The sequence below is a fragment of the Streptomyces sp. NPDC058198 genome (assembly GCF_042882605.1).
Taxonomy (GTDB): Bacteria; Actinomycetota; Actinomycetes; order Streptomycetales; family Streptomycetaceae; genus Streptomyces.
The window spans coordinates 57,165-113,785 of sequence record NZ_JBHVVP010000004.1; the positions used below are offsets into that span (position 1 = coordinate 57,165).

At 70.7% G+C, this 56,621-nt stretch carries 51 protein-coding genes, 1 tRNA gene and 1 riboswitch (2 of these 53 cut by a window edge); of the genes, 24 read left to right on the forward strand and 28 right to left on the reverse strand.

Annotated features, from left to right (window positions below):
* Positions 1-1,010 carry the 3' portion of a hypothetical protein gene (locus tag ACFVWW_RS16360; protein ID WP_386879430.1) on the forward strand. The gene continues 361 nt to the left of window position 1, outside the view, so the window shows 1,010 of its 1,371 coding nt (coding positions 362-1,371); its start codon lies beyond the left edge, outside the window; its stop codon occupies positions 1,008-1,010.
* Between the two features lie 71 nt (positions 1,011-1,081).
* Here ACFVWW_RS16360 and hutI read toward each other — a convergent pair whose 3' ends face one another.
* The 4 genes from hutI to hutU are packed head-to-tail and all read right to left on the reverse strand — an operon-like array spanning position 1,082 to position 6,640.
* Positions 1,082-2,284: an imidazolonepropionase gene (hutI, locus tag ACFVWW_RS16365; RefSeq protein WP_386879431.1), complete on the reverse strand. Its 1,203-nt coding sequence runs from the start codon at positions 2,282-2,284 to the stop codon at positions 1,082-1,084.
* 44 nt (positions 2,285-2,328) lie between these two features.
* Positions 2,329-3,738, reverse strand: coding sequence for a formimidoylglutamate deiminase (locus ACFVWW_RS16370; RefSeq protein ID WP_386879432.1), 1,410 nt, complete (start codon positions 3,736-3,738; stop codon positions 2,329-2,331).
* Positions 3,735-4,925: an allantoate amidohydrolase gene (locus ACFVWW_RS16375; RefSeq protein ID WP_386879440.1), complete on the reverse strand. Its 1,191-nt coding sequence runs from the start codon at positions 4,923-4,925 to the stop codon at positions 3,735-3,737. Before ACFVWW_RS16375 ends, ACFVWW_RS16370 begins: the two co-directional genes overlap by 4 nt.
* A 56-nt stretch (positions 4,926-4,981) precedes the next feature.
* Positions 4,982-6,640 carry a urocanate hydratase gene (gene hutU, locus ACFVWW_RS16380; RefSeq protein ID WP_386879433.1) on the reverse strand — a complete coding sequence of 553 codons (1,659 nt, stop codon included), beginning with the start codon at positions 6,638-6,640 and terminating at the stop codon, positions 4,982-4,984.
* Between the two features lie 126 nt (positions 6,641-6,766).
* On the opposite strand from hutU, the gene ACFVWW_RS16385 reads away from it, so the two are divergent.
* From ACFVWW_RS16385 to ACFVWW_RS16410, 6 genes are all read left to right on the forward strand, one after another.
* Positions 6,767-8,170 carry a diaminopimelate decarboxylase gene (locus ACFVWW_RS16385; RefSeq protein WP_386879434.1) on the forward strand — a complete coding sequence of 468 codons (1,404 nt, stop codon included), beginning with the start codon at positions 6,767-6,769 and terminating at the stop codon, positions 8,168-8,170.
* A 116-nt stretch (positions 8,171-8,286) separates the two neighbouring features.
* Positions 8,287-9,690, forward strand: a complete 1,404-nt coding sequence (locus ACFVWW_RS16390; protein WP_389679721.1) for an APC family permease — start codon at positions 8,287-8,289, stop codon at positions 9,688-9,690.
* A 132-nt stretch (positions 9,691-9,822) separates the two neighbouring features.
* Complete coding sequence (locus ACFVWW_RS16395) at positions 9,823-10,329, forward strand: hypothetical protein (RefSeq protein ID WP_386879436.1); 507 nt, start codon at positions 9,823-9,825, stop codon at positions 10,327-10,329.
* Positions 10,326-11,120 (forward strand): transcriptional regulator, encoded by a 795-nt coding sequence (locus ACFVWW_RS16400; protein ID WP_386879437.1) that lies wholly within the window; start codon positions 10,326-10,328, stop codon positions 11,118-11,120. Before ACFVWW_RS16395 ends, ACFVWW_RS16400 begins: the two co-directional genes overlap by 4 nt.
* 37 nt (positions 11,121-11,157) lie before the next feature.
* A complete protein-coding gene (locus ACFVWW_RS16405; RefSeq protein WP_384187394.1) occupies positions 11,158-11,592 on the forward strand; it encodes a roadblock/LC7 domain-containing protein in 435 nt (144 codons plus the stop codon).
* Between the two features lie 112 nt (positions 11,593-11,704).
* The gene (locus ACFVWW_RS16410; protein WP_384187392.1) at positions 11,705-12,079 is read left to right on the forward strand and encodes a hypothetical protein; all 375 of its coding nucleotides are present in this window, start codon (positions 11,705-11,707) and stop codon (positions 12,077-12,079) included.
* Positions 12,080-12,127: 48 nt separating this feature from the next.
* On the opposite strand, the gene ACFVWW_RS16415 is transcribed toward ACFVWW_RS16410, so the two are convergent.
* The 3 genes from ACFVWW_RS16415 to ACFVWW_RS16425 form a co-directional block, all read right to left on the reverse strand.
* Positions 12,128-12,691, reverse strand: a complete 564-nt coding sequence (locus ACFVWW_RS16415; RefSeq protein WP_384187391.1) for a hypothetical protein — start codon at positions 12,689-12,691, stop codon at positions 12,128-12,130.
* Between the two features lie 98 nt (positions 12,692-12,789).
* Positions 12,790-13,626, reverse strand: a complete 837-nt coding sequence (locus ACFVWW_RS16420) for a MurR/RpiR family transcriptional regulator (protein ID WP_384187388.1) — start codon at positions 13,624-13,626, stop codon at positions 12,790-12,792.
* Positions 13,623-15,188: an aromatic amino acid ammonia-lyase gene (locus tag ACFVWW_RS16425; protein ID WP_386879441.1), complete on the reverse strand. Its 1,566-nt coding sequence runs from the start codon at positions 15,186-15,188 to the stop codon at positions 13,623-13,625. The genes ACFVWW_RS16420 and ACFVWW_RS16425 overlap by 4 nt, the downstream gene beginning before the upstream one ends.
* Before the next feature lie 141 nt (positions 15,189-15,329).
* Here ACFVWW_RS16425 and ACFVWW_RS16430 point away from each other — a divergent pair, with 141 nt between their 5' ends.
* From ACFVWW_RS16430 to ACFVWW_RS16450, 5 genes are all read left to right on the forward strand, one after another.
* Positions 15,330-16,460, forward strand: a complete 1,131-nt coding sequence (locus tag ACFVWW_RS16430; RefSeq protein WP_384187385.1) for an ABC transporter ATP-binding protein — start codon at positions 15,330-15,332, stop codon at positions 16,458-16,460.
* Positions 16,457-17,125, forward strand: coding sequence for an ABC transporter permease (locus tag ACFVWW_RS16435; protein WP_384187383.1), 669 nt, complete (start codon positions 16,457-16,459; stop codon positions 17,123-17,125). Before ACFVWW_RS16430 ends, ACFVWW_RS16435 begins: the two co-directional genes overlap by 4 nt.
* A 6-nt stretch (positions 17,126-17,131) precedes the next feature.
* The gene (locus ACFVWW_RS16440) at positions 17,132-17,794 is read left to right on the forward strand and encodes an ABC transporter permease (protein ID WP_384336568.1); all 663 of its coding nucleotides are present in this window, start codon (positions 17,132-17,134) and stop codon (positions 17,792-17,794) included.
* An 89-nt stretch (positions 17,795-17,883) separates the two neighbouring features.
* Positions 17,884-18,819 (forward strand): ABC transporter substrate-binding protein, encoded by a 936-nt coding sequence (locus tag ACFVWW_RS16445; RefSeq protein WP_386879438.1) that lies wholly within the window; start codon positions 17,884-17,886, stop codon positions 18,817-18,819.
* Positions 18,820-18,934: 115 nt separating this feature from the next.
* Positions 18,935-19,351 (forward strand): hypothetical protein, encoded by a 417-nt coding sequence (locus ACFVWW_RS16450; RefSeq protein WP_384187374.1) that lies wholly within the window; start codon positions 18,935-18,937, stop codon positions 19,349-19,351.
* Positions 19,352-19,674: 323 nt separating this feature from the next.
* Here the strand turns inward: ACFVWW_RS16450 and ACFVWW_RS16455 are convergent, their stop codons facing one another.
* Positions 19,675-21,069, reverse strand: a complete 1,395-nt coding sequence (locus tag ACFVWW_RS16455; protein ID WP_384187371.1) for a cystathionine beta-synthase — start codon at positions 21,067-21,069, stop codon at positions 19,675-19,677.
* A gap of 147 nt (positions 21,070-21,216) precedes the next feature.
* Between ACFVWW_RS16455 and ACFVWW_RS16460 the strand changes: the two genes are divergently transcribed.
* From ACFVWW_RS16460 to ACFVWW_RS16470, 3 genes are all read left to right on the forward strand, one after another.
* Complete coding sequence (locus ACFVWW_RS16460; protein ID WP_384187473.1) at positions 21,217-22,200, forward strand: SGNH/GDSL hydrolase family protein; 984 nt, start codon at positions 21,217-21,219, stop codon at positions 22,198-22,200.
* Positions 22,201-22,428: 228 nt separating this feature from the next.
* On the forward strand, positions 22,429-23,649 hold the full coding sequence (locus tag ACFVWW_RS16465; protein ID WP_384336570.1) for an acetyl-CoA C-acetyltransferase: 1,221 nt from the start codon (positions 22,429-22,431) through the stop codon (positions 23,647-23,649).
* Between the two features lie 305 nt (positions 23,650-23,954).
* Positions 23,955-24,884 (forward strand): hypothetical protein, encoded by a 930-nt coding sequence (locus tag ACFVWW_RS16470; protein WP_384187367.1) that lies wholly within the window; start codon positions 23,955-23,957, stop codon positions 24,882-24,884.
* On the opposite strand, the gene ACFVWW_RS16475 is transcribed toward ACFVWW_RS16470, so the two are convergent.
* Complete coding sequence (locus tag ACFVWW_RS16475; RefSeq protein WP_384187365.1) at positions 24,868-25,188, reverse strand: hypothetical protein; 321 nt, start codon at positions 25,186-25,188, stop codon at positions 24,868-24,870. The genes ACFVWW_RS16470 and ACFVWW_RS16475 overlap by 17 nt on opposite strands.
* 105 nt (positions 25,189-25,293) lie before the next feature.
* On the opposite strand from ACFVWW_RS16475, the gene ACFVWW_RS16480 reads away from it, so the two are divergent.
* On the forward strand, positions 25,294-25,524 hold the full coding sequence (locus ACFVWW_RS16480; protein ID WP_384187363.1) for a DUF4287 domain-containing protein: 231 nt from the start codon (positions 25,294-25,296) through the stop codon (positions 25,522-25,524).
* Between the two features lie 72 nt (positions 25,525-25,596).
* Here ACFVWW_RS16480 and ACFVWW_RS16485 read toward each other — a convergent pair whose 3' ends face one another.
* Both ACFVWW_RS16485 and ACFVWW_RS16490 read right to left on the reverse strand, forming a co-directional pair.
* Positions 25,597-26,463 (reverse strand): Bax inhibitor-1/YccA family protein, encoded by an 867-nt coding sequence (locus ACFVWW_RS16485; protein ID WP_384333656.1) that lies wholly within the window; start codon positions 26,461-26,463, stop codon positions 25,597-25,599.
* Positions 26,464-27,118: 655 nt separating this feature from the next.
* A tRNA-Leu gene (locus tag ACFVWW_RS16490) sits at positions 27,119-27,200 on the reverse strand.
* Between the two features lie 344 nt (positions 27,201-27,544).
* Between ACFVWW_RS16490 and ACFVWW_RS16495 the strand changes: the two genes are divergently transcribed.
* Together ACFVWW_RS16495 and ACFVWW_RS16500 are read left to right on the forward strand one after the other, a co-directional pair.
* Positions 27,545-28,357 (forward strand): ABC transporter ATP-binding protein, encoded by an 813-nt coding sequence (locus tag ACFVWW_RS16495; RefSeq protein ID WP_384187470.1) that lies wholly within the window; start codon positions 27,545-27,547, stop codon positions 28,355-28,357.
* Between the two features lie 116 nt (positions 28,358-28,473).
* Complete coding sequence (locus tag ACFVWW_RS16500; protein WP_386879154.1) at positions 28,474-31,008, forward strand: ABC transporter permease; 2,535 nt, start codon at positions 28,474-28,476, stop codon at positions 31,006-31,008.
* A 123-nt stretch (positions 31,009-31,131) separates the two neighbouring features.
* Here ACFVWW_RS16500 and ACFVWW_RS16505 read toward each other — a convergent pair whose 3' ends face one another.
* The 11 genes from ACFVWW_RS16505 to ACFVWW_RS16555 all read right to left on the reverse strand — a co-directional run bounded on the left by ACFVWW_RS16505 (position 31,132) and on the right by ACFVWW_RS16555 (position 43,444).
* Entirely contained in the window at positions 31,132-32,430 is a 1,299-nt protein-coding gene (locus ACFVWW_RS16505) for a class I SAM-dependent methyltransferase (RefSeq protein WP_384333662.1), read from the reverse strand.
* Between the two features lie 346 nt (positions 32,431-32,776).
* The gene (locus tag ACFVWW_RS16510) at positions 32,777-34,162 is read right to left on the reverse strand and encodes an NAD(P)/FAD-dependent oxidoreductase (RefSeq protein WP_384187351.1); all 1,386 of its coding nucleotides are present in this window, start codon (positions 34,160-34,162) and stop codon (positions 32,777-32,779) included.
* Positions 34,163-34,481: 319 nt separating this feature from the next.
* Positions 34,482-35,447, reverse strand: a complete 966-nt coding sequence (locus ACFVWW_RS16515) for an exopolyphosphatase (protein ID WP_386879155.1) — start codon at positions 35,445-35,447, stop codon at positions 34,482-34,484.
* Complete coding sequence (locus ACFVWW_RS16520; RefSeq protein ID WP_386879156.1) at positions 35,444-36,034, reverse strand: DUF501 domain-containing protein; 591 nt, start codon at positions 36,032-36,034, stop codon at positions 35,444-35,446. Before ACFVWW_RS16520 ends, ACFVWW_RS16515 begins: the two co-directional genes overlap by 4 nt.
* A gap of 52 nt (positions 36,035-36,086) precedes the next feature.
* The gene (locus tag ACFVWW_RS16525; protein WP_384187342.1) at positions 36,087-36,560 is read right to left on the reverse strand and encodes a septum formation initiator family protein; all 474 of its coding nucleotides are present in this window, start codon (positions 36,558-36,560) and stop codon (positions 36,087-36,089) included.
* A 126-nt stretch (positions 36,561-36,686) separates the two neighbouring features.
* Positions 36,687-37,970, reverse strand: coding sequence for a phosphopyruvate hydratase (gene eno / locus ACFVWW_RS16530; protein ID WP_384187339.1), 1,284 nt, complete (start codon positions 37,968-37,970; stop codon positions 36,687-36,689).
* Between the two features lie 251 nt (positions 37,971-38,221).
* Entirely contained in the window at positions 38,222-38,908 is a 687-nt protein-coding gene (locus tag ACFVWW_RS16535; protein ID WP_386879157.1) for a transglycosylase family protein, read from the reverse strand.
* A gap of 3 nt (positions 38,909-38,911) precedes the next feature.
* Positions 38,912-39,085: riboswitch (cyclic di-AMP (ydaO/yuaA leader) on the reverse strand.
* 264 nt (positions 39,086-39,349) lie between these two features.
* The gene (locus ACFVWW_RS16540; RefSeq protein ID WP_386879158.1) at positions 39,350-40,279 is read right to left on the reverse strand and encodes a transglycosylase family protein; all 930 of its coding nucleotides are present in this window, start codon (positions 40,277-40,279) and stop codon (positions 39,350-39,352) included.
* 137 nt (positions 40,280-40,416) lie between these two features.
* Positions 40,417-41,697, reverse strand: coding sequence for a cytochrome P450 (locus ACFVWW_RS16545; protein ID WP_386879159.1), 1,281 nt, complete (start codon positions 41,695-41,697; stop codon positions 40,417-40,419).
* A gap of 54 nt (positions 41,698-41,751) precedes the next feature.
* A complete protein-coding gene (locus ACFVWW_RS16550; protein WP_384187329.1) occupies positions 41,752-42,750 on the reverse strand; it encodes a nucleoside triphosphate pyrophosphohydrolase in 999 nt (332 codons plus the stop codon).
* Positions 42,751-42,787: 37 nt separating this feature from the next.
* The gene (locus ACFVWW_RS16555; RefSeq protein WP_384333680.1) at positions 42,788-43,444 is read right to left on the reverse strand and encodes a SurA N-terminal domain-containing protein; all 657 of its coding nucleotides are present in this window, start codon (positions 43,442-43,444) and stop codon (positions 42,788-42,790) included.
* Between the two features lie 443 nt (positions 43,445-43,887).
* Between ACFVWW_RS16555 and ACFVWW_RS16560 the strand changes: the two genes are divergently transcribed.
* The gene (locus tag ACFVWW_RS16560; RefSeq protein WP_384187323.1) at positions 43,888-45,042 is read left to right on the forward strand and encodes an acyltransferase family protein; all 1,155 of its coding nucleotides are present in this window, start codon (positions 43,888-43,890) and stop codon (positions 45,040-45,042) included.
* Here ACFVWW_RS16560 and ACFVWW_RS16565 read toward each other — a convergent pair.
* The 5 genes from ACFVWW_RS16565 to ACFVWW_RS16585 all read right to left on the reverse strand — a co-directional run bounded on the left by ACFVWW_RS16565 (position 45,016) and on the right by ACFVWW_RS16585 (position 51,648).
* Positions 45,016-45,477, reverse strand: a complete 462-nt coding sequence (locus ACFVWW_RS16565; protein ID WP_384333683.1) for a GtrA family protein — start codon at positions 45,475-45,477, stop codon at positions 45,016-45,018. The genes ACFVWW_RS16560 and ACFVWW_RS16565 overlap by 27 nt on opposite strands.
* A 132-nt stretch (positions 45,478-45,609) precedes the next feature.
* Complete coding sequence (locus tag ACFVWW_RS16570; protein WP_384187319.1) at positions 45,610-47,070, reverse strand: multicopper oxidase family protein; 1,461 nt, start codon at positions 47,068-47,070, stop codon at positions 45,610-45,612.
* A gap of 185 nt (positions 47,071-47,255) precedes the next feature.
* A complete protein-coding gene (locus tag ACFVWW_RS16575) occupies positions 47,256-48,788 on the reverse strand; it encodes a serine/threonine-protein kinase (protein ID WP_386879160.1) in 1,533 nt (510 codons plus the stop codon).
* Positions 48,785-49,432 carry a hypothetical protein gene (locus ACFVWW_RS16580; RefSeq protein ID WP_386879161.1) on the reverse strand — a complete coding sequence of 216 codons (648 nt, stop codon included), beginning with the start codon at positions 49,430-49,432 and terminating at the stop codon, positions 48,785-48,787. Before ACFVWW_RS16580 ends, ACFVWW_RS16575 begins: the two co-directional genes overlap by 4 nt.
* Before the next feature lie 152 nt (positions 49,433-49,584).
* Positions 49,585-51,648, reverse strand: a complete 2,064-nt coding sequence (locus ACFVWW_RS16585) for an N-6 DNA methylase (RefSeq protein WP_386879162.1) — start codon at positions 51,646-51,648, stop codon at positions 49,585-49,587.
* A 262-nt stretch (positions 51,649-51,910) separates the two neighbouring features.
* On the opposite strand from ACFVWW_RS16585, the gene ACFVWW_RS16590 reads away from it, so the two are divergent.
* From ACFVWW_RS16590 to ACFVWW_RS16610, 5 genes are all read left to right on the forward strand, one after another.
* Positions 51,911-52,723: a hypothetical protein gene (locus ACFVWW_RS16590; RefSeq protein ID WP_384187306.1), complete on the forward strand. Its 813-nt coding sequence runs from the start codon at positions 51,911-51,913 to the stop codon at positions 52,721-52,723.
* Between the two features lie 64 nt (positions 52,724-52,787).
* On the forward strand, positions 52,788-53,720 hold the full coding sequence (locus tag ACFVWW_RS16595) for an aminoglycoside phosphotransferase family protein (protein WP_386879163.1): 933 nt from the start codon (positions 52,788-52,790) through the stop codon (positions 53,718-53,720).
* A 112-nt stretch (positions 53,721-53,832) separates the two neighbouring features.
* Positions 53,833-54,027, forward strand: a complete 195-nt coding sequence (locus ACFVWW_RS16600; protein ID WP_384333695.1) for a hypothetical protein — start codon at positions 53,833-53,835, stop codon at positions 54,025-54,027.
* 146 nt (positions 54,028-54,173) lie between these two features.
* Positions 54,174-54,659: a DUF6924 domain-containing protein gene (locus tag ACFVWW_RS16605; RefSeq protein WP_386879164.1), complete on the forward strand. Its 486-nt coding sequence runs from the start codon at positions 54,174-54,176 to the stop codon at positions 54,657-54,659.
* Positions 54,660-54,866: 207 nt separating this feature from the next.
* The gene (locus ACFVWW_RS16610; RefSeq protein WP_386879165.1) at positions 54,867-55,289 is read left to right on the forward strand and encodes an Imm21 family immunity protein; all 423 of its coding nucleotides are present in this window, start codon (positions 54,867-54,869) and stop codon (positions 55,287-55,289) included.
* A 391-nt stretch (positions 55,290-55,680) separates the two neighbouring features.
* Here ACFVWW_RS16610 and ACFVWW_RS16615 read toward each other — a convergent pair whose 3' ends face one another.
* Positions 55,681-56,621 carry the 3' portion of an MFS transporter gene (locus ACFVWW_RS16615; RefSeq protein ID WP_386879166.1) on the reverse strand. It continues 376 nt past the right edge of the window, so the window shows 941 of its 1,317 coding nt (coding positions 377-1,317); the start codon falls outside the window, past its right edge; its stop codon occupies positions 55,681-55,683.

Consider the following 56,621-nt stretch of genomic DNA (forward strand, 5'->3'; position numbering starts at 1 on the left):
GTGGCCTGATCGCGGCGGGTCTGTTCTCGGCCGCCGTGGTGGTGCCGCTGTTCCCCGATCTGGCGCAGGCCGCCACCGCGCCGGCCGTCCCCCCGGGGAAGAGGACGGTCAGGATCGGAGCCGCGCAGGTCCAGGCGGTGCGCACGATGACGGACCGTATCGCGAACATCCTGGACGAACTCGGCGGCGGTCACGCGCGTCCGATGGCCGCCGCGTTCCTGGTGAACACGGTCATGCCCTGGCTGAAAGCGGAGGCTGCCGAGGGCATACGGAACGACATGCTGGCCGCCGCGTCCGATCTGGTCTATCTGACCGGGTGGATGGCGATGTACGAGCGCGCCCACGGGCTCGGCCAGCGCTACTACCTCAGGGCCCTGGAGCTGGCCGGCGCCGCCGAGGACCACGTCACGTACTGCCGCACGCTGCGTGGCATGTCCCTCCAGGCGTCGAATCTCGGCTACGGCAAGCGGGCGCTGGAGCTCGCCGACTCGGCCGCCGAGGCGTCTCCGAAGGCGGAGCCGCGCCTTCAAGCCTTCCTGTCGGGGCAGCAGGCCCATGCCGCCGCGATGGTCGGGGACAAGCGCCAGGCGTTCACCCGGCTGCGGGAGACCGAGGCCGCGCTGACGAAGGCGGACAACCGGCGGGACTCCATCGGCGGCTACGACCAGACCGCGTATCTCTTCCATGTGTCGCATGTGCTGTACGAGTTCAAGGACCTGCCGGGGTCGATCGCCGCGCTCCAGCAGTCCCTGAGGGCGCAGCAGAAGAACGAACGCCAGGGCCGGGTCCACTTCCTGGGCGTACTGGCCCAGAGACAGCTGGAAATCGGCCATCTGGAAGCCGCCTGCGGGAGCTGGTGGCAGTTCCTCGATGTCTACGAGCATGTCTCGTCGGCGCGTGGTGACGAGCACTTCGAGACGATGCGGCGCCGGCTGAAGCCGTATCTGAAGAGCCTGGCGGTACGGCGGCTGGGGCCGAGGATCGACGAGGTCGCCGCGCTGAAGGGCTGAGAGCCGCGGGCTGAGGGGCTGGGCGCCGGGGCCCGGGTGGGGAAGTTTTTCAGTGGACGCGCGGAAGCCTCTCAGTGGACGCGCTTGCCGCGTTGCCAGACCGAGGAGACGAGGGGAACTCCCGGGCGGTAGGCCAGATGGACATGGCTCGGGGCGTCGAGGAGGGTGAGGTCGGCGCGGGCGCCGGGGGTGAGGCGGCCGATGTCCGTGCGGCGCAGGGCCGCCGCGCCACCGGCCGTCGCCGACCAGATCGCCTCGTCCGGGGTCATGCCCATGTCCCGTACGGCGAGGGCGATACAGAACGGCATCGACGAGGTGAAGGACGAGCCGGGGTTGCAGTCCGTCGAGAGCGCGACCGTGGCGCCCGCGTCGAGCAGACGGCGGGCGTCCGGCCACTCGGCGCGGGTGGAGAACTCCGCGCCGGGCAGCAGCGTGGCCACCGTGCCGCTGTGGGCGAGGGCGTCGACGTCCGCGTCGGTCAGATGGGTGCAGTGGTCGGCGGAGGCGGCGTCGAGTTCGACGGCGAGCTGGACGCCGGGGCCGTACGACAGCTGGTTGGCGTGCACGCGCGGATGCAGGCCCTTCGCCCGGCCGGCGGTGAGGATCGCGCGGGCCTGGTCGCCGTCGAAGGCGCCCTTCTCGCAGAAGACGTCGATCCAACGGGCGTACGGGGCACAGGCGTCGAGCATGTCGCCGGTGACGAGGGCGACATAGGCGGCGGGGTCGTCGGCGTAGTCGGGCGGGACGATGTGGGCGCCGAGGTAGGTGACTTCGTCGGTGTGTTCCCGTGCGATGCGCAGGGCGCGGGCCTCGTCCTCGACGGTCAGGCCGTAGCCGGACTTGGTCTCCAGGGTGGTCGTGCCCTGGCGGAGCGCCTCGGCCAGATAGCGCGCGACATTGGCGCTCAGCTGGGCGTCGGTCGCGGCGCGGGTCGCGGCGACGGTGGTGCGGATCCCGCCGGCGGAGTAGGCGCGGCCGGACATCCGGGCGTTGAACTCCCGGGTGCGGTCGCCCGCGAAGACGAGGTGCGAGTGGGAGTCCACGAACCCGGGGATCGCGGCCCGGCCGCCGGCGTCGACCGCGTTGTCAGTGGCGGGTGCTTTGCTTGATTCACCGACCCAGACGACGCGGTCGCCGTCGATGACGACGGCCGCGTCCTGGATCAGACCGATGGGGGTTCCGTCACCGAGGGAGGGGTCGTTGGTGACCAGACTGGCGATGTGGGTGATGGCCGTGGTGGTGGCGGTGTTCGTGGTCGTGCTGCTGGTCGTCATCGCGGGGGTGTTCTCCTTCGGCGGCTCCGGCCGCGTCGGCGGGGTCAGCCGCGCAGGGCTGCGATGGACTCGGCCAGGGCCGCGGGGACGTCGGGGACCAGGGCGTGGACCCCGTCCCGCACGATATGGCGGCCGCCCACGACCGTGTGGCGTACATCTGCCGCTGAGGCGGCGAATACGGCGGTCTCCGCGCCGAGCCGTGGCGGCGGGCCCGCTGTTCTGACCGAGTCGAGCGCGATCGTCATGAGGTCGGCGAGCGCGCCGCGCTCGATCCGGCCGGCCTCGGGCCATCCGATCGCCGCGTGGCCGTCGGCGGAGGCGGCGTGGAGCAGGGCGGCCGCCGTCCAGTGGCCGCGGCTGCGGGAGCGCAGCCGTTCGTCGAGTTCCATGGCGCGGGCCTCTTCGAGGAGGTCGATCACGGCGTGGCTGTCGCTGCCGAGCGACAGCGGCGAGCCCGCGCGCTGCAGCCGGGCCGCGGGGCCGATGCCGTCGGCCAGATCGCGTTCCGTGGTGGGGCACATACAGGTGCCGGTGCGGGAGGAGCCCAGCAGGGCGATGTCCTCGTCGGTGAGGTGGGTGTTGTGGACGCCGGTGGTGCGGGCGCCCAGGACACCGTGGTCGGCGAGGAGCCGGGTGGGGGTGCGGCCGTGGACAGCGAGGCAGGCGTCGTTCTCCGCGGTCTGTTCGGAGAGATGGACATGGAGCGGGGCGTTGCGGGCCGCGGCCCATTCGGCGACCGTGGCGAGCTGTTCCGCGGGTACGGCGCGTACGGAATGGATCGCCGCGCCGATCCGGGCATGGCCGCTGTCCTTGAGGGCCGAGACGCGCTCGGCCCAGGCGTCGGCGGTGCCGTCGGAGAAGCGGAGCTGGTGGCGGTCGGGCGGCGCCCCGCCGCGCCGCTTCGTGAGGCCGGAGGAGAGATAGGCGGTGTCGAGGAGGGTGATCCGGATCCCGGCCTCGCCGGCCGCCCCGATCAGGGCCTCGCCCATCGCGTTGGGATCGTCGTAGGGCGTGCCGCCCGGCGCGTGATGGAGGTAGTGGAACTCACCGACGGAGGTGATGCCGGCCAGCGCCATCTCGGCGTACACGGCGCGGGCGAGCGCGTGGTACGAGTCCGGGGTGAGCCGGGCGGCGACCCCGTACATGACCTCGCGCCAGGTCCAGAAGGTGCCGGAGCCGACCTGGACGGTGGAGCGCAGGGCGCGGTGGAAGGCGTGGGAGTGGGCGTTGGCCAGGCCGGGGAGGGTCAGCCCGCGCAGCACGGTGGCGCCGGGCGGCGGGGTCTCGGTCCTGGTCCTGACCTCGCTGATCCGGCCGTCCGCGGTCTCGATGACCACACCCGGCTCGACGTGCGTGCCGAGCCAGGCGTGTTCCAGCCAGTACGTGGCGTCCGGGTGCCGCTGTGGCTCCTGGGTCGCCGGGGCCCCCTGCGGGGCCGCTGTCGGCCGCGTCATGCGCACGCGAGTCCTTCCAGTACGTCGGCGAGGGCCAGGATCCCGGCCACGCAGTCGTCCTCGGCCGCCGCCTCGGCCGGGGAGTGCGAGACCCCGGTCGGGTTCCGTACGAACAGCATGGCGGTGGGGATGGAGCCGGAGAGGATCCCCGCGTCGTGTCCCGCGCCGGTGCCGAGGACGGGGGGCCGGTCGCCGAGGATCTTGCCGAGCTGGTCCCGCAGGGCGTGCTCGAACTCGACGACGGGGGTGAGGGATTCCCGTACGACCCGCAGCTCGATACCGGCGCGGTCGGCGCTCTCGCGGGCGGCGGCCTCGATCCCGGCGACGACGGTGTCCAGGGCGCTCTGGTCGGCGGCGCGGGAGTCCAGCCAGCCACGGACGAGGGAGGGGATGGCGTTGACGCCGTTGGGCTCGACGGAGATCTTGCCGAAGGTGGCGAGGGCGCCGGCGAGTTCCGCCTCGCGGCGGGCGGCGAGGACGGTCTCGGCGTAGGTCAGCATCGGGTCGCGGCGGTCGGCGAGGCGCGTGGTGCCCGCGTGGTTGGCCTCGCCCCGGAAGTCGAACCGCCAGCGGCCGTGCGGCCAGATCGCGGACGCGATGCCGACGGGGTCGCCGGACAGGTCGAGGGCGCGGCCCTGCTCGACGTGCAGTTCGATGAACGCGCCGATCCGCGCGAGCCGTTCGGGGTCGGGCCCAATGGTGGACGGGTCGTATCCCGCGGCCTCCATCGCCCGGGGCAGCGGGACGCCGTCCCCGTCGCGCAGCTCGTGGGCCTTCTCGACGGTGAGCTGTCCTGCGGTGAGCCGGGAGCCGACGCAGGCGAGCCCGAAGCGGGCGCCTTCCTCGTCGCCGAAGTTGGTGACGGCCAGGGGCCTGCTGAACCGCGCTCCCCTGCGGCGGAGTTCATCGAGAGCGGCGAAGGAGGACACGACACCGAGCGGCCCGTCGAAGGCGCCGCCGTCGGGCACGGAGTCCAGATGTGACCCGGTGACGACGGCGTCCCCGGCGAGCGGGTCGCCGAGCCAGGCCCACTGGTTGCCGTTGCGGTCGAGTTCGTAGGCCAGCCCGCGGCTCTCGGCCTGCGCCCGGAACCAGGCCCGGCAGTCGGCGTCCGCGGCGGTCCAGGCGTACCGGCGGTAGCCGCCGCTGCCGGAGTCACGCCCGAGGGGGGCGAGATCGCGCCACATCTCCTGGAAGGAGGCGGTCCTGGCGGAAGGACCGCCCGCGGACCCGTCGTCGTGCGTCACGCGTCCTCCCGCATGGGGACGCGGACGGCGCGCTCGTCGGCGACCGTTTCCGCGAGGTCGTAGCCCGCGTCGACATGGCGGATGACACCCATGCCCGGGTCGTTCGTGAGCACGCGGCGGATCTTCTCGCCGGCGAGCTTCGTGCCGTCGGCGACCGAGACCTGCCCGGCGTGGATGGAGCGGCCCATGCCGACGCCGCCGCCGTGGTGGATAGAGACCCAGGAGGCGCCCGAGGCGACATTGACCATGGCGTTGAGGAGGGGCCAGTCGGCGATGGCGTCGGAGCCGTCGAGCATGGCCTCGGTCTCGCGGTACGGGGAGGCGACCGAGCCGCAGTCCAGGTGGTCGCGGCCGATGACCAGCGGGGCGGCCAGCTCACCGGAGGCGACCATGTCGTTGAAGCGCTCGCCCGCCTTGTCACGCTCGCCGTAGCCGAGCCAGCAGATCCGGGCCGGCAGGCCCTGGAAGTGGACGCGCTCGCCCGCCATCTTGATCCAGCGGTGCAGGGACTCGTTCTCCGGGAAGAGGTCGAGGATCGCCTTGTCGGTCTTGTGGATGTCCGAGGCCTCACCGGACAGCGCCGCCCAGCGGAACGGTCCCTTGCCCTCGCAGAAGAGCGGCCTGATGTAGGCGGGCACGAAGCCGGGGAAGGCGAAGGCGCGCTCGTAGCCGGCCAGCTGGGCTTCGCCGCGGATGGAGTTGCCGTAGTCGAAGACCTCGGCGCCCGCGTCCATGAAGCCGACCATCGCCTCGACGTGCGTGGCCATCGACTCACGGGCGCGCAGGGTGAAGTCGGCGGGCTTCTCGGCGGCATACGCGGCCATGTCGTCGAAGTCGACGCCGAGCGGCAGATACGCCAGCGGGTCGTGCGCGGAGGTCTGGTCCGTGACGATGTCGATGGGGGCGCCCTCGGCGAGCATGCGCGGCAGCAGCTCCGCCGCGTTGCCGAGGAGGCCGATGGAGAGCGGACGGCGGGCGTCCCTGGCCTCGGTCGCCAGCTGGAGCGCGTGCTCCAGGCTGTCGGCCCGCACATCGAGGTAGCGGTGCTCGATCCGGCGCTCGATGGCGCGCGGGTCGCAGTCGATACAGATCGCGACGCCGTCGTTCATGGTCACGGCCAGCGGCTGGGCGCCGCCCATGCCGCCCAGACCCGCGGTGAGGGTGATCGTCCCGGCGAGCGTTCCGTTGAACTTCTTCTCGGCGACGGCGGCGAACGTCTCGTAGGTCCCCTGGAGGATGCCCTGCGTGCCGATGTAGATCCACGAACCGGCCGTCATCTGCCCGTACATGGTGAGCCCGAGGGACTCGAGCCGCCGGAACTCCTCCCAGTTCGCCCAGTCGCCGACCAGGTTGGAGTTGGCGAGCAGCACGCGCGGCGCCCACTCGTGGGTCTGCATCACGCCCACCGGGCGGCCGGACTGGACGAGCATCGTCTCGTCCTGCTTGAGCGTCCGCAGCGTGCGCACCATGGCGTCGAAGGAACGCCAGTCGCGGGCGGCCTTGCCGGTGCCGCCGTAGACGACGAGCTTGTCGGGGTGCTCGGCGACCTCGGGGTCCAGGTTGTTCTGCAGCATGCGGAGGGCGGCTTCCTGCTGCCATCCCAGGGCGCTCAGTTCCGTACCGCGCGGTGCCCGTACGGGGCGGGGTCCTGACATGGCGATGCCTCCTCCAAGGTGGATCTGTCACGGTGGATCTGTTGGCCTATCTATTCACATCCTGACTGGATGAATACTTGTAGTCAACAGCTGCGTGCCCGACCTGCGGATGATTGGCTGACGCCCATGGCTTCGGTTCAGCACAACAGTCAGAGCCCGGATCACGGCACGCGACACGGCGCCGACGGGCACACAGCCGCGGACACCGGCGCGGCGGCCCGCCGCGACCGGGCCGTCAGGGCCGCCGTGGAGCAGGGATTGATCACCGCTACGGAGCCGGTCGTCGCCCTGTTCGACGTGGCCGGAATCCGGTCCTCGGCCGCCGCGCTCCACAGCGCCTTCGAAGAGGTCACCGCGCCCGGCACCCCCGTCCTGCACGCCTTCGCCGTGAAGGCCGCGCCCCTCGTGCCCCTCCTGCGGCTGCTCTCCGAGCACGGCATAGGCGCCGAGGTCGCGAGCCCGGGCGAGCTGGCCCTCGCCCGCGCCGCGGGCATCGGGGCCGGCCGCACCGTCCTCGACTCCCCCGCCAAGACCCCCGCCGAGCTGCGCGAGGCCGTCGCCCTCGGCATCGCCGTCAACGCCGACAACCCGCAGGAGCTGGAGCGCATCGATGCCCTGGTCCGCTCGGGGCCGGCCTCCTCCCCGTTCGGGCTGCGGGTCAATCCGCAGATCGGCGCCGGCTCGATCGGCGCCCTGTCCACCGCGACCGCCACCTCCAAGTTCGGCGTCGCGCTGCGCGACGAAGGCGCCCGCGCCTGGGTCGTCCAGGCGTACCTGGACCGCCCCTGGCTGACCCGGCTGCACACCCACTCCGGCTCGCAGGGCGTCCCGCTGGAGCTCATGGCCCAAGGCGTACGAACGGTGTACGAGCTGGCCGAGGAGATCAACGCGGCGGCCGGGCGGGCGCAGATCGACACCCTCGACATCGGCGGCGGCCTCCCGGTCAACTTCGCCTCCGACGAGGAGACCCCGACCTACGCCACGTACGCCCGGCTGCTGAAGGACACCGTCCCCGGCCTGCTGGACGGCCGCTACGGACTGGTGACCGAGTTCGGCCGTTCGCTGGTCGCCAAGCACGGCACGGTCCTCGCCCGCGTCGAGTACGCCAAAACCTCGGGCGGCCGCCCCATCGCGGTGACCCACGCGGGCGCGCAGATCGCCACCCGTACCGTCTACGACCCGGTCTCCTGGCCGCTGCGCGTCGCCGCGTACGACCCCGAGGGGCATCCCAAGACCGGCCCCGCCGTCGCCCAGGACGTCGCGGGGCCGGCCTGCTTCGCGGGCGACCTGCTCGCCGAGAACCGGTCGCTGCCGCTGCTGAAGCAGGACGATCTCGTCGCCGCCCTCGACACCGGCGCGTACTACTTCACCAACCACTACGCCTACAACAGCCTGGTCAGGCCCGGCGTCCACGGCTTCACTGCGGCGCCCGACGGGGTGCGTTTCGCGCTGCTACGGGCACCGCAGACGGTCGAGGAGATCGTCACGGAGTCGGGCGGGGCGTACGTGGACGCGCTGCTGGACGACTGAGGCGGGACGGCCGAGGCCCTGTGCGCGGCCACGGCGGACGCCCACTCCTTTCCCGCAGGCATCAGTCGCCCCGCACCGGGCAGAAGCCTCCCCACCTGATCCGGGGGAGGTTTCCCATGGCCGTATCCGATCCGTCCGGCGCCGTGGGCGCTGCCAGTACCGGCAGCGCCCACGGCAAGGGCAGCGCAGGAAAGAACGCCGAAGAACCGGGGCTCAAACGGGCCATCGGGCCCAAGCTGCTGATCCTCTTCGTCATCGGCGACATCCTGGGCACCGGCATCTACGCCACCACCGGCAAGGTCGCGGGCAAGGTGGGCGGCGCGCTCTGGCTGCCGTTCGTGATCGGTTTCGTCGTCGCGATCCTGACGGCGGCCTCGTACGTCGAGCTCGTCGGCAAGTACCCCAAGGCCGCCGGAGCCGCGCTCTACACCCAGAAGGCCTTCAAGGTCCCCTTCCTCACCTTCATCATCGCCTTCATGGTGATGTGCTCGGGCCTGTCGTCCGCGAGCGCCGCCGCCCGCGCGTTCAGCGGTGACTATCTGGCCGAGTTCACCCACGCCGTACCGCCCACCCTGGTCGCGATCCTCTTCGTCCTCGCGCTCGCCGCACTCAATCTGCGGGGCGTCTCGGAGTCCGTGAAGACCAATGTCGTCCTGACCATCGTGGAGCTGACCGGGCTGGCGATCATCCTCGCGATCGGCGGGTACGCCGTGCTCTCGGGCGACGGAGATGCCTCCCGGCTCACCGAGTTCGAGGCGAGCGGTACCGGATTCGCCCTGATCACCGGTGTGCTGGGGGCCACGGCGCTCAGCTTCTTCGCGTTCGTCGGCTTCGAGGACTCGGTCAATATGGCCGAGGAGACCCAGGATCCGGGCAGGACCTTCCCGCGCGCGATCTTCATCGGGGTGGCGGTCACCGGCACGATCTACGTACTGGTCGCGCTGGTGTCGTCGCTGCTCGTGGACTACCGCACCCTGGAGGGGTCCAGCGGGCCGCTGCTGGAGGTCGTGAAGGCCGGCGGACTCGACTTCCCGCCGAAGCTCTTCGCTCTGATCGCGCTGTTCGCGGTCACCAACTCCGCGCTGATCAACATCATGATGGCCTCGCGGCTCTGTTACGGCATGGCCAACGAACGCATCCTGCCCCGGGCCATGGGCCGGGTGCTGCCCAAGCGCCGTACGCCGGTCGTCGGCATCGTCTTCGTCTCGCTGCTCGCCGTCGGGCTGGTGTCGACCGGCGAGATCGAAGGGCTCGGGGACACGACCTCGTTCCTGCTGCTCTGTGTGTTCGCGGTGGTCAATATCGCCGTGCTCGTACTGCGCCGCGACCCGGTCGGCCATGACCACTTCCGGGCGCCGACGGTCCTGCCGGTACTCGGTGCGATCACGGCACTGGTCCTGGCCAGCCCGTTCGCGGACCGCGCCGCCGAGGTCTATGTCCGGGCCGGGGTGCTGGTGGCGATCGGCATCGGGCTGTGGGCGGTCAACAAGGCGGTGCTCAAGGTGCGCGGCGAGGAGTAGCGGCCCTGTCGGCGCCCGGCATGTTCCGATGGAAAATGCCAGAACTCCTCCCCATCGAACGAACGTTGCGTAATCTCACGGTCACTGCCGCACGACAGTGCGTCCGCACGCCCGGCTGTGAGGGGAGTCCGCGTGCCCGGAATCGACGCATGCTTACAGGAGGCCATGAGCCTGCCAGGAGCGCGCGGAGCGGCCATAGTCGACTGGACGAGCGGGCTCGCGCTCGGCACGGCGGGCGAGTCGCCCAACGGTGACCATGAGGCCACCGCGGCCGAGACGGCCGAACTGGCCAGGGCCGCGGCGGAGTACACGGCGTTCGCCCCGGACACACCCGCCCCGGACGCGCCCGGCGAGGAAGCCGCCGGCCAGGGCCCGCCGGATCACGCAGCGCCCGGCCACGCAGCGCCGGATCACGCAGCTCCCGGCCATGGAGCGCCCGGCCGGGATGCGGCCGACAAGAGACCGCCCGTCGAGGACCTCATCGTCACCACCCGCGTCGGCTATCACGTCCTCTGCTTCGTCGAGACGACGTTCGACAGCAGCGTCTTCCTCCATCTGTGGCTCGACCGCGACACCGGCAATCTCGCCCTGGCCCGGCTGCGGCTGCGGCAGCTCGCCGAACGGCTGGTGCTGGCATGACGACCAGGGCCACCACGAAGACCCCCCTGCCGTCCGCCGTCTCCCCGATGCTCGTCCGGCTGGCCGGCGAACGCGCCACCGGCGCCCTGCTGCGCGACCACGGCACGCTCTATCTCGCCGACGGCCGCGTCGTGCACGCGGAGAGCCCCGCCGCCCCCGGAATCGACGTCCTGCTGACGGCGAGCGGCCGGCTGCCGCGCGCGGGCTGGGAGGAGGCGGTCGACCGGGCGGGCACCCGCCGCGAGGTCGGCCGGTTCCTGGTCGACAGCGGCCGGCTCGGCGACGGCGAGCTGGAGATCTGCCATCTGGGCGCGCTGTTCGACGCCGCCTTCTTCGCTCTCGCCCCGGGCAGCGGACCCACCCGCTTCCGCTCCGGAGTCGCGCACTGGATCGGCCCCGTACGGCCCGTCGCCGCGGCCGCCGTCGAGCGCGAGACCGCGCGCCGACGCGAACTCCTCGACCAGGTCTGGCCGTACGCGGCCGTCGACACCGCGCCCGTGGTGGCCCGCAGGCCCGCGCCGGGACAGGCGGTGACCCGCCGCCAGCGCGCCCTGCTGGCGCTGGCCGACGGCGTGCGGACCCCGGTGGCCATCGCCTGGACACTCGGGCGGCCCGCGTTCCACACGCTGCTCGACATCCGGCGGCTGGCCGCGGCCGGACTGGTCGAGACACCCGACGAACCGGCGGCGGTCACCCCCGCCGCGGTTCCCTCCTGGGTCGCGACCGTCTCGGCCGACCCGGACATCGCCCTGTTACGCCGGCTCCGCGACGCTCTGGAGGCAAGTCTGTGACTTCTCGCTCCGTCCACCGGGCCCTCGCCGCGCCGTCATGAGGCGCGCTCTGCGGCAGCGCGCCGAGAGGAGACAGCTGATGACGGCGGAAGCCGATGTGCTCGGCGAACTCAGACGCCTGCGGGCCCGGCTCCCCCAGCTCACCGGGGCGCTGGCGGCCAGCACCGACGGTCTGGTGCTGGCGCAGGACACGGCCGGCGTGGAGGCGGAGGGGGTGGCCGCGCTGACCGCCGCCGCGCTGGGCGTCGCGCTGCGGCTGACGGACACCACCGGCCAGGGCGGTTTCAAGGAGCTGCTGATCCGGGGCGAGCTGGGCTATGTCGCGACGTACGCCGCGGGCTCCTCGGCCGTTCTGACCCTCCTGGCGGAGCCCCGGATCAATGTGGGCCGGCTCCACCTGGAGGCCCGCCGGTCCAGCGCCCGTATCGGCGAGCTGGTCGACGGCGCCCTCGACCGGCTGGAGAACACCTGATCCCCGGCTCCCCCGACACCCGCGAACACCCGCGAACACCCATGACACCCCGAACGACCCGGGCGTCCGGAACTCCCCGGACCCCGTCAGACGGAAAGGAAGTGCGACATCCATGGCCAAGACCGAAGCCGCCCTCAAGGAAGCCACGACCGTCATCGAAGGCGCCCTGGGGGCCGCCCTCGTGGACTACTCCAGCGGCATGGCCCTCGGCACCGTCGGCGGCGGCAAGGATCTCGATCTGACGGTCGCGGCGGCCGGCAACACCGATGTGGTCCGGGCCAAGGTCCGCGCCATGGAGCTGCTCGGTCTCCAGGACGAGATCGAGGACATCCTGATCACGCTGGGCAGCCAGTACCACCTGATCCGGCTGCTCAAGGGGCGGGGCAACAACGGCCTGTTCCTCTACCTGGCGCTGGACAAGTCCCGCGCCAATCTGGCGATGGCCCGCCATCAGCTCGGGAAGATAGAAGCCGAACTGGAGGTCTGAGCGCCCCCTTGGGCCCTGTCCGGCGGACAGGCCCCAGGCAGGATCGCCTCAGCGGCGCCGTGCCCCGCCGGGCACGGCGTCACCGGCCCCGGTGCCCGTGGTCCGGTAGCCCTTCACCTTCTTGCCGACGGGCTGCCCGGACCCGGCCCAGTCCGTACGTACCCACAGCAGCGCCTCGTCCCGGCGCTCACGCCGCCCCAGCCAGGCCGCCTTGAGCCACAGCCCGGCGCCCGCGCCCGCCAGGGCGAGGCCACCGGCGGCAGGCAGCGCGAGGGAACTTCCCACGGCGACGAGGAAGGCGAGCAGCAGCCACCAGCGGTGCGCCCGCCGCCAGTTCCGCAGCGTCACGGCGCGGTCCTGGAGGTAGTCGAACTTCCCGGCTCGTGAGGCGCGTTCCGCCCACTCCGTATATCCACGCCGGCGTACGAGCGCGACGGCCGCGGCGCACCCGACGAAGAGCGCCGCGCCTACGTAGACACCGATCCTGCGCCCGGTCAGGCCGGGGAGGACGACCCCGATACCGGCGGCTAGCACCCCGAGCCACCACAGCGGAACCGCGCCGGCCCGCACGATCACGGCCACCCGCGCCAGAGACTGCCCACCACGCCCCACGATCTGCCTCCTCATGCCTGTGTGCGGCATTCCACCTGTGTGGCGGGCAGATTAATGACGTTCTCTGAGCATTTCCTGAGAACGGCGGAACCCGGCGGCTACTCGACAAAAAGCCCGCGCGCCGCGGCCCGCGCGTCGAACTCCTCCAGCCTCGCCTGGGCGTCCGGAAGGTCGTCGCACATCGCCTCCAGCAGCACCCGGCCCAGCAGCATCGGCGCGCAGGCCGTGTCGAAGGCGAGGCCGGTGCCGACGGCCGCCGGGATCAGCAGGTCGCTGTGTTTGGCGACCGGCGCGAAGGCGGAGTCGGCGACCGTCACCACCGTCAGCCCGGCCGCGCGCGCGTACGCGAGGTTGTCCACGACCTCCTTCGGATGGCGCGGCAGCGCGAAGCAGAGCAGCGCGCTCGCGCCCGCGGTGCGCGCCGCGTCGATCCGGTCGGGGAGCATCGTGCCGCCCTCGTCCAGCAGCCGTACGTCCGGATGGACCTTGGCCGCGAAGTAGGCGAAGCCGCGCGCCTGCGAGGAGGCGGCGCGCAGGCCGAGCACCGGCAGCGGACGGGACGCGGCGAGCAGCCGTCCCGCCCGCTCGACCGGTCCGGGGTCGGCGAGCAGCTCGGCCAGATGCCGCAGGTTCTCGATCTCGCCCTGGACGGCCTGCTGGTACTCGTTGTACGCGGACGCGCCCTCGTCGGGCTCGGCCGGCGCGACCTCCCGCAGATGCCTGCGCAGCGCCGGATAGCCGTCGAAGCCGAGCGCGACCGCGAAGCGGGTCACGGACGGCTGGCTGACCCCGGCCAGCTCCGCCAGCTCGACGCTCGACAGGAACGGCGCGTCCGCCGGCCTGCGCACCATGCTGTGCGCGATGCGCCGCTGGGTGGGGGTCAGCCGGTGGCCCTCGAAGAGCTGTTGCAGTCGGGCGGCAGGGCTGTCGCTCATGCGATCCCCCTCGTCAAGTCGTTCGTCGGGCCGATGGTCTGACCGGCCGTCAGCTCGCTCGTCAGGTCGGTGAACCGGTCGAGCAGCGCGGCGGCCGCCGTCACATCATCGGTCAATGGCCGGTCGGTGACCGCCTCGTCGAGTACGGTCTCGGCCAGTTCGAAGGCGCGGCCGACCGGGAGACCGGGCTCGGGCCGCAGTCCGCGCTGGCGAAGGGCCCGTACGGCGGCGACCAGTTCACAGCCCACGACCAGGCGGTACGCGCTCCCCGCGCGCAGCGTCTGGCGTGCGGCCAGCGAGGCGAAGCTGGCCTGCTCCTCCACGCCACGGGACAGTACCGCGTGGCCCAGCGAGGCGGGCGCGGAGAAGGCCCGCAGATCGCCGAGGGCGGCCCCGGCCGCGTACTCCAGGATCATCACGCCGGAGCTCGCGGCCTCGGCGTCGGCGAGGAAGGGCCGCAGCCGGGTGAAGGCGGGCTCGTTCAGGGCGGAGAGCCGGGAGCTGGACAGCCGCGCGGTCTGCACGAGGGAGAGCCTGAAGTGGTCGAGCGCCAGCGCGATCTGGGCCAGGTAGAAGCCGCCGTGGTGGTAGGCGGCGGGGATCGGTTCCGCCTCCGTACCCGGGCAGATCAGCGGGTTCTCGGCGGCGGCGTTGATCTCGACGGCGAGGGCGTTCTCCAGCGCGTCGGCGGCGTCGCGCGCCGGGCCGTGGATCTGCGGGACGCAGCGGAAGCCGTACGGGTCCTGGATGCGGCCGAGCGGTGGTCCCGGCCGTTCGGGGGCGCCGAGGATCCGCCGCATGCGGGCGGCGACGGCGTACGAGCCGGGGTGCGGGCGGGCGGCGTGGACGGGCTCCGCGTACGCCTCGTACGAGCCGTCGACGGCCAGCAGGGAGAGCGCGGCGACCAGTTCGGTGGCGGCGACGAGCCCGCGCAGCTCGTACAGGGCGAGCGCGGACTGTCCCAGGGTCAGGGCGTTGCTGCTGATCAGGGCGAGCGCGTCGTTGTTGTCGAGCAGCTGCGGCGCGGGAGCCCCGCCGCCCTGCCAGGGGTGTTCGCCGGCGAGGGCGAGGCCCATCTGCGCGAGGGCCGCGATGTCGCCCGTACCGACCGAGCCGAATTCGTTGACGACGGGGTACGCGCCGGACTCCAGCGCCTCGCAGAGGGCGGTGACGACGGTCGGCCGCAGTCCCGCGCCGCCGGCGAGCAGCTGGTTGGCGCGGACGGCGAGCATGGCGCGGACCTCGCGGGCCGGCAGGGGTTCGCCGATGGCCCCGGCGTGGCTGCGCAGCAGACGCAGGCCGTGGTCGGCGGCGGCCTCGGTGGGCACGGCCTCGGTGCGGTTGGCGCCGACGCCGGTGGAGCGCCCGTAGACCCGGCCCGAGGCGGCCAGCTCGCGCGCGACGTGCCAGGTCCGCTCGACGCGCTTCATCGCCTCGGTCCCGGGTACGGGACGTGCGGCGCCGTCGGCCAGCCGTACGACATCGGCGACCGGGAGGCTCTGTCCGTCCAGAACGACGATGGCCGGGCTCGCATACGGCGAGTCCACCATGTGGGACGACATCATGCGTAAACGCCTCCTTATCGGACGCTCCGTCTTGCCCTGCGGCCATCCGTAACCAGCGATTTACCTCGGGGCATTGACAATCTATTCAGCCACCAAGAACTCTGCATGACTATATGCAAGCCGGGCAAGGGACGACTGATGATCAAATTTGACGCGGTGAACAAACGCTTCCCCAACGGCACCACGGCGGTTCACGACCTCACCCTGGAGATGCCGGAGGGCGGTATCACCGTCCTGGTCGGGTCGTCCGGATGCGGTAAGACCACCACCCTCCGCATGATCAACCGGATGGTCGAGCCGACCTCGGGCACCATCCGGCTGGGCGGCAAGAACGTGCTGGAGCAGGACGCGGCCCAGCTGCGGCGCGGCATCGGCTACGTGATCCAGCAGTCCGGCCTCTTTCCGCACCGCACGGTCCTCGACAACATCGCGACCGTTCCGCTGCTGCTGGGCTGGGGCCGCAGGAAGGCCCGCGCGCGAGCGGCGGAGCTGCTGGAGACGGTGGGGCTGACGGCCGAGTCGGGCAAGCGCTACCCGCACCAGCTGTCCGGCGGGCAGCAGCAGCGCGTCGGCGTGGCCAGAGCGCTCGCCGCCGATCCGCCGGTGCTGCTGATGGACGAGCCGTTCGGCGCGGTCGACCCGGTCGTGCGGACCCAGCTCCAGGACGAGCTGCTGCGGCTCCAGCAGGAGTTGAACAAGACCATCGCCTTCGTCACCCACGACATCGACGAGGCCGTACGGCTCGGCGACCGGATCGCCGTCTTCCGCACGGGCGGCCATCTGGTGCAGTGCGCGGCGCCCGCCGAGCTGCTGGCCCGCCCGGCCGACGACTTCGTCGCGGACTTCCTCGGCGCGGAGCGCGAGCTGAAGCTGCTCTCGCTGACGACACTCGCGGATGTGCCGCAGCAGCGCGCCACGACCGTACGGGCTGACGAGCCGGTCCCCCGCACGGGCACAGGACCGCATCTGGTGACATCGGCCCGGGATGAGCCCCTCGGCTGGCTCGACCCCGACTCCGCGAGCGGCGCCGGCCGGTCGGGCGACGCCCCGCTGCTGCCGGTACGCCCCTTGCGCGACACGGACTCCCTGCTCGCGGCGCTGAACGAGTCGATCGCCTCCCCGACGGGTCTGGTGGCCCGCGTCGACGCCGACGGCGTCCTGACGGGCGTCACCTCACGCGAGACGATCCACGAGCACGCGGGCCGCCGCCACCACGAGGCCGCGCGGCCGGCCGTGGGTCTGTCGAAGGCCGGGAGCGGGACCGTATGACCATCGAGTGGGCGTGGATATCCGACCACGCGGGCGATCTCACCACCCTCACCCTCTCCCACCTCCAGGCCGCCCTGACCGCCGTGCTCCTCGGGCTGCTGATCTCCCTGCCGCTGGCCGTCGTCGCGCACCGGGTCCGCCCGCTGCGCGGCTTCCTCCTCGGGCTCTCCAACGTCCTGTTCACGATCCCGTCCATCGCGGTCTTCGTCCTGCTGCTCCCCGTCTCGGGGCTGACCAGGACCACCACCGTCATCGGGCTGACGATCTACACGCTCGTCGTCCTGCTGCGGAACACCGTCGAAGGACTCGACTCCGTGCCGGCCAGGGCCCGTGAGGCGGCCGTGGCCATGGGCACGCGCCCGCTGCGCACGCTCCTCACCGTCGAGCTGCCCCTCGCGCTGCCCGTGATCATGGCGGGCGTACGGATCGCCACCGTCATGTCGATCTCGCTCGTCAGCGTCGCCACGTACATCGGTGACGGCGGCCTCGGCCAGCTCTTCACCGACGGCTTCCAGCGCAACTTCCCCACCCCGGTGATGGCCGGCGTCGTGCTGACCCTGCTGCTCGCGCTGGTCGCGGACGCGCTGCTGGTGGCCGTGCAGTACGTCCTCACCCCCTGGACCAGGCAGCACGGCCGGCAACCGGCACCGCGTGGGAGGGCCTGACTCGACATGTACGAACTCTTCAAGAACCTCGGCTCCTGGCTGGTGTCCGGCGAGCAGTGGACGGGGCCGGACGGCATCGGCCACCGGCTCGCCGAGCACCTCCAGTACTCACTGCTCGCGACCCTGATCGCCGCCGTGCTCGCGCTGCCCCTCGGGCTGCTCATCGGGCACACCGGCCGGGGCGCGTTCCTCGCCATCAACCTCGCCTCGTTCGGCCGGGCCCTGCCCACCGTCGGCCTCGTCGTGCTGGTCTTCCTGGCGAGCGGGCTGTCCATGACGCCGGTGTACGTCGCGCTGGTCGCCCTCGCCGTCCCGTCCATCGTGACCAATACGTACGCCGGGATGACCGCCGTCGACCCGGAGGTGAAGGACGCGGCGCGCGGCCAGGGCATGCGCGGCCGTCAGGTGCTGCTCCAGGTCGAGATACCGCTCGCGCTGCCGCTGATCATGACCGGGCTGCGGCTCGCGCTGATCCAGGTGGTGGCGACGGCGACCATCGCCGCGTACGTCAGCTTCGGCGGGCTCGGACGGTACGTCTTCGACGGCCTGGCCCAGCGCGATCTCGTCCAGGTACTGGGCGGGGCGGTGCTGGTCGCGGCCGTCGCCGTCGTCCTCGATCTGGCGCTGTCCGCGATCCAGCGCGTCCTCTTCCGCCACCGCACCGCCTGACCGCCCGACCGCCCGAGGAGAACACTCCGATGACGCCTCAGATGACCCCTCAGACGATCCCTGCCAAGAACTCACGGATGAACTCACGCATGAACCGCAGGACCCTGCTCGGCGGCCTGTTCGCCGCGGCCTCCGTACCCGCACTCGCCGCGTGCAGCAGCGGTATCACCTCCCTCGACAGCCAGGGCGGCGGCGGTGGAGGAGGCGGCTCCAGCGCGGGCGGCATCACCATCGGCACCGCCAACTTCACCGAGAACCAGATCCTCGGCTTCCTCTACGCGGCCGTGCTCGGAGCCGTCGGCGTGAAGACGACCGTCCGCCCCAACCTGGGCACCCGCGAGATCCTCATCCCCGCGCTCAAGGGCGGCGACATCGATCTGCTCCCCGAGTACCAGGGCGCACTGCTCCACTACCTCTCCCCGAAGGCGACCGCCACCGAGGAGGGCGAGATGCAGAACGCCCTCGCCGTCGCGCTCCCCCCGGGCCTGCAGGTCCTCCCGTACGGCAGGGCCGAGGACTCCGACGCGTTCGCCGTCACCCGTGAGACCTCCGAGAAGTACGGCCTCAGGACACTCGCCGATCTGGCGAAGCAGAACGGCAGGCTGGTCATCGGCGCCGCGCCCGAGGTGAAGAAGCGGGTCGTGGGCGTCATCGGGCTCAAGGACGTGTACGGCGTGGAGTTCAAGGAGTTCAAGTCGCTGGACTCCTCGGGGCCACTGGTGAAGGGCGCGCTGAAGAAGGGCGATGTGGATGTCGCCAACCTCTTCACCACGGACACGGACATCGCCGCCGAGGGCTGGGTCGTCCTCACCGACCCCAAGAACCTCGTCCCCGGCCAGCACATCGTCCCCCTGATAGCCGACCGCAAGGCCGACTCCACCGTGCGCAGGGCGCTGGCCCGGCTGGGCAACGCGCTGACGACGGAGGACCTGACCGAGCTGAACCGCCAGGTCGACAAGGACAAGAAGGACCCGGAGGACGTCGCGGACGCCTGGGCCGCCGACCACGGCCTGACGAAGAAGTAGCGGGCCGGGTGTGCCTCGGGGCCCGGGCTCCCCCCGGCGCCCTGAGGCGTACCGCAGGTGAAGACGGGGGCTAGCCCCAATGCCCGGGCCGGCCCGGCTTCGTACCGTATGGGTCATGGAAGCCCGTGACCCTGAGCTCAAGAAGGAGCTCGACGCCACCCTTCAGGCCCGCAGCGAACTGGGGGCGGAGTACGAGTCCGCGCTCATCGAATCCTTCCTGGAGAAGGTCGAACAGCGTCTGGACGGCACGATCGACCGCCGTGTCCGGCGCCGGCTCGCCGAGCAGCAGATCTCCGTCGCCCGTGGCAGCCGCTCGCCGGGCCCCGCCGAGGGGTTCGGCGAGCGCTTCGGGTTCGGCGTCATCTCGCTGATCCTCGCCATCCCGCTGTCCGCCATCGCCGCGGTCCAGACAGGCTTCAAGGGCCTGTTCGTCTGCTGGCTGGGCATTGTCGCCGTCAACACGGTGCACGCCGCGCGCGGCTGGCCCTGGATGTCACGGAAGAACCGCGAGTCGTCCGACTGGGAGGACTGACCGAACGGGTGGTCGCGCTGAACGGATGGTCGCGCGGAACGGGTGGTCGCGCGGAACGAGTAGTCGCGCTGAAACGAGTAGTCGCGGGGACCGCCGCACCCCCGTTACCGGGGGGCGGGACGACGGCGGTCCCCGCGAGGGACACGGTCCGGGTCAGGGCCGGCTTACGTGTCCTGGCGTCCATGGAGGTCCGGGAGCCGCTCCGGAGGTCCGTGACGCCGACAACCACCAATGTGCCGTACGCGTGTTAAGCGGGTGCTGCGCGGACGTGTCGCGCTCGTACCACTTTCACGAATCCGCGTCTCCGGTGGCTGCCGAGGACGCTACTTCGCGTCCTTGGAGAGGTACGCCAGCAGATCCTGCCTGCTCACGACCCCTGTCGGCTTGCCCTCCACCAGCACGATCGCCGCGTCGGCGCCGTTGGAACCGCTCAGCGCCGCCATCAGATCGGCCACCGGTTCGCCCGAGCCGACCTGCGGCAGCGGGGAGGACATGTGCTTCTCCAGCGGGTCGCCGAGCGAGGCGCGCTGGGTGAAGAGCGCGTCCAGCAGCTCCCGCTCCACGACCGAGCCGATGACCTCCGCGGCCATGACGTCCGGGTGTCCCGCGCCCGGCTTCACGATCGGCATCTGCGAGACGCCGTACTCCCGCAGGACCTCGATGGCCTCGCCGACCGTCTCCTCCGGGTGCATGTGCACGAGGGTCGGGATGGGCCCCTCCTTGTGCCGCAGGACATCGCCGACGCTCGCCGAGTCGCCGCCGTGGTCGAGGAAGCCGTAGTCGTTCATCCACTCGTCGTTGAAGATCTTGCTGAGGTAGCCACGGCCGCTGTCCGGCAGCAGGACGACCACGACATCGTCCGGGCCGAGCCCCTCGGCGACCTTCAGCGCGGCCACGACCGCCATGCCGCAGGAGCCGCCGACGAGCAGGCCCTCCTCCTTGGCGAGGCGCCGGGTCATCTGGAAGGAGTCCTTGTCGGACACGGCGACGATCTCGTCCGTCACCGTACGGTCGTACGCGGTCGGCCAGAAATCCTCACCGACGCCCTCGACCAGGTAGGGCCGCCCGGAACCGCCGGAGTAGACGGACCCCTCGGGGTCGGCGCCCACGATCCGTACGCGCCCCTCGCTGGCCTCCTTGAGATAGCGGCCGGTGCCCGTGATGGTGCCGCCGGTGCCGACGCCCGCGACGAAATGGGTGATTTTCCCGTCCGTCTGATCCCACAGTTCGGGACCGGTCGTCTCGTAGTGCGAGCGGGGGTTGTTCGGGTTGCTGTACTGGTCCGGCTTCCAGGCGCCCGGCGTCTCACGCACCAGCCGGTCGGAGACGTTGTAGTACGAGTCGGGGTGCTCGGGGTCGACCGCCGTCGGGCAGACGACGACCTCGGCGCCGTACGCCCGCAGCACATTGATCTTGTCCGTGGAGACCTTGTCAGGGCACACGAAAACGCACTTGTAGCCCTTCTGCTGGGCCACGATGGCGAGACCGACGCCGGTGTTGCCGCTCGTCGGTTCGACGATCGTGCCACCGGGCTCGAGCTCACCGCTCTGCTCAGCCGCCTCGATCATGCGCAGGGCGATCCGGTCCTTCACCGAACCGCCGGGGTTGAAGTATTCGACCTTGGCCAGGACTGTCGCCTGAATGCCTGCGGTCACGCTGTTCAGCTTCAGCAGCGGGGTATTGCCAACCAGACTGATCATCGAGTCGTGGAATTGCACCGTAGTCTCCGGGGTCTCCGTGATGGTCCGGCCAGCGTATGCGTACGCGCGCGAGATTGGGCGACAGTCCCTACGGGGCAGTTAGCTGAGGTACGTACTCGTGCGTACGGCGAGGAGGAGGTGGCTCGGACTGTGTCAAGGGCGAGAGTGGCGCGGCGCATCGCCGCCGGCGCGGCCTACGGCGGCGGGAGCATCGGCCTGCTCGGAGCGGCGGGCATCGGGGTGCTGCTGGCGGAGGTGCAGCTGGCGAAGCGGTCGGTGGGCGGCGGGGTGGCGCCCCTGCCGCCCAGCGGGGACGGCTGGTACGGACTCGCCTTCGGGCACACCGCACCCCTGCGGATGGGGATGCTCGGTGACTCCACGGCGGCCGGCCAGGGCGTACGCCGGGCCGGGCAGACACCGGGGGCGCTGCTCGCCTCGGGGCTCGCGGCGGTCGCGGAGCGGCCCGTGGACCTGTGGAACGTGGCCCTGCCGGGGGCCAGGTCGGACGATCTGGACCGCCAGGTGACGCTGCTGCTGTCGGACACGGCCCGTGTCCCCGACGTCTGCGTGATCATGATCGGCGCGAACGACGTCACGCACCGGATGCCGGCGACGCGCTCCGTGCGCTATCTCTCCGCGGCGGTACGGCGGCTGCGCACGGCGGGGACGGAGGTGGTGGTCGGCACGTGCCCGGATCTGGGCACGATCGAGCCGGTCTACCAGCCGCTGCGCTGGCTGGCCCGCCGGGTGAGCCGCCAGCTGGCGGCGGCCCAGACGATCGTGGCGGTCGAGCAGGGCGGCCGTACGGTCTCGCTGGGTGATCTGCTCGGCCCAGAGTTCGCCGCGAATCCGCGGGAATTGTTCGGTCCCGACAATTACCACCCCTCGGCGGAGGGCTACGCGACCGCGGCGATGGCGCTCCTGCCGACGCTGTGCGCGGTGCTCGGCCTGTGGCCGGAGACGGATCACCTGGACGCGTCGCGCGACGAGGGCATGCTCCCCGTGGCGAAGGCGGCCTCGGCGGCGGCGGCCCAGGCGGGCACCGAAGTCACCGGAGTCCGCGCGCCGTGGGCGCTCCTGAAACACCGCAGGCGCCGTCACCTCCCCACCGCGGAGGAGGCGACCCCGACGGAGGCCCACCGGATCTGATCCGGCGCGCGCGGCACACCGGACGGGCAGCGCGGCACACTGGACGGGCTGGTGGAAGCGGAATCAGACTCTCCGACCCGCTTCTGCCCGCCCCGCACCCCTCCGACCGGGTGCGCGACTGAGCAAGCGCTTAGAAAAGAGGCCCGCATCACACGTCCGGCCCGGTGACCCGCGCACTACGTACGGGTAACTTCCCAGGAAGCCTGCCTTCTCTCCTCTGGAGCCGTGATGCCCGAAGCCGTGATCGTCTCTGCCGCCCGCTCCCCCATCGGCCGGGCCTTCAAGGGCTCGCTCAAGGAACTGCGGCCCGACGATCTGACCGCCACGATCATTCAGGCCGCGCTCGCGAAGATCCCCGAGCTCGACCCCCGCGACATCGACGACCTGATGCTGGGCTGCGGGCTGCCCGGCGGCGAGCAGGGACACAACCTCGGCCGGATCGTCGCCGTCCAGATGGGGATGGACCACCTCCCCGGCTGCACCATCACCCGGTACTGCTCCTCCTCCCTCCAGACCTCCCGGATGGCGCTGCACGCCATCAAGGCGGGCGAGGGCGATGTCTTCATCTCCGCCGGTGTCGAGATGGTGTCGCGGCAGGTCAACGGCTCCTCGGACGGCATGCCCGGCACCCACAACCCGCTCTTCGCCGACGCCGAGGCCCGTACCGCCGCCGTCGCGCAGAGCGAGGGCGCGCAGTGGCACGACCCGCGTCAGGACGGCCTGGTCCCTGACGCGTACATCGCGATGGGGCAGACCGCCGAGAACCTGGCCCGCCTCAAGGGCGTGACCCGCCAGGACATGGACGAGTTCGGCGTACGGTCACAGAACCTCGCCGAGGAAGCCATCAAGAACGGCTTCTGGGAGCGCGAGATCACGCCCGTGACCACCCCGGACGGCACGGTCGTCGGGAAGGACGACGGCCCGCGCGCGGGCGTCACCATGGAGGGCGTCCAGGGCCTCAAGCCCGTCTTCCGCCCCGACGGCCTGATCACGGCCGGCAACTGCTGTCCGCTCAACGACGGCGCGGCCGCGCTCGTGATCATGTCCGACACCAAGGCGCGCGAGCTGGGCCTGACCCCGCTGGCCCGGATCGTCTCCACCGGCGTCACCGGCCTGTCGCCGGAGATCATGGGGTACGGACCGGTCGAGGCGTCCCGGCAGGCGCTCTCCCGCGCCGGGCTGACCATCGACGACATCGACCTCGTCGAAATCAATGAGGCCTTCGCCGCCCAGGTCATCCCGTCCTACCGGGACCTGGGCATCCCGCTGGAGAAGCTGAATGTGAACGGTGGCGCCATCGCCGTCGGCCACCCCTTCGGCATGACCGGCGCCCGGATCACCGGCACCCTGATCAACAGCCTCCAGTTCCACGACAAGCAGTTCGGCCTGGAGACCATGTGCGTCGGCGGCGGCCAGGGCATGGCCATGGTCATCGAGCGGCTGAGCTGACCCGGACCGAACCGGGCCGCATCCGGCCCGGTTCGGTCCGAAATATGACGGAGGGTAGTCGGGCGAGCCGGAAAGACGCTCATCAACCCCACCGAGCCCCAGTCGTGACTGAATCTCCCCCAGGATGTGACCTAACCCTGGGGGAGATTCGTTTGCCCAGGTCAGAGATGCATTCAGACTAAACCTAAGGCCCAAAGACCTGTCCAATTCGTGACGTAATGCACTGACAGCGGGCATCCGCCCCCTACAAGCTGAGGTAGGAAGTCGGGGGTATCGATCGGAATCGGGAGTAGTCAGTGAGCGCCATGTCTCTTGCCTTGCTGCTGACCACAGCTGCCGCCACGGCGGTGGGCGTCGCCGCCCTGCACGCCGCTCATGGGCTGCGCAGGCAGGTCACCGCGCTGCGCAGTGAACTGGCCGCGGCGAACCCGAGCGGCCTCGTCGCCACTGTTCCGCAGGCCAGAAGCGCCAACCACACCGACGACATACGCACCGCCGTCGCCGAGGCGCTCGCCGAGGAACGCGAGCGCGAGCTCGCCGAGGCGCGCGCCTTCTGGGCGGCGCAGGAGGCCCGGGACGCCACCGACGCCCCGTCCCTGCTGGGCGGGCTGGCCGGCCTCGGCTCCGAGGACGGCCCGTTCTACGTGCCCCGCCAGACGGACTTCGCCGGGCTGGAGGCGCTGGATCTCGACGCCGCCGAGGGGCTCGACGACTTCTCCGACTACCCGGACCTCACCGAGGTCGGCGGGGTCGGTGAGTTCGCCGAGGACTCACCCGAGCTGGCCGCCGCCCGCCGCAGGCACCCCTCGCACCCCGATTTCGTGCCCGTACAGACACCCGTTGTCAACGACCATGAGCGTACCGTAGCGCGGCTCGACGAGCTCGCCGAGACCCGTACGGCGCTCGCCGACGTCCGTCCGGGGCCGCTGGGCACGCTCGATGTGTACGTCTTCGCCGACGGCACGACGCTCTGCATGACCCCGGGCCACCGCGAGACCGCCGAGCGGCTCGCCGAGGCACTGCGCGAGGGCCACGCCCCGTTCCTGCTGGGCGGCTCCGGTGTCTCCGGCGCGTACGCCCTGACGTTCTCGTGCGGCGGCGGCAGGAACGGCGACGACGCCGATGCCGGTGCAGATGCCGATGCCGATGCCGCTCCGGGGCCCGATGCCGGTGCCGGCGCCGAGGGTGCGGAGCACATCTACATTCTCGCGGACCGCGTCATAGCGTCGCTGTAGTCACGACCCGCTCGACCGACCTCACGGCCTCGTCCAGCTCGACCGCGGACGGGGCCGCTCGCAGCGCCTCGGCCAAGTCCGCCGCCGCGACCGTGAGTTGGTCCGCGACCACGAAGACACCCGCGTCCGGCATGATCCGCGGTTCCGCACCGGGGTCGTCGAGCCGCTGGGCCCGTACGGACAGCTCCCTGGCGAGCGCGAGCGCCTGCGCGGCGGCGCCCCGCTGCAGCCGGCTCTGCGGGGCCGACCGCAGCCGGTCGGCGAATCGGTCCACGGCGGCCGTCAGCGGCGTTGTATCGAGCACGCGGGCGACCCTACGCCTGTCCGGGCCCGGCACTGTTGCCAACAGGCCCACGCTCAGGCACGGTGGCGTGAAGGACCAGTACGCGCACAGCGTCCGGAGGCGCCGATGTCACTTGTCTTCTCCGAAGAGACCCATCGCAATCTGCTCTCCCGTATCCCGCAATGCACCGGTCGTGAGGTCTCCGACTGGCTCCGCACCGTCGAGGACGGCCCCGCTCTCTTCCGTTTCGAGGAGAAGGTCAGCTGGCTGCGGGGCGAATACGGACTCGCGTACGGACACGCGAAAGCGCTCGTCCACGAGTACGACCTGAGGCGGGCGGCCCGCCGCCTGCTCTAGGTCTTCTGTCCAGTTCAAGCGGAAGGGGTCCGCGGGCATCAGCCCGCGGACCCCTTCGCACTGCGTGAGGCGTCAGTCGTTGCCCTGCAGGATGGAGAGCAGACGCAGCATCTCCAGGTAGATCCACACCAGGGTCAGCGTGAGGCCGAAGGCCGCGAGCCAGGACTCCTCGCGCGGAGCGCCGTACGCGACGCCGTCCTCGACCTGCTTGAAGTCGAGCGCCAGGAAGCACGCGCCGAGGATGATCCCGACGATGCCGAAGATGATGCCGAGGGCGCCGCTGCGGAAGCCGAGGCCGTCACCGCCGCCGAAGACGCTGAAGAGCATGTTGGCGACCATCAGGAACACGAAGCCCATGGCCGCGGCCATCACGAAGCCGTAGAAGCGGCGGGTGACGCGGATCCAGCGCATCTTGTAGGCGAAGAGCACACCGGCGAAGACCGCCATCGTGCCCAGCACCGCCTGCATCACCACACCCGGCGCGATGTAGGTGCTGACCGCGCTGCTGATCACGCCGAGGAAGACGCCCTCGAAGGCGGCGTACGCCAGGATCAGCGCCGGGGTCGGCTTGCGCTTGAAGGACTGGATCAGAGAGAGGACCAGCGCCACCAGCGCGGCGCCGATCGCGATGCCGTACGACTTGCCGAGGTTGGCCTCGTCCACCGGCAGCAGGACCCACGAGAGGACCGCGGTGAGCACGACCGTGCCCAGCGTCATGCCGGTACGGGTCACGACGTCGTCGATCGTCATGACGTCGGTACGCGCGGGCGCCTGCGGGCCCGCTCCGTACTGGGTGCCCTGCTGCGGCGCGTAGGGGTTGGTCGCGTACGGGTTGGTTCCAACAGCGGGGCCCCCGGCCTGCGGCGCCGCGTTGAAGCCCGCGTGGCCGTTGTCGCGGCTGAAGCCCCGTCGCGAGAAGACCGGGTTACTGCTCCTCATCTCACTCCTCCATGGCCACCCTGCGCGGCCTTGCGTCAAGAGTAATGGCCGGGCAAAGCGAACACTCTAGTGCTCGGGGAGGATCTTTCCAGGATCGTGACGTCACCAGTGTGCCGCACATCACACCCCCGCCCCCGAACCCCGCTCCGCCAGGGCCCCTTGCCACCACGTGCCCGCCCCCGCCTCTCCCAACCCCCCGTACGGCCGGTCGAGTGACCCCGGTACGGGCCGAGCCATCCCGCGCCCCACAGACACCACCGAGCAGACCACACGCGGCCCACCACCCAAGAGGCAGCGGTTCCGCCACGTTCGGGATGGGCTCGGAGCGGACCGGGCCGCCCGTCAGCCGCTCCAACTCGACGCGCTGCGGCTCCAGCCAACGCCCCGCTGGAGGCGTCAACCCGAGCCGTACATCCCACCCTCGGCTCTGGACGGCCTCCATCACCTGCGCCACGTCGAACGCAGGCGGCGCCGCACTGCTGTACGGACGCACGTCCGCCGGCTGACGCTTCGTCATCGGGGGTTTCCGACTGGCGGGCACCGTCGCGGTTACGCTGTCGCGACGGTGCCGGTGTGCCCGTGGTGCTCCCGCAGGGGATGTCGGGCCGGCCGAGGAGCCGCCATTCGACCAGGTCAGTCCTGGTGCGCTGCGTTGTGCCCGGAGCCGGACTTGAACCGGCACGCCCGCGAGGGCAGCGAGGTTTAAGCTCGCCGTGTCTGCATTCCACCATCCGGGCAGGGCGCGCGGCTCCGCGTTGGCACAGGAGCCTATCGGGGCGCGCGCCCCGAATTCGCGGGCGGCTACCCGATGTTGTCTTATTTTATTGACGTCTGAGGGTGCGTCAGGGCACCTGACGGGCCATCGGCACATGCCGGGCGCGGGTGGTCATCTCATATCGAGGCGTGCGGGAATGACGAAAAGTCGCCGCCCGGTCACTCATTCGGCACCATCTGCCGGCGGCGAAGCGTCTCAGGGGTGGCGTCATACCCGAGGAGGAGAGCGTGCCCCGGTGGTCCGCCCCGAGGGGGCCCCGCGAACGGGCACCGGGAGGGACGACCGGGGGGACCGGCGGGCGTGACGATGGAGTGGTCCCCGCAGCGCGTCCGACAGGAGAGTTCTCCCGTGACCACCACCCAGATCGCCCACCGCGCAACCGCCGTGGCCGCCCGTGCCTCCGAGCTGTCGAAGGTCTACGGCCTGGGCGAGACCCAGGTGGTCGCCCTCGACCACGTCACTGTGGACTTCCGACAGGGCGAGTTCACCGCGATCATGGGCCCCTCCGGCTCCGGGAAGTCCACGCTGATGCACTGTGTGGCCGGCCTGGACAGCTTCAGCAGCGGGTCCGTACGGCTCGGTGAGACCGAACTCGGCACGCTCAAGGACAAACAGCTCACCCAGTTGCGCCGGGACAAGATCGGCTTCATCTTCCAGGCCTTCAATCTGCTGCCGACGCTGACGGCTCTGGAGAACATCACCCTTCCGATGGACATCGCGGGCCGCAAGCCCGACCAGCAGTGGCTGGACCAGGTCATCACGATGATCGGGCTGTCCGACCGGCTCAGCCACCGGCCGACCCAGCTCTCCGGCGGCCAGCAGCAGCGGGTCGCCGTCGCCCGCGCCCTGGCCTCGCAGCCGGAGATCATCTTCGGTGACGAGCCGACCGGGAACCTGGACTCCCGCTCGGGCGCCGAGGTGCTGGGCTTCCTGCGCAACTCCGTACGGGAGCTGGGGCAGACCGTCGTCATGGTGACGCACGACCCGGTGGCCGCCTCCTACGCGGACCGGGTGATCTTCCTCGCCGACGGCAGGATCGTCGACGAGATGGAGCGCCCCACCGCCGACGGTGTGCTCGACCGGATGAAGGCCTTCGACTCCAAGGGCCGTACGAGCTGAGGCGGTTGGACCCGAGGCCGTACGCGCTTGAGCCGTCCGCGGCCGAGCCGTCCGCGCCGGCGCTCCCGCCGCCCGCCCCTTCCGCCCGACCGGCACCTCTCACCAGGACTTCCACCATGTTCCGTACCGCCCTGCGCAATGTGCTCGCGCACAAGGCCAGGCTGCTGATGACCGTGCTCGCCGTGATGCTCGGCGTGGCCTTCGTCTCCGGCACCCTGGTCTTCACCGACACCCTCGGCAACGCCTTCCAGAACCAGTCGGCCAAGAGCTATAAGGACGTCGCCGTCGGCGTCACCTCGTACGACCCCCGCGACGCGGCCGACCCGAAGCTCGACCCCGGCATCAGCGCGCGGACCGTCGACACGATCCGGGCCGTCGACGGTGTCGCCTCCGTCACCAGCCGTGTCGACGGCTTCGCCGGCGTCGCCGGCCCGGACGGCAAGCTGATCGGCAGCGGCTGGTCCAACACCGGTTCCAACTTCGTGCCGGGCAAGGACGGCAAGGACCCCTCCTACACCTTCGCCGACGGCTCGGGGCCCACCAGGGACAGTCAGATCGCGCTCGACAAGGACTCCGCCGCCAAGGGGAAGTACCGGGTCGGCGACCAGGTGCGCGTCGCCACCAACGGGCCGGTGAAGGAGTACACCCTCACCGGTGTCTTCACCACCGAGGACGGCGCGGTCAACGCGGGCGGCAGCCTGGTCCTCTTCACCACGGACATCGCCCAGAAGCTCTATCTGGAGCCCGGCTTCTTCAAGGACCTCACGATCACCGCGGCGCCCGGCGCCTCCGACACGAAGATCCTCAGCGAGGTCAAGAGCCTGCTGCCGGAGAACGCCGAGGCGCAGACCGGGGCGCGGCTCGCCGCCGACCAGGCGACGCGGACCGAGCGGGGCCTTGAGAATCTCAACCAGATGCTGCTCGCCTTCGCGGCCATCGCGCTGTTCGTCGGAGTCTTCCTGATCTCCAACACCTTCACCATGCTGGTCGCCCAGCGCACCAGGGAGCTGGCGCTGCTGCGCGCCGTCGGCGCCTCCCGCCGCCAGGTCAAGCGCTCGGTGCTGGTCGAGGCCGGGCTGGTCGGGCTGATCGCCTCGGTGATCGGTTTCGTGCTCGGTGTCGGGCTGGCGATCGGACTGCGGTCCGCGATGGGCCAGTTCGGCGCGAGGGTGCCCGCGGGGCCGCTGGTGATCTCGCCGACCGCGATCGGCGCCGCTCTCGGCGTCGGTGTGCTGATCACCCTGCTCGCCGCCTGGCTGCCGGCCCGCAGGGCCGCGAAGATCCCGCCGGTGGCGGCGATGGGCAGCGCGCACGCCGTGCCCACCACCAAGTCGCTCGTCGTACGCAACTCCATCGGCGGCGGGCTGACCCTGATCGGCGCCGCCGGGATCTTCGCGGGCGCGGCGGCGGGGTCCGAAGGACGGCTGCTCATCGGCGTCGGCGCGTTCCTGGCGATGATCGGCATCATCGTGCTGATCCCGCTGCTGTCGCGTCCGGTCATCGCGCTGGTACGGCCGCTGCTGCACCGGGTCTTCGGGGTGTCCGGCAAGCTGGCGGGCCAGAACGCCGTGCGCAATCCGCGCCGTACCGGAGCCACCGCCTCGGCGCTGGCCATCGGCCTCACCCTGGTCACCGCGCTCTCGGTGCTCGGCGTCACGGTCGGTCAGGCCGTGGACAAGATGACCACGGACAACATCAGGGCCGACTACATGGTGACGATGGCGAGCGGCGGCGGGCTCGACCCGTCGGCGCTGACCGCGCTGGGCGAGGCGCCCGGCGTGAGCGCCCTCTCCGCGCAGCAGGCCACCGGCCTGAAGGTCAAGAACGAGTTCCACTCCGCTTCCGCGGTCACCCCCGGGGACATCGAGAAGGTCATCAGCCTCAGCACGGTCACCGGTTCGATGGACACGCTCGGCGAGGGCGGTATCGCGGTCGACGAGAAGACCGCGAAGTCCAACGGCTGGAAGGCCGGGGACACCCTGTCGGTGACGTACATGGACGGCAAGGCGGCCCGGCTGAAGGTCGGCGCCACCTACAAGGAGAACGAGTTCCTCTCGCCGGTGCTGATCTCGAAGGACCTGCTCGCCGCGCACGACTCCAAGCCGTACATCCGCGAGGTGTACGTGAAGACGGCCGGCGGCGCGAGCAAGGCCAATGAACAGGCCCTGGTGGACGCGCTGGGCAAGAATCCGGCGATCAGCGTCATGGACCACCAGGACATCAGGAACACGTACAGCGGCTTCATCAACACCGCGCTGAACATCATGTACGGCCTGCTGGCGATGGCCCTGCTCATCGCGGTCCTCGGGGTCGTCAACACCCTGGCGATGTCCGTCTTCGAGCGGCAGCAGGAGATCGGCATGCTGCGCGCGATCGGCCTGGACCGCCGCAAGGTCAAGCGGATGATCCGGCTGGAGGCCGTGGTGATCTCGGTCTTCGGCGCGGTGATCGGTGTCGCCCTCGGATCCTTCCTGGCCTGGGCGATCGGCCAGACCATCAAGTCCGGGATCCCGGGCTACGCGCTGGTCGTCCCGTGGGAGCGGATCGGGCTCTTCCTGGTGCTGGCCGGCCTGGTGGGGGTGCTGGCCGCCCTGTGGCCGGCCCGCAGCGCCGCGAAGCTGAACATGCTGACGGCGATCAAGACCGAGTAGGCCCTCTCCGGACCGCGATACAGACGCTACGCACCGTACGGACGAGAAGGGCCGGACCGTCCGTACGGGAAAGGGCCGGACCCCGCAGCGGGGTCCGGCCCTTCGTCTGTCACGCGCCGTACGTCAGCGGCCCCAGACGCGCGCTCGCGGCGGCATTCCCGACGCGCCGCTCTCCGGGGTCCGCACGGCCAGGACCTGATTGACACCGATCTTGTTGTGCTCGAAGGACAGCGCCGACGCCGCCATGTAGAGACGCCAGACGCGGGCGCGTCCGGCGGAGGTGCTGCGTACCGCCTCGGCCCAGTGCTCCTCCAGGTTGGTCACCCAGCGGCGCAGGGTCAGGGCGTAGTGCTCCCGGATCGACTCGACGTCACGGACCTCGAAGCCCGCCTCCTCCAGGGTCGCGACGGTCCTGCCGAGCGGCGCCAGCTCGCCGTCCGGGAAGACGTACGCGTCGATGAACTCGTCGATACGGTATTCGCCCTCGTCCTTCTCGGGGCGCCGGGCGATCTGGTGGTTGAGCAGCCGCCCGCCCGGCCTGAGAAGGGCGTAGAGGTCGTCGGCGTACTGCCGGTACTGGACCGAGCCGACGTGCTCGGCCATGCCGATGGAGGAAATCGCGTCGTACGGGCCGTCCCTGACGTCCCGGTAGTCCTGGACGCGGATCTCGATCCGGTCGGTGAGCCCCTCCTCCGCGATGCGCTTACGGGCGTACGCGGCCTGCTCCCTGGAGAGCGTGATCCCGGTGACCCGGGCGCCGTACTCGCGGGCGGCATGGATGGCCATCGAACCCCAGCCGCAGCCGACGTCCAGGAGTCGTACCCCCTCCTTCAGAGCGAGCTTGCGGCAGATCAGGTCGAGCTTGTCGCGCTGTGCGTCTTCGAGACTGAATCCGGGACCGGAGTCCCAGTAGGCGCACGAGTAGACCATGGAAGGCCCGAGCACCAGCTCGTAGAAGTCATTTCCCACGTCGTAGTGGTGGCTGATCGCCGCCTTGTCGCGGCGCTTGGTGTGCAGCGCGCCCTGCCGCCGCCGGATCTCCTCGGGGGGCGGGGCGGGCGGGGGCCAGGGGCCCGCGATCTGGATCAGGCCGCGGGCGGCGGCCCGCATGAGGGGGTCGCGTACGGGATGGACCGCGTCCTTGGCGTCCGCGCCGCGCTCCCAGATGAGTCCGGCGAGCCGGTCGAGCAGCGCGTACAGATCGCCGTCCACATCCATCTCACCGGCCACCCAGGCGCGCGCCAGGCCCAGTTCACCGGGCTTCCACAGGAGGCGGCGCAGCGCGCGGCGGTTGCGGATGATCAAGGTCGGGGCGTCCGGGGGGCCCGATTCACTGCCGTCCCAGGCACGGATACGGACCGGGAGCGGGGCTCCCAGCAACTCTTCGGCAAGAGTGGTCAGCCGCAGCGCGGCGTCGGCCATGGCGTACACCTCCGTGATGGTGGATTCCGGGCATGCTCAACACCACGTAAACACCGGACGCCTACCGATGCAGTCCCGGCGGTTCGCAATGGGACGGCAAAATACCTGCACTCACCACACACTTCCGTGGGGTGAGGGACCTCTGTGCCGGGGCCGCTCCCGGGGCGCCGCGCCGCGCGGGAGACCGGGTCCGGGGTCCGGACGGGGCGTCAGGGCCGTGCGGCGGGCGCCTGCCTGCTGGGCCGTCGGAGTCACCGGGCGTACGGCCGTCGGAGTCACCCGGGCATACGAGAGGGCCGCCCGCACCACGGATGGCGGGCGGCCCTCTCGGGGACAGCGGGCGGGGTCAGGAAGCCTTGGCCTTCTCCTGCGCCGGCCGGGCGGCGGCTGCCACCGGGGCGGGCTTGGCGGCCTCGTAGAACTCCTCACGCGGCGTCTGCATGGCGCCGAGCGAGACGACCTCGCGCTTGAGGAACATCGCGAGCGTCCAGTCGGCGAAGACACGGATCTTGCGGTTCCAGGTCGGCATGGCCATGCCGTGGTAGCCACGGTGCATGTACCAGGCCAGCCGGCCCTTGAGCTTGATCCGCACCTTGCCCATGACGATCATCGCAACGCCCTTGTGCAGGCCGAGACCGGCGACCGCACCCTTGTTGGCGTGGCTGTACTCCTTCTGCGGGAAGCCCCGCATACCGGAGATCACGTTGTCGCCGAGCAGCCGCGCCTGGCGCAGCGCGTGCTGGGCGTTCGGCGGGCACCAGGCGTTCTCGACACCGGCCCGGCGGGACGCCATGTCCGGGACCTGGGCGTTGTCGCCGGCGGCCCAGATGTAGTCGGTGCCCTGCACCTGGAGCTTCTCGCTGGTGTCCACGTGGCCACGGGGGCCGAGCGGCAGACCGTAGCGGGCGAGCGCCGGGTTCGGCTTGACGCCGGCCGTCCAGACGATGGTGTTGGAGTCGACCTGGAGGCCGTTGTTGAGCATCACGTGGCCGTCCACGCAGGAGTCCATACCGGTCTTCAGGTAGATCTCGACACCGCGGCCCTCAAGGTGCTCCTTGCCCCAGCTGCCCAGCTTCGGGCCGACCTCGGGAAGGATCTTGTCGGCGACATCCACGAGGATGAAGCGCATGTCCTCGCGCTTCACGTTCGTGTAGTACTTCGCGGCGTCGCGGGCCAGGTCCTCGACCTCACCGATGGTCTCCGCGCCGGCGAAGCCGCCGCCCACGAAGACGAAGGTCAGCGCCTTGCGGCGGACCTCCTCGTCGGTCGTCGAGTCGGCCTTGTCCAGCTGCTCCAGAACGTGGTTGCGCAGGCCGATGGCCTCCTCGATCCCCTTCATGCCGATGCCCTGCTCGGCGAGGCCGGGGATCGGGAAGGTACGGGAGACGGCGCCGAGCGCGACGATCAGGTAGTCGAAGGGCAGCTCGTAGGCCTCGCCGACGAGCGGCGCGACCGTGGCGACCTTGCGGTCCTGGTCAATGGTAGTGACCCGGCCGGTGAGCACCTCAGCCTTGGGCAGCACGCGTCGCAGCGGGACGACGACATGCCGGGGCGAGATGCTGCCGGCGGCAGCTTCGGGGAGGAAGGGCTGGTACGTCATGTACGAGCGAGGGTCGACGACCGTGACGGTCGCCTCCCCGTAGCGCATCTTCTTCAGAATGCGACGAGCTGCGTACAGGCCTACGTACCCACCGCCTACAACGAGGATCCTGGGACGCTCCGTGGTGCTCATGCCATCGAGTATCCACCCCGTTTGGAGGGGGTGCTCGTGAGCCCCTTCACAAGGTATTGGCCCCCTGGTGCTACACTGCGCGGCTCGCATGATCGAGATCACCTGCCCGCAGGGGAACCAGAGGGCACCCCGGGTCGTTGCCCACCCCTCGTGAGCTGGCCCTCCGCCCCTTCCGACGAGTGGACCAGACCCCCGATTCATACGGTCGTAACGCGCCCGGAACCACCCGTTATAAAGGCGCCGTCACCCTGCGAGGCCCCTGGACGGCCCCCGGGAACCGGAAGAGCGGCCAAGAGGGGTCTTTTCCTTGTGAAGAACTTCACGAAGTTTCTCGCGGAGGCTGCGCCGGGCGGCCCTGAGCGATGGACCAGGCGATCCCGTCGAGGATGTCGTGCTCGCTGACGACGACCTCCCGGGCTCCGGTCCGTTCCATGATCGAGAGCAGTACGAGCGCCCCCGCGCCGATGACGTCCACGCGTCCCGGATGCAGGACCGGGATCGCGGACCGCTCGTCGTGGGTGGCCGTGAGCAGGCGGCCGGTGATCTCCTCGACCTGCTCGAAGGAGATCCGGGAGTGGTGGATGGCGGCGGAGTCGTACGCGTCCAGTCCGAGCGCGATCCCGGCCACCGTGGTCACGGAACCGGCCAGCCCGACCAGGGTGCGCGGCTCGCGCAGCGGGACGGTCTCCTCGGCGAGGTCGAGGGCCGCCTCGATGTCGGCGCGTATCGCGGCGATCTGCGCGGGCGTGGGCGGGTCGCTGACGACCCCGTCCCGTACGAGATGCCGCTCGGTCAGCCGTACGCAGCCGATGTCCACGGACCGCGCGGCCCGCACCCGGTCCTCACCGACGACGAACTCGGTCGAGCCGCCGCCGATGTCCACGACCAGACAGCTGTCCTCGCCCGGCAGTTCCTTGGTGGCGCCGGTGAAGGAGAAGGCCGCCTCCTGGTCGCCGGTGATCACCTCGGGCTCCACACCCAGGATGTCCAGGACCCCGCGCACGAACTCGTCGCGGTTCTCCGCGTCGCGCGAGGCGGAGGTGGCCACGAAACGGATCCGCTCGGCGCCGAGCCACTTGATGACGGCGGCGTACTCACGGCAGGCGGCGAAGGTGCGTTCCAGCGCCTCGGGGGCGAGCCGGCCCGTCCTGTCCACGCCCTGACCGAGCCGGACAATCGTCATCCGCCGGTCGAGGTCGGTCAGTTCGCCCGTGTCGGGGTGCGCGTCGGCGACGAGCAGCCGGATGGAATTCGTCCCGCAGTCGATGGCGGCGACCCTGGTCATCCGGTGTCCCCCGCCCTGTCTTCTTCCTGGCCGTTCTCTTGCCGGCCGTCCTCTTCCGTACCGTGCTCTTCTTTGTAGGGCGTCACGCACGGGCCCTTGCTCCACCATTCGGGCAGCATCGCCAGCGCCTCGTCGCCCAGCGGGTTCACCCCGGGGCCTGCCGCCAGCGAGTGGCCGACCAGGACATGCAGGCACTTCACCCGGTCCGGCATGCCGCCCGCGCTGGGGAAGCCCTCCAGCACCTCGATGGCGTCCCGGCGCGCGAGGTAGTCCTCATGGGCCGCGCGGTACGCGGCGGCCAGCTCGGGATCGGTCGCGAGGCGCTCGGTCATCTCCTTCATGACGCCGTTCGCCTCCAGCGTGCCGATGGCCGAGGCCGCGCGCGGGCAGGTCAGGTAGTACGTCGTCGGGAAGGGGGTGCCGTCGGGAAGCCGCGGGGCGGTCTCGACCACGTCCGGCTGTCCGCAGGGGCAGCGGTGCGCGATGGCGCGCAGTCCGCGCGGCGGGCGGCCGAGCTGTTCCTTGAACGCCGCGACATCCGCCTCGGTGGGCTCGGTGCGTTCGGTCTGCGGAGGGGGCGTGTGCATGCCTGCCTTGGTTCTACAGAGTTCTACGGTCGGGTGGTTCTACGGTCGGGTGCTATCTGCCGGGGCGGTCGGCGTTGTCGACGCCGTCCAGGACGTTCGAGTACCAGGGACGGCCGGCCGTCCCCTGCTCCTCGCGCTCCTGCTTCACCGCTTCCGGGTCGATCATGGTGTAGCCGGTCTCGCCCGGCAGCTGATAGTGGAGATGCTCGCGGGCCAGCCGCTGGATGTACGCGTCGTCCTGGAGCCGCGCCTTCTCGTCGCGCAACTCCTCGACCCGCTGCTTCGCCTCGCGCGTCAGCCGCTGCTGGTCGGCGATCTCGTTGCGCTGCGACACGTACTGCCGCATCGGATACGCGAGCGCCACCACCAGGGTGCAGAGGATCAGGGCGAGGAAGGCCGCCCGGCCGGTGAGCCGGGAGCGGCGGTCCTGCCGGCGGTTCTGCGAGCGGTAGACGCGGGCAGCGGTCTGCTCGCCGAGCAGCCGCAGCCTGGTCGCGGTGGAGAACCGGTCCCGGTTCCCGGCCATGGCTCGCCTCCCCTGTCACGTGCGTACGTCCCCGACACGGTACGGGACCGCGGCCGGGGACGCTTCGCTACGCTCCGCCTTCGCGCCCTGTCACCTGTTCTGCGGGCGCGAGGCGGAGCTTCCTCACTACGCGGAGCGGAAGCGCGGGAACGCGCTGCGGCCGGCGTACACCGCGGCGTCGTCGAGGATCTCCTCGATGCGCAGCAGCTGGTTGTACTTGGCGACGCGCTCGGAGCGGGCCGGGGCGCCGGTCTTGATCTGGCCGCAGTTGGTGGCGACGGCGAGGTCGGCGATCGTGACGTCCTCGGTCTCACCGGAGCGGTGGGACATCATGCACTTGAAGCCGCTGCGCTGGGCCAGCTCGACGGCGTCCAGGGTCTCGGTCAGCGAACCGATCTGGTTGACCTTCACGAGCAGGGCGTTGGCGGAGCCCTCCTCGATACCGCGCGCCAGCCGCTCCGGGTTGGTGACGAACAGGTCGTCGCCGACGATCTGGACCTTGGCGCCGAGCTTGTCCGTGAGGACCTTCCAGCCGGCCCAGTCGTCCTCGAAGAGCGGGTCCTCGATGGAGACGAGCGGGTACGAGGCGACGAGCTCCTCGTAGTACTCGGTCATCTCGGCGGCCGAGCGGGACTTGCCCTCGAACGCGTACGAGCCGTCCTTGTAGAACTCGGACGCGGCGACGTCGAGCGCGAGCGCGATGTCCTTGCCGGGGGCGTAACCGGCTTCCTTGATGGCTTCGAGGATCAGGTCCAGCGCGGCCCGGTTGGAGTCCAGGTTCGGCGCGAAGCCGCCCTCGTCGCCGAGGCCGGTGGAGAGCCCCTTCTCCTTCAGGACCTTCTTGAGCGTGTGGTAGACCTCGGCGCCCCAGCGCAGCGCCTCGGAGAAGGACTCCGCGCCGATCGGGGCGATCATGAACTCCTGGATGTCCACGTTGGAGTCGGCGTGCGAGCCGCCGTTCAGGATGTTCATCATCGGAACGGGCAGCAGGTGCGCGTTCGGGCCGCCCAGGTAGCGGAAGAGCGGAAGGTCGGAGGCCTCGGAGGCGGCGTGCGCGACGGCGAGGGAGACGCCGAGGATGGCGTTGGCGCCGAGCGACGACTTGTCCGGGGTGGCGTCCAGGTCGAACATCGCCTGGTCGATCAGGCGCTGCTCGGTGGCGTCGTACCCGACCAGCTCCGGGCCGATCTGCTCGATGACGGCGAGGACGGCCTTCTCGACACCCTTGCCCTGGTAGCGGTTCTTGTCACCGTCGCGGAGCTCAAGGGCCTCGAACGCACCGGTGGAGGCACCGGAGGGGACAGCAGCACGACCCGTGCTGCCGTCGTCGAGGCCGACCTCGACCTCGACCGTGGGGTTGCCTCGGGAGTCAAGGATTTCCCGGGCTACGACGACGTCGATGGACGGCACGAGCATCTCCTTCTGGGATGTGACGCTTGAGTGCAGGGTCTTCTTGGCCTTGCGGCAAGAGCCTAACCGCTCGGGATCGTCGGCAGGCCGGTGCCCGCCCGCTGAGACCGTCCGGCCCTCGGAGGGCGGGGCGGACAGCGGAAACCCCGGCCCGGCGCGTACGGGGGAGAACGCGCCGGACCGGGGTGGTCGGGGGTCGGCCGGGCCGGCCGCCGGACCGGGGTGGTCGGGGCCGGCCGGGCCGGGACGGGTCAGCTCAGGTGGAGCAGCTGGCCCGGGTGGATGACGTCGGCGTCCTTGACGATGTCCTTGTTCAGCTCGAACAGCTTCTTCCAGCCACCCTTGACCTGGTGGGCACCGGCGATCTTGGAGAGGGTGTCGCCGGACTTGACCTTGTACTCGCCGTCGCCCTTCTCGACCGGGGCGGGACGGCTCTCGCCGCGCGAGGCGGCCTGCGCGTCACTACGGGCGGGCTGCTCCGGCTGGGGAGCGGGCTGCGCCTGCTCCTTCTGCTGGGGAGCGGGCTGCGCGGCGGAGTCGGCCGAGCCGCCGTCGTACGCGGCGTTGGACAGATTCACGCCGCAGCTGGGCCAGGCACCCTTGCCCTGGCCGGCCAGGACCTTCTCGGCGACGGCTATCTGCTGGGACTTGGAGGCCTGGTCGGCCCTGGCGGCGTAGGCGCTGCCGCCGTACGCGGCCCAGGTGGAGGTGGTGAACTGGAGGCCACCGTAAAAGCCGTTGCCGGTGTTGATGGACCAGTTGCCGCCGGACTCGCACTGGGCGACCTGGTCCCACTCGGACGGGGTCGCGGCGGAGGCGGACGTGGCACCGATCAGCGGGGCCGCGACGACGGCACCGGTCATGCCGGCGAGAGTGGCGTAGCGAACAGCCCTGGACGAGGACGGGCGACGGTGCTTGGCCTTGCTGGAACGCAGCATGGAGCTTCTCCTCACCGACGCCTACGAGGTCAGCTGTCGGGTTCGGGCCAAGTGAGTTGCCCGGCCGCGCGCTCTCGCACACGACTTCACCCCAAGCCGGTCGTCGGCCGTCTCTCGACAGCCGGGGCCGGCACGAACCTTTGGGTCCCCCGCTCCTGCCTTCGGCGCTTGACGCGACGATTACTCCCCCCGACCGACGGCAGGATTCGGCGTGACGGTCGACGAGGCCCGCGGTGCGAGCGGTTCAGACCGTAATCACAGGTCCACCGGATATCCAAAGGGGTGCATAGGTGAGAAAACGCCCTTATCCCCCGGCGGATCGCGGGCGTTTACGCAGGTGAGAGATCCAGTGAGTCAACGGACGGAGCAAAAGGCCCGAGTTGCGGCAAAGAGACCCTTGTCTCACTTGCACAGAAGCGGACATAGGGTCTCGAACTACCCCTACTTCACGCCGAGATCAAGGGTCTGGCCAGGGAGGATGAGGTCGGGGTCGGAGCCGACGGCGTCCTTGTTCGCCTCGTAGAGCGCGGTCCAGCCGCCGGGCACCTCCTGCTCGTCGGCGATGAGCCAGAGGCAGTCACCGGACTGGACGGTGTACGCACCATCCGCGCCGTCCGCCCCACCGTCGACGCCGTCCCCGTCGCGTGTCGATCCGTCACCTCGCGAGGCATGACGCCCCGATTCACGGTCTTCGCCCGAATTGCCCGGAGCGGACTCTTCCGGGGCCGCGTCGCCGCGGTGCTTGCCGGTGGCCGGATCCGTACGGTCCGCGCCCTCCGCGTCGGAGCCGTCGGAGCCGGAGCCGCCCGCGGACCCGGAGGGGGCCGGCTTGTCCGTCTGCTTCTCCGCGCCGTCCGAGGACGTGCCGTCCGAAGTGGACGGGGACTTGGACGGGGACTTGGACGGGGACGTGTCCGCCGGATCGGCGCTCCCTCTGTCCTTCGGGGTTCCTGACGCGTCGGGGGTGGCCCCCGGGTCGACGCCGGGCAGGGCGCCGTCGTCCGTCAGCCCCGAGATCGCCGCACAGCTGAGCCAGGCCGTCGGCCCCTGCGCGGCGAGCACCTTCTCGGCTATCGCGATCTGCTGGGAGCGGCTCGCGAGGTCGGCGCGGGCCGCGTAGTCCCCGCCGCCGAAGTCGTCCCAGGTCTCCTGCGAGATCTGCAGTCCGCCGTAGTAGCCGTTACCGAGGTCCGCGCTCCACATCCCGCCGCTCTCGCACTCGGCGACGTGATCCCAGGTGGTGGCATCGGCCGCGACGGCGCCGGTGGCACCGAGCAGCGGGATCGCGAGCGCCGATCCGGTCACCCCTGCCGCGACGATCAGGGCGGGGGCCTGGCGAGGTCGACGGTGCCGGCCGTTCGCGGAGCGCATGCGGTTGCCTTCCGTGAGACTGTCAGTTCGACTACGGCGTGTTGCTGCTGAGTCGTCGGTGAACGTAGCGGTACTCGAACGCTTGTCACAAGTCGATGCAGCAGAGATCACGCGAAAGTCACAGTCCTGACGTTCCGTCAGCCGGACAATGGCGTGAACTGCACCGGAAGCGTGCGCAATCCACGCATGATGAGCCCTCCACGCCATCGCAAATCAGCAGGATCCTGGGCAAGCCGTACATCGGGCAGCCGGGTCAGCAGCGTGGCGAGCGCGGCCTGTCCCTCCAGCCGGGCGAGCGGGGCGCCGAGGCAGTAGTGGATGCCGTGTCCGTAGCCGAGATGCTGATTGTCACGCCGAGCGAGATCGAGCGTGTCCGGATCGGCGAACCGCTCCGGGTCACGGTCGGCGGCGGCGAGTACGACCAGGACGGGATCGCCCGCCGCGATCCCCTGTCCGCCGAGCGTCAGCGGCTCGGTGGCGTAGCGCCAGGTCGCCATCTCCACGGGCCCGTCGTACCGCAGCAGCTCCTCGACCCCCGTCGCGAGCAGCCCCGTCTCCCCCGCGTCGAGCGAGCGCTGCAGCCGCGCGCGCTGCTCGGGGTGGCGCAGCAGGGCGTACATCCCGTTGCCGATGAGGTTGACCGTGGTCTCGAACCCCGCGAAGAGCAGGATGAAGGCCATCGCCGCGGCTTCGTTCTCGGTGAGGTGCTCGCCGTGGTCGCTGGAGCGGATCAGACCGGAGATCAGGTCCTCGCCGGGGTTCTCCCTCTTACGGTGGATGAGCTCGGCGAGATATCCGCGCATCTTCTTGACCGAGCGCGCGACCCCGCCGCGCGGCCCGCCGCCGTGCCGGATCATCATGCCCGCCCAGTCCCGGAAGTCGTCCTGGTCCTCGCGCGGCACCCCGAGCAGATCGCAGATCGCGTAGATGGGCAGCGGGAAGGCGAAGTCATGGATCAGGTCCGCCTCCCCGTCCGCCGCGAAGCCGTCGATGAGCCGGTCCGTCAGCTCCTGTACGCGCGGGGCGAACTCGGCGACCGTACGGGGCGTGAACGCCTTGGACACCAGCCGCCGCAGCCGGGTGTGGTCGGGCGGGTCGATATTCAGCAGGTGCGTCATCAGCTCCGCCTTGCGCTCCCCCGGGATCCCCGTCTTCCCCTTGGCATGCGCCGGTCCCGCGTGATGCGTGGGGTTCTTGGAGAGCCGTGGGTCGGCGAGCGCCTGCCTGGCGTCCCCGTACCGCGTCACGAGCCACGCCTCGACCCCACTGGGCAGCGCGGTCCTGTGCACGGGCGCGTGCTCGCGCAGCCAGGCGTAGGCGGGGTAGGGATCGGTGGCGAACTCCCAGGTGAAGAGCGCGGGCACCTCATCGGGTCCGTCGTGCGCGGGGGCCGGGGCGGCGGCAGGCTGATCGGGCATGCCCCGACAGTAACGGCCTGATCAGACGCGGATCAGCGGTGGATCAGCCGCGGATCAGCCGCGCTCGGGGTGGCCCTCGGCGGCGCGGATCGCGTCCCGGTAGGTACGGGCGGCGACGCGCAGGGCGGTTTCCGGGTCGACGCCGGTCTCCTCCGCGCGTACGGCCAGGGCGAGCAGCTCGTACCCGATGCCCTCGCCGCGCGGGACGGGGACCTCCAGGGCGGCGGTGCGGGCGCGGCCCGCGAGCTTGGAGGCGAGGGCCAGTCCTGGCTGGCCCAGCGGTACACCGTCGGTGACCGAGTCGCGCTGCTTCTCGACCGCTTTCATCCGGAGCCAGTGCGCCTTGACCTCCGCCGGGGTCTCGGCCGTCTCGTCACCGAAGACATGAGGATGGCGGTGGATGAGCTTGTCCACGATCGTGCCGGCGACATCGTCGATGGAGAACGGCTCGATCTCCTCGTCCAGGCCGTCCTGGGCGATCCGGGCGTGGAAGACGACCTGGAGGAGTACGTCCCCGAGCTCCTCGCGCAGTTCGTCGCCGTCGCCGTCCTCGATCGCCTCGACGAGTTCGTACGCCTCCTCGATGCCGTACTTGGCGAGGCCCTGGTGCGTCTGCGCCGACGACCACGGGCACTCGACGCGGATCCGGTCCATGACCTGGACGAGATCGAGGAGCCGGGCGCCCGGCAGGTCGTACGAGCCGGGGAGCAGCTCCAGGTCCGGCATCTGGACGCGGCCGGAGCCGGCCAGCCGGGCGAGGCCGTCGGTGAGCGGCCCGTCGGTGCCGTCGCCCTGGCTGGAGGGGACGACCACGACCGTACGGCCGCCGGCGCAGGCGTCGACCAGCTCTTCCGCGCTGGGCGCGGTGTGCTCGACGGTGACGCCGGCCTCGCGCAGATACGGCAGCTGCGGGTGGCCGGCGTCGGCGCACAGCACCCGGTCCGCGGCGTGCAGCGTCTGCCAGGCGGGCCAGGACAGCAGGCCGGGAGCGACCCGGTGGCTGGCGGTCAGCAGGACGATACGGCCGGGGGCGGCGGGAGCTTCGTCTGTCACCACTCGAACCTACCTCCGGCCGCCGGCCGCGCCGACCTCAGGCTCCGGTCGGCTCCTGCTCCGGCGTCTGGCGGGTGACCTGGGTGATCCAGGGGGTCTTCGCCGCGCCCAGCTGGACCTGCTTGACGTCCCAGCTGCCGTAGCGCGGATTGACATCGATCCCGAGCTTCTCGGACGTCTTGGTCAGCTCGGCGAGGACCGTCTGCTGGCCCTGCGGTGTCGTGGTGTTGGCGCCGATCGCCTGGGCCAGCTTGGTCAGCAGGACCTCACGGCGGATCGCGGCGTCGATCTGGCCCTCGGAGAGCGCACCCTGCTGGAGCAGCATCGCGGCGAACTGCTTCTCGCCGCCCGACTGTGCGGCGGCCTGCTGCCGGGTGCCCTGGATCTCCTTGCGGCTGATCTTCACCCCGGCGTCGGCCGCCGCCCGGTCCAGGATCCGGTCGAAGATCATGCTGTTCAGCTTGGCCTGGCTGAGCTGCCCGGTGTTCTTGATGAGCTGCGCGGCCTCCGGCGAGGCGTCCTGCGCGTCCCGGACCTCGCGTACCTCGGCCTGGAGTGCGGACACCTCGATCCGCTCCCCGCCGACGACGGCCGCCGCTCCCGGGTGCGCGTCATTGCCGCAGGCGGTGAGCAGTGGGGCCGCGGCGAGAAGCGCGACGGAGATGGAGAGCGCGGTGCGACGGCGGCGGTGCAAAGGGGCCTCCCGGCGTGATTGTGCGGCGATGCACAAGGCCTAGCAGTGACCGATGGTAGGCAGTCCGCGTGGTCCGGGCCACTGGTTCGGCCAACGAACCACGGGAAGATTGGCGCAGGTGGTGCGGTTCGGGCCCCGACGCGGCCGGTAACCCGCCGCGGAACCATCGCCACGGCCCTACCGGCAGTTCACCCCGCGGTCACCTGTACCGAGGTTCTGTTCATTCTGCTGATGTCGCCCCGTTCACCGGACGCCGCCTACTGTCCTTCTGCCGGCGCGCTGCCGCCGTGCCTTTCTTCACAGACCCTTCGAGTCCCGCCCCGGCGCCGGGCCGGATGCCCGCCACCGGTGCCGGGGCCTTCCGTCGCACCGCCGCATCCGGCCCCGCCGGGCGTACTCACGCGCCTCTCGCGCACTGGCGCCGACGGACGGAACGAAACGGAATGACTCACGCGACACTGGCTCGGGTACCGGATCCGGCACCCGAGCCGGAGAGCCCGTCGGTGCCCCCGGCGGCCGCCGCCCCGAAGCACGACCGTATGCGCGCCCTGGACGGGCTGCGCATCCTGGCGGCGCTCATGGTCTGCGTCTACCACTACGCGGGCAGGGGCGGCCAGATCAGCGACGTGTGGAGCCAGTCGCCCAAGGAGCTGTTCCCCGATCTGTCCGCGGCCGCCGCCTACGGCTGTCTCGGCGTGCAGATCTTCTTCGTCATCAGCGGCTTCGTCATCTGTATGAGCAGCTGGGGACGGTCGCTCGGGGACTTCTTCCGCTCGCGCGTCTCCCGGCTCTACCCGGCGTACTGGGCGGCCATCGTCCTGGTCACCGCCGCGTGCGTCGTGCTCCCCTCGGTCAGCGAGCCGCTGCGCCTCAACGAGGTGCTGGTCAACCTGACCATGCTCCAGCAGCCGATGGGCGTGAACCGGGTGCTGGGAGTGTGCTGGACCCTGTGGGTCGAGGCGCGCTTCTATCTGCTCTTCGCGCTCTTCGTGGTGTGGAAGGGCGTCACCTACCGCCGGGTCGTGATCTTCTGCTGTCTGTGGACCGTGGCCGGCGCGCTGGCCGCCGTCGCCGACCAGCCGCTCGTCGACGAGATCGTGATGCGGGAACACGCGCCGTTCTTCATCGGCGGTCTCGCGCTCTATCTGATCCACCGGTACGGCAGCGATCTGCTGCTCTGGGGCATCGTCGGCACCAGCTGGCTGCTCGGCCAGCGCTACTCGACCGTCGCGCTGTGGAACCCGGACGCGACCAATGTCTTCCAGGAGCGCTCCCCGTACGTGATCCTGCTGATCGTCACCTTCGCCTTCGCGTCGGTGGCCGCGGTCGCCCTGGGGTGGCTGCGCTGGGCGAACTGGCGCTGGCTGACACTCGCCGGGGTGCTCACGTACCCCTTCTACCTGGTCCACGAGCATCTCGGCTGGTTCGCGATCACCATCCTGCACCGGCACTTCGGCCTGGACGCGAGACTGACCCTGGTCGCCACGATCGCCTCGATGCTCGTACTGGCGTGGCTCATCCACCGGCTGGTGGAGAAGCCGTTCGGGCCGCGCCTCAAGCGCGCGATGAAGCTACAGGCTGGACGGATGCGGGCGTAGGTCCCCGTCCGGGTCGCGTCCCTGGTCGCGCGCCTGGTCGTGCCCCTGGTTGGGGTCGTGCTCCCGGTCCGGGCGCAGCAGGATCGTGCGCGAGACCACGAAGGTGATCGGCACAGCCGCTGCCGCCGCGATGAGCGGCGCGTAGCGGCTGCCGAAGTGCGCCACGTCCACCAGCAGATAGACACCGCTCGTGGTGATCACGAAGTTCGCGGCGTTGGTGAGCGGGAAGAGCAGGAACTTCCGCCAGGTCGGGCGGGTGCGGTAGGTGAACCGGCTGTGCAGGAAGAACGAGCCCGTCATGCTCAGCAGAAAGGCGAGCACGTGCGAGACGACGTACGGCAGCCGGTTCAGCAGGAACAGATAACACGCGTAATACGTGCCGGTGTTGACCACGCCGACCAAGGCGAACCTGACCATCTGCAGCCGGACCGTCATCTGCGTACGAGCTCTCCCTGAGTCTGCCCGGCCCTGCCCCCGGAGCGCGGTGTGGCCACCAGGAAGTGTGACATGGTCCCCGCCGGCCGCCACGGGGGCCGTCCGGGCCGGGGCGGCCCGGACGGGCTCCGGTTATTTGACGATTTCCAGAGTGGCCATCATTCCCTCGTCCTCGTGATTGAGGATGTGGCAGTGGAAGACGGTTTTCCCGGTGTAGTCGCTGAACTTGTTCCTGATGACGATCTGCCCCCTGGCGGGGACGTTCGCGGTGTCCTGCATGCTGCGCGCGTCATACGGGCGGCCGTTGACGCTCATCAGCTGGAAGTGGTTGGTGTGCACGTGGAAGGAGTGTTCCTCGTCGCTGTCGTTGCGGACGGTCCACTCCTCCACCGTGTTCAGCCGGGACCGGACGTCGATGCGGTCCATGTCGAACTGCTTGCCGTTGATGTAGAACTTGTCCCCCGCCGCGTTCTCGGAGAAGACCAGGGTGCGCCGGGCGGCGAGCGTCGCGTTGTCCAGGTCCTCCCTGGGCGCGAAGGTGGCGGGCAGCTCCACCGGTGGCACCGCGGCTCCTTCCGAGACCACGGTGGCCAGTTGCTCCTTCGGGAACTGGTTGCCCGCGGACCCGGTGCTGTACGCGAGCGTCTGCAACTGGGTACGGCCCGCCGGACCGCCCCGTACGAGTACGTCGTACCGCGCGCCCGCCGCGATGAGGAGCGAATCCGCCGACCAGATCCGGTCGACGGGGCTGGCGTCCTGGGCGATCACCTGGAACTTCTGCCCCTCCAAATGGAGTTTGTAGTAAATATTGGCGCTGATGTTGGCCAGCCGCCAGAGCTGATATTCCCCCGGCCGGATACGGATGACCGGTTTCAGCTGGCCGTTGATCGTGCGCGTGGTGGCCGAGCCGATGTGCAGATCCTTGGTCTTGATGCTGTCGCCCTGGACCTGGAAGTCCTTCAGACCGATGACATGCTCGGTGATGTTCCGCAGGGACGGCGGCAGATACTGCTTCAGACCGTCGACGATGATGGCGCCGGACATTCCCCCGGCGACCTGCGCCGCGGACATCGGGTGCGCGTGCGAGTGGTACCAGTAGGTGCCGGGCTCAATGGTTTTCAGGAACTGGTACGAGTAGTGGAATGTCTCGCCCGGATGAATATGGACGAAGACATTGTCGGCGTTGCCCGACGGCGATACGTGCAATCCGTGCACATGCACGTTCGTGTACTTGTCCAGCCGGTTCCTCACCTCCAGTTCCAGCTTGTCGCCGGGCCGGATGCGCAGGGTGGGCGGCATGTAGCGGCCGTTGTACGTGAGCGCCCAGAGCTTGCGGCCGGCCACATCGACCTGACGCCTGCTCACATCGAGGCGCGCGCGCAGCAGCCCGTTGCGGCTCACCCACTCCTCCGGATCCTGCAGCGGGGCGCCCGGGGTCTGCGCCTGCGCCGCCGCCGACCGGCCGCCGCCACCGCCGCTGCCACCGCCGCTGCCGATGTCCGTATCGTCGCGGCTGGCGCAGCCGCTCACCGCGACGGCGCAGGCCAGAACCAGCGCCGCGGCGAGGCGGGTCAGGGTGAATCTGGACCGCATCACACCTCCAGGGGTGGGTGCCGCACGCCACGGACACACGTGGCCGGTGCGTCATCCACGGTCCGTGGGGTGCGAGTAAGGGAGTTGAACACCGAGAGCAGACCCCGATGTGCCCTCAGGTGTGTGGCATTAGCCCAGGAGAGGGCGCCGTCAAATCCCCCTGGATCCCGGCGAGAACAGCCTCTCTAGAGGCCCCGGAACTGCTGCTGGTGGTCGAGCGAGCGGCGGAGCTCGGCCGGGAGCGGGTGGTACGGGCCGTAGACCCGCTCCGCGTCCCACAGCAGGTTCTGCAACTGCTGCCGCGCCGCCGGGTGATCGCCCACCGCGAGCAGCAGATGCCCGACGCGGTGCCGGATGTCGAAGGCGCGGCCGGGATCGGTGCCGAGCGGCTGCCCGTTCTCGTGGTACGGGAGGACCGCGCGGTATTCGGCCAGCGCGGCGGCCGCCTCGCCGAGCTGCTCCAGGCACTGCGCGGCGTCGTAACGGAACTGGAGCGTCTGCGGATCGCCGGGCCCGGCCTCCGCGGCCCGGTCGTCGGCGAGCCGGCGTAGCTCCGGGAGCGCGCGGCGGTACTGGCCGTCGTCCATCAGCGTCGACGCGTACTGCTTGCGCAGGATGCGGACGACCGGGGAGTGCTCGCCGTGCTCGGCGGCGGCCGCCGGGAGGATGCCCCCGAGGATGTCCACGGCCCGGGTGATGCTGCCCTCGCCGAGCAGGCGTTTGACCTCGTCGACGGCGGCCGCGACATCCGGTCGCTCCGCAGGGACCGGCGGCTGCTGCGGCGCGGGCACGGACGGCGGGGTGGTGGCCCGGTCGGGCCAGGGGGCGTGCGGGCGCAGGAAGGGGCGGGTCGGGTCGAGCGGACCGGTCGCGGGGCCGCCCCGGGAGGGCAGCAGCGGGGCGAGCTGCTCGTACACCTCCTGGGCTCCGGCCGGGCGGTGCTGCGGGTCCTTGGCGAGCAGCCGGAGGACGAGCTCTTCGAGCCGGTCGGGGACCTCGGGTCTGAGCCGGCGGACGGGCACCGGCGGCTCGTACAGATGGCGGTGGAGCACACCGAGGACGGTGGAGCCCGCGAACGGCACATTGCCGCTGAGGAGTTCGTGCAGGAGCACACCGAGGGCGTAGAGATCGGTGTACGGGCCGACCGCTCCGCCCATCGCCTGCTCCGGGGCCATGTAGGCGGGGCTGCCGATGGGTGATCCGGTGTGGGTGAGGCGGGTGGTGTCGGTGTCGATGACGGACGCGACGCCGAGGTCGAGGACGGTGATCGCGCCGTCGGGCCTGACCATCACATTCCGCGGTTTGAGGTCGCGGTGGACGATGGGCACGGCGTGCACGGCGGCGAGTACGGCGCACAGCTGGGCGGCGACCGAGACGGCCCACGGCCAGGGGTACGGATCGTGTTCGGCGAGATGGTCGGCGAGGTCGGCGCCCTCGACGTACTGCATGACGAGATAGAGGTCGTCGCTGTCACTGCCCGCGTCATGGACGGTGACCAGGCCGGGGTGGTCGACCTGGGCGGTGACCCGGCACTCGCGGACGAAGCGGCGGCGCATCTCGTCGGCGCCGGTGGCGGCCGCCATCCGGTCGGGGCGGAGCAGTTTCACCGCCACGCGGCGGTCGAGCCGCTGGTCGTACGCCGTCCAGACCTGGCCCATACCGCCCTGGCCGATGACGGTGGACAGCTCGTAACGGCCGGCGATGACCCGTCCGTTCACCGGCCTTCCTGGCCCTTGCGCAGGATGTCACTGAGCTCGTCCAGCTCGGCGCGGACCTGGTCGATACGGGGAGGCGTGTGCGACGGCTGGGACTGGACGGACGGCGGCTGGACGGGCGGCGGCTGGACGGGCGGCGGCTGGACGGAGGGCGGCCGCACCGGCGGAGGCAGGACTGGGCGGACCGGCTCGGGCGGCACCGGCTGCGGCTGGGGCCGCGTCTGGGCGGTGGCGGAGAACGGCGGGTAGCCGTAGCCGTATTGCTGCTGCTGCGGTGCGTACGGACCCGGCGGGGTCCTGCCGTGCACGGCGAAGTGCTTGATGTCGGCGACCAGATAGTGCGTCGTGATCGCGATCGACATCAGGAAGAGCAGACCGATGAGGGCCATGTCGATGTCCCGCGGCTCCTCCGTCTCGCTCCCGCCGATGAATATCAGCGCGCCGAAGGCCAGGATGACGGTGACGCAGAACAGCACCCAGTCGAGCGCGCGGCTGCGCATGATCGCGATCCGCAGCATCGCCACCCAGCCGAGGAACCCGACGCTGAGCATCGTGATGGCCACGAGCAGCACCCTGAGCGTGACGAGCACGGCGGGGTGCGGTCGCCGCCGGGGCGTCGGCGTGAAGCCGGGGCCGGGGCCGTACATGACTGCTCCTGGATGCCTGGTCGAGGTGGGCACGGGATACGAACGCGGATCCGGATCCGGGATCCATGTCGGAATCCGGGACGGTACGGGACGAGCGTATACACCGACACGGACACCCGGCCCGGAGTTGTACCGAACCGATGTCGAGCTGATCACATCGTGACGGTGCCGTCCGTCAGTCCGTCGTACAGCCCTTGCGTCAGCTGCTCCCCCAGCCGTCCCGTGAGCCTCAGCGCGTCCTCGAACGCGGCGAGCGCGCGGAAGCGTTCCCCGTACCGCCGCTGGTCCGCGAGCGGCAGCCTCGGCAGCTGGAGACGGCGTACGTCGAGCCGGGTCGCGCTGGACGCGTAGCTGCTGGCCTGCCGGTTGTTGGCGGTGCCGCGCAGGAAGCCGGCGAGGAACCACGGGTCGAGGGTGGCCGGATCGGGGCGCAGCAGCTGCAGGTTGCGGCCGAGCGCCGCGCCCGCCGTGGCGGCGTCGACGACCCGGGCGACCGCGCCGCCGCCGAGGACGGGCACGACGACATCGCCCTCCTCGGTCCGTACGGGCTCCTCGGCCGCGCCCTCGGGGAGCGTGCCCGAGGGGGCGCGTCCTGCGAGCACGTCCTGCTCGGTGAGAACGGGCACGGGGGTGGCGGCGGTGGTTCCCGTACCGCCCGTGTGCAGGACCAGCGCGCCGGCGCGGGCGAGTTCACCGACGGTGGTGGCGAGCCGGTGGGCCGGCTGCGCCGCTCCCGCAGGACCGGCGGGCCCGGTGGTCTGCGGGGTGAGCTCCACCGTCAGCCGCAGGGTGTCGGCCAGCCGCTCCCGTACGCGCGCCAGTTCGGCCGCCCCGCCACCGGCGGCCGGGGGCGGGAGATGCCGGGCGGGGGCCAGGTCCACGTCGTCGTCGAGGAGTTCGAGGACGGGCACCGCACGGCTGACGCCCGGCTGCTCCTCGACCGTGCCCTGCCGGTCGAAGGGCTGCCAGGCGTCGAGGACGGCGGCGTGGACCGTCCCCCAGTCGACGTTGTCGCGGCCGCCGCCCGCCGAGAGTTCGGCGGTGTCGACGAGCAGCAGCTCGGGCGCGGGCCGGCCGCCGGCGACGGGCTTGCGCAGCACCCAGAGGTGGAGCGGGATGCCGTACGGGGGCGCGGCTCCGGCGGGCAGGGCGACGACGGCGCGCAGGGCGCCGCGGCGGAGCAGATCGGCGCGGATCCGGCGGCCCGAGCGGCGGGACGCGGCGGCGGGCGGCATCAGCAGTACGGCGGCGCCGCCGGGCCGCAGTCGGGCCAGCGCGTGCTGGACCCAGGCGAGTTCGGACTCCGTACGGGCCGGGAATCCGTACTCCCAGCGCGGATCGTAGGCCAGCTCGTCATGGCCCCAGTTGCGCTCGTTGAACGGCGGATGGCAGAGCACGGTGTCGACGGTGAGCCGGGGGAAGGCGTCGGCGCGCAGGGTGTCCCCGGCCCTGGCCCTGACGTCGGCGTCCGTGTGCAGGGCGAGGCGCAGGGCGGTGAGCGCGGCCGGCTCCGGGGCGGCTTCCTGGGCGTACAGGGCGGCGGGATGCGGGACGGCGCGCAGCAGGGTGCCGGTGCCTGCGGCGGGGTCGAGGACGGTCACGCCCTTGGTGGTGGCGCCGGCCAGCGCCGTCATCAGCGCGGCCGCCTCGGGCGGGGTGGACGTGTACTGACGGGGGTTGGCGTCCAGATGCCGGCCGAGCAGGAACTCGTACGTCTGACGGGCGCCGCGCTCCGCCGCCAGTTCGGCGACGCCGCGCAGCAGCGGGACGGCGGGCAGCAGTTCCCGGGGCGCCGGGGTGTGAACAGCCCGGTCCGTGGGGGGTCCGAAGCGCGGGGTGAGCACCTCTTCGAGGGCCGCGGGCAGCAGCTCGGCGAGGCGCGCGTCGGAGGCGGCGGCCAGCTCCAGCCACTCCATCGGCCGTTCCCGTACGAGGAGCAGGACGCAGCCCGCGCGGACCAGGGCGGTGGCGGCGCCCGCGGGATCGCCGGAGAGCTCCTGCCAGACGCGCTCACTCAGCGGAACCTCGGCGAGTTTTCCCTGCTCACGAAGCCACTGCTCGACCTCGCCGAGCGCGAAGGCAGGGCTGGTCTCGGTGCCGCCGACGGGAAGCGGGAAGTCGGCGTGCCGACGCCGCCAGTTGGAGACGGCGGCCCGTCCCACCCCGGCGAGCCGGGCGATTCCGGCAGCCGTCACCTCTGCTGCGTTCTCCGGCACCTGGCTGCCTCCTTCACCGCACGACCTGTGGTGGCGCCGAGCATAGCGGCGCGGGCGGGCGAGAGGGATTCACAGCGTGGACTCATTCAAATCCCGTGAACCGTGTTGACTCGGTTCACAGCATCTGTTGTTATTGACGTATCGCTACACGGGACGGCCTCGAAGGCCCACCTCCCGCTGTGCCGTCAGCTTCTCGCCTGTTCCTTGCGCTTCTCCTCTCCTCTCCTTTCCGCCCGTTCCAGACGTCTCCTGGAGATCCGTCATGTCTGTCACCGCCGCTTCCCGTCCCCGTCGTATCCGTCGCGCCGTCCTCGGCACCCTCTGCGTGGCCGCCGTCCTCACGCTCCCGGCCTGCGGCCCGCTCGGCCAGGACAGCAAGGACCCCAAGACCACCGGTAAGACCACGGGCAAGGGCGGCGAGGAGAAGAAGGCCGCGCCCTTCGCGGACCTGTCGGGCCCCGAGATCGCCGAGAAGGCGTCCAAGGCCACCCGCGGCGCCTCCTCGCTGACCCTCAAGGCCGATCTGCAGGACACCGAGGAGGGGCACATCGTCTTCGACATGGCCCTCAGCACCAAGGGCGACTGCACGGGCACCATGTCGATGAACGACGAGGGCAATGTGATCATCACGAAGGTCGGCAAGACCGTCTACATGCAGTACGACGAGGAGTTCCTGCGGGCCCAGGCCAAGGGGGAGCCCAAGGCCGAGACCGACGCGGTGGTCAAGATGCTCGCCGGCCGCTGGGTGAAGACCGACGCCACGTCCCCGGACGCCAAGGACTTCGTCACCTTCTGCGACCTGGACGAGCTGCTGTCCGCGTACGAGGGCGGCTCGGTGGCCCGCAAGGGACCGCTCGGCACGGTGAACAACCAGCCGACGATCGCCCTCACCGAGACCGACGGCAAGGACAGCTACACGATGCACGTCGCCACGGAGGGCGAGCCCTATCTGCTGAAGGTCGTCTCCACCGGCACCGACCCCGGCACGATGATCTTCAGCGACTTCAACAAGCCGGTCCCCGCCAAGGTCCCCGCCGACAAGGACATCCTGGACCTGGACAACCTCAACGGCTGACCCCCGAAGGCTGACCCCCGAAGCGCCTCCGGCCCGGGAAAGGGCCGGCGCGTAAGGTGCCCGGATGATTGCGGTACCGGAGGCGTTCGTACGGAGCACCGTCGAGCGCGAAGGAGCGCCCGGAGCGGCGTGGCTCGCCGAACTGCCCGGGATCGTGGACGAGCTGCTGGAGCGCTGGGAATGCGCACCGGACGGCGAGGTCATGCACGGGGGCGTCGGGGTGATCGTCCCGGTGCGGCGGCGGGCCGAAGGGACCGCTGTGCTGAAAGTGTCATTTCCGCATCCCGGCAACGTCCATGAGCCGGACGCGTTCGCGGCATGGCGCGGGCGCGGCGCTGTCCTGCTGCACGAGCGCGACGACGAGCGGTTCGCGATGCTGCTCGAACGGGCCCGGACATCGACCCTGGCGGAGGTCGAAGACAGCGACGAGGTGGCGACGGCCGCAGGGCGGATCAATCGCCGACTGGCCATCCCCGCGCCGCCCGGCCTGCCCCGGCTGCGGGAGCAGGCCGCCACCTGGGAGGAGCAGCTCCGCAAGGACGCCAAGGAGCTGACGCACGCCCTGTCGGGTCACGTGGTGCACGCCGCCGCCGCGACCGTCCGCGAACTGGGGCGCGTCCAGCCGGACATCCTCATCCACGGCGACCTGCACGCCCGCAACATCCTGCGCGCCGACCGCGAGCCGTGGCTGGCCGTCGACCCCAAGGGGTACGTGGGAGACCCCGCCTACGACGGCGGCACCCTGCTCAAGACGCGCGCGCTCACACTCCTCGCGGCGGACGACCTGCGCACAGCTGTCCACCGCCTCCTGGACATCTTCGCCGAGGCCGCGGAACTCGATCGCGAACGCGTCCAGCGGTGGGCCCAGCTCCACGCCGTCCAGGCGGCGTTCTGGGGCCGCCGCCACGGATTCCGTATCGCCCGCAACGGACCACGGCTGGACCGGCTCACCCAATTCGTGGACCACCTGGCGGAGTTGCTCACGGAAGCGCGCTGAGATCCGCACCGCTGGACCATCGCCCCCGAGTTGCCGAAATCACGGGCAGCATCCCGCCGAGTGCGGATGGACCCCCCAGAACCTTCGCTGGCTGCTGGCCACCGTCGGGCCGGTGAGCATCTCCGAGTTCGGCCGCAACGTCGGCATCTCGGCCGCTCCGGTCCACCGCCGCGGCGGTTTCCACGACGCGACGCAGGCCCTGTTCCCGCACCTGGAAGTACTCATCGCCCAACGGCTGTTGTTCGGCATCTGCTCCGGCATCGCGCCGGACGGCATCGAGGACCTGCTCACGCAGGACGTCGACTGAGCCGGGGACTCACGATCCTGCTCTCCTACGTCAAGATCAGACGATGATGGCGACGCGTCGGATCGCGGCCTGGGGAGGCGAAGGCGATGTCAGTGCTCCGCGAAACAGTCGGACCCCAACCAGGGACCGAGGAAGGGGAGGAGTCCGTGAACGTGCTGCCCGAGATTGCCGGACGTGATGAATTCGCTGCTCTGATCATCAGAACCGACTACAACGACGAGGCGACATGGCAGGCGGTGGTGGCGGAGGCGACTCAGCCGTGGGGAAACAACGGCGAGTTTGAGGCCCATGTCCACCTGGTCGACGATCCCGTCTGCGCTGGGGCCACACCCGACGCCGTCCTCACCGCGGTGAGACGGGACGAGGACCTCAGCGTGGTCTTCATCGCCGATCGCGCCACGATGCAGTCTGCCCGCCGCGCTCTTCTCGCCCTCACCACCTCGACCGAGGACGAGGATCTCGACCCGATGTACTACCAAGAGCTCATCGACTCCCCGCCACCCCGCGAGTTCCGTACTACTCCGGCCGCCGTCCATGACGTGCACGCGAATCTGTCGATCGCGAACCTGGATTTCGAAGACTTTGCCGAGGCGGCACTCGCCGGTCCCGAAGGCATCCTGCGGCCCTTCTGAGGAGCCACCGGCTACACACCGATCCAGCTCCTCGACGAGTTTCTCGAGAGCCCGGAGCGCAATGGCGAGGCATTCCCGGCACCGCGTGCGCTCCAGACGAGCCGACTGATCCCCCCCACACAACATGATCGGAGACCTGATGGGCCTCACCTGGGTGACTTCAGCCGGCGGGCCGTTGATCCTGGTCGCCGAGTCAGCCTGCACACAGTGGGGTGGAACGCCGCGCAACTACCCCGACAAGAAGGCGATTACGGACGAGCCTGCGAGGTCGAGGGCTATGTTGGGCAGATCGATGGTGGCACTTCGCAGGCTCTGGTCCTCGGGGACATGCCCGCACGAACGACATTCCTCCCCCAGTTCAATGTCCTGGTCCGTGAGATCGCGGGCGACGACGAAGCAGAGCTGCCGGACCTGGTCGCTGGACTGCTGCCCAACGTGGACTGGGAACCCGGGCCCATTTGGAACGTCGCGGAGCCAGTCATCCTGTTCGACTCGGTTTACGACTCCACCGAGATCGAGAACGAGGAGCACCTACGCATCGACCTCGTGATGGGCGAGTACGTCATCGAGGCCGGTTACATCGAGACACCCGGCGAATACCTCATCCTTGTGCGGCTCACACTAGTCTGAGCCGCTGCCTCGGATGCTATGGACGAGAGCCCGGCGTCACCCGGGAATGTGGCTGCGTCACGCTCGGACTGTCGCAACGCAACACGCTCCGATACCAAGGTGGCAAACGCAGCCTCCGAGCTCCGCCAGCTCAATGACAACACGCAGTCATCCGCACACGGCCTCTGCGGACACAAGGCACACGTTCGCCGTCTACACGTTCGGTCTGCTGCTGAGGCAGGCGATCCGGGCGATGGGAATGAGCGGGGACCGGCGCTTCACGCTGGCCACAGACCCGACAGCCGGCGGCGGCTCTGTCCCTGCCCAGATGGTTAGAGGCTCGGCTCGCGGAGGGCCCACGAAAGGCCGTAGTCCGCGTGGTCCCGGTAGGCCATCACCGAAGCCCGGCGGATCAACGCGGCACTGGTCGATTGTCGTCGTCCGCGTCAGCAGGTGAATCCGCAGCGCTGTTCGGAGCCAGGGAGCGGATGCGGGGTATCGGTGAGGGCAGTAGCCAGAGCAGTGACAGGGCTCCGCCGACAGCGGCAATGAGGAGGGTCGCCCTCAGGCCGATGAGGGTAGCGAGCAGCCCTCCGACGATGGCGCCGACCGGGCGTATGCCGTAATTGATCGTGCCGTACGCGCCGGCCACGCGACTGCGCATGCCGTCGGGGATCACAGCGGCCTGGAGAGAGTTGAGGTTGACGTCGAACAGCATGACACCGAAGCCGGACAGGAATTCGGCCGCGGCCAAGGCGCCGGCACGGAGCCAGAGCGGACCGCCCGCGGCGGCGGCAATGGCGATCGGCGCCGGGAACAGCACCGCGCCAACGACGATGCTGCGCCCCACGCCGAACCGCCGCGAGAGCTTCGGGGCGGACACCGCGCCAAGGACGGAACCGGTCGCGCCGATCCCGAACGCGATGCCGATCGCTCCCGCCGACAATCCGAGGCTCCGGTTGGCGAACAGCACCATCAGCCCACTGCCCGCGACAAAGGTGAAGAAGTTGACGGTCGCCGCGCATCCGAGAGTCGCCCGCAGCACTGGGTGACGGACAACGAACGACAGTCCCTCTCGGGCACGTTGCAACAGCGAGGGCGCCCCTGCACTGCCGGAGGCGGCCGGCGGTTCGTCGACCGAAACCCGGCCGACCAGGACCGCTGACACCAGGAAGGTCAGGGCATCCACGACGACGGTGACGGGTGCGGTCAGCGCCTGTACCAGAGCGCCACCGATGGCCGGTCCGGCGACATACGATGCCGACCGGCTGGCGCTGAGCTTGCTGTTCGCGTCGACGTAGGACGCCCGCGGCACGAGGCGCACGAAGAACGGCGGATAGGCGGTGTTGAACA

Coding starts and splice junctions, on each gene's coding strand:
- hutI (WP_386879431.1), bottom strand. CDS start 2,284: ATGACGACCAGCAGCACGACCACGAACACCGCCACCACCACGGCCATC.
- ACFVWW_RS16370 (WP_386879432.1), bottom strand. CDS start 3,738: ATGACGCGGCCGACAGCGGCCCCGCAGGGGGCCCCGGCGACCCAGGAG.
- ACFVWW_RS16375 (WP_386879440.1), bottom strand. CDS start 4,925: ATGTGGCGCGATCTCGCCCCCCTCGGGCGTGACTCCGGCAGCGGCGGC.
- hutU (WP_386879433.1), bottom strand. CDS start 6,640: ATGTCAGGACCCCGCCCCGTACGGGCACCGCGCGGTACGGAACTGAGC.
- ACFVWW_RS16385 (WP_386879434.1), top strand. CDS start 6,767: ATGGCTTCGGTTCAGCACAACAGTCAGAGCCCGGATCACGGCACGCGA.
- ACFVWW_RS16390 (WP_389679721.1), top strand. CDS start 8,287: ATGGCCGTATCCGATCCGTCCGGCGCCGTGGGCGCTGCCAGTACCGGC.
- ACFVWW_RS16400 (WP_386879437.1), top strand. CDS start 10,326: ATGACGACCAGGGCCACCACGAAGACCCCCCTGCCGTCCGCCGTCTCC.
- ACFVWW_RS16405 (WP_384187394.1), top strand. CDS start 11,158: ATGAGGCGCGCTCTGCGGCAGCGCGCCGAGAGGAGACAGCTGATGACG.
- ACFVWW_RS16410 (WP_384187392.1), top strand. CDS start 11,705: ATGGCCAAGACCGAAGCCGCCCTCAAGGAAGCCACGACCGTCATCGAA.
- ACFVWW_RS16420 (WP_384187388.1), bottom strand. CDS start 13,626: ATGAGCGACAGCCCTGCCGCCCGACTGCAACAGCTCTTCGAGGGCCAC.
- ACFVWW_RS16425 (WP_386879441.1), bottom strand. CDS start 15,188: ATGTCGTCCCACATGGTGGACTCGCCGTATGCGAGCCCGGCCATCGTC.
- ACFVWW_RS16430 (WP_384187385.1), top strand. CDS start 15,330: ATGATCAAATTTGACGCGGTGAACAAACGCTTCCCCAACGGCACCACG.
- ACFVWW_RS16435 (WP_384187383.1), top strand. CDS start 16,457: ATGACCATCGAGTGGGCGTGGATATCCGACCACGCGGGCGATCTCACC.
- ACFVWW_RS16440 (WP_384336568.1), top strand. CDS start 17,132: ATGTACGAACTCTTCAAGAACCTCGGCTCCTGGCTGGTGTCCGGCGAG.
- ACFVWW_RS16445 (WP_386879438.1), top strand. CDS start 17,884: ATGAACCGCAGGACCCTGCTCGGCGGCCTGTTCGCCGCGGCCTCCGTA.
- ACFVWW_RS16450 (WP_384187374.1), top strand. CDS start 18,935: ATGGAAGCCCGTGACCCTGAGCTCAAGAAGGAGCTCGACGCCACCCTT.
- ACFVWW_RS16465 (WP_384336570.1), top strand. CDS start 22,429: ATGCCCGAAGCCGTGATCGTCTCTGCCGCCCGCTCCCCCATCGGCCGG.
- ACFVWW_RS16470 (WP_384187367.1), top strand. CDS start 23,955: ATGTCTCTTGCCTTGCTGCTGACCACAGCTGCCGCCACGGCGGTGGGC.
- ACFVWW_RS16480 (WP_384187363.1), top strand. CDS start 25,294: ATGTCACTTGTCTTCTCCGAAGAGACCCATCGCAATCTGCTCTCCCGT.
- ACFVWW_RS16485 (WP_384333656.1), bottom strand. CDS start 26,463: ATGAGGAGCAGTAACCCGGTCTTCTCGCGACGGGGCTTCAGCCGCGAC.
- ACFVWW_RS16495 (WP_384187470.1), top strand. CDS start 27,545: ATGGAGTGGTCCCCGCAGCGCGTCCGACAGGAGAGTTCTCCCGTGACC.
- ACFVWW_RS16500 (WP_386879154.1), top strand. CDS start 28,474: ATGTTCCGTACCGCCCTGCGCAATGTGCTCGCGCACAAGGCCAGGCTG.
- ACFVWW_RS16505 (WP_384333662.1), bottom strand. CDS start 32,430: ATGGCCGACGCCGCGCTGCGGCTGACCACTCTTGCCGAAGAGTTGCTG.
- ACFVWW_RS16510 (WP_384187351.1), bottom strand. CDS start 34,162: ATGAGCACCACGGAGCGTCCCAGGATCCTCGTTGTAGGCGGTGGGTAC.
- ACFVWW_RS16515 (WP_386879155.1), bottom strand. CDS start 35,447: ATGACCAGGGTCGCCGCCATCGACTGCGGGACGAATTCCATCCGGCTG.
- ACFVWW_RS16520 (WP_386879156.1), bottom strand. CDS start 36,034: ATGCACACGCCCCCTCCGCAGACCGAACGCACCGAGCCCACCGAGGCG.
- ACFVWW_RS16525 (WP_384187342.1), bottom strand. CDS start 36,560: ATGGCCGGGAACCGGGACCGGTTCTCCACCGCGACCAGGCTGCGGCTG.
- ACFVWW_RS16535 (WP_386879157.1), bottom strand. CDS start 38,908: ATGCTGCGTTCCAGCAAGGCCAAGCACCGTCGCCCGTCCTCGTCCAGG.
- ACFVWW_RS16540 (WP_386879158.1), bottom strand. CDS start 40,279: ATGCGCTCCGCGAACGGCCGGCACCGTCGACCTCGCCAGGCCCCCGCC.
- ACFVWW_RS16545 (WP_386879159.1), bottom strand. CDS start 41,697: ATGCCCGATCAGCCTGCCGCCGCCCCGGCCCCCGCGCACGACGGACCC.
- ACFVWW_RS16560 (WP_384187323.1), top strand. CDS start 43,888: ATGACTCACGCGACACTGGCTCGGGTACCGGATCCGGCACCCGAGCCG.
- ACFVWW_RS16565 (WP_384333683.1), bottom strand. CDS start 45,477: ATGACGGTCCGGCTGCAGATGGTCAGGTTCGCCTTGGTCGGCGTGGTC.
- ACFVWW_RS16570 (WP_384187319.1), bottom strand. CDS start 47,070: ATGCGGTCCAGATTCACCCTGACCCGCCTCGCCGCGGCGCTGGTTCTG.
- ACFVWW_RS16580 (WP_386879161.1), bottom strand. CDS start 49,432: ATGTACGGCCCCGGCCCCGGCTTCACGCCGACGCCCCGGCGGCGACCG.
- ACFVWW_RS16590 (WP_384187306.1), top strand. CDS start 51,911: ATGTCTGTCACCGCCGCTTCCCGTCCCCGTCGTATCCGTCGCGCCGTC.
- ACFVWW_RS16595 (WP_386879163.1), top strand. CDS start 52,788: ATGATTGCGGTACCGGAGGCGTTCGTACGGAGCACCGTCGAGCGCGAA.